General features: G+C 56.1%; 50 protein-coding genes, 1 tRNA gene and 1 other RNA gene (1 of these 52 running past the window's edge). 29 read left to right on the forward strand and 23 right to left on the reverse strand.

Translation table 11 applies throughout. The annotated features are described in order from the left end of the window. The 12 genes from A6F49_RS00010 to A6F49_RS00065 all read right to left on the reverse strand — a co-directional run. Positions 1-1,020: IS1634 family transposase (locus tag A6F49_RS00010; protein ID WP_235604786.1), on the reverse strand; the 1,020-nt coding region annotated here is incomplete at its 3' end. Between the two features lie 94 nt (positions 1,021-1,114). Beyond that, a complete protein-coding gene (locus A6F49_RS00015) occupies positions 1,115-3,739 on the reverse strand; it encodes an HAD-IC family P-type ATPase (RefSeq protein WP_052504648.1) in 2,625 nt (874 codons plus the stop codon). Between the two features lie 140 nt (positions 3,740-3,879). After that, positions 3,880-6,246: a phosphoribosylformylglycinamidine synthase subunit PurL gene (purL, locus tag A6F49_RS00020; protein WP_043056674.1), complete on the reverse strand. Its 2,367-nt coding sequence runs from the start codon at positions 6,244-6,246 to the stop codon at positions 3,880-3,882. After that, positions 6,173-6,910 carry a phosphoribosylformylglycinamidine synthase subunit PurQ gene (locus A6F49_RS00025; protein ID WP_043056673.1) on the reverse strand — a complete coding sequence of 246 codons (738 nt, stop codon included), beginning with the start codon at positions 6,908-6,910 and terminating at the stop codon, positions 6,173-6,175. The genes purL and A6F49_RS00025 overlap by 74 nt, the downstream gene beginning before the upstream one ends. Next, on the reverse strand, positions 6,907-7,155 hold the full coding sequence (purS, locus tag A6F49_RS00030; RefSeq protein ID WP_043056672.1) for a phosphoribosylformylglycinamidine synthase subunit PurS: 249 nt from the start codon (positions 7,153-7,155) through the stop codon (positions 6,907-6,909). Before purS ends, A6F49_RS00025 begins: the two co-directional genes overlap by 4 nt. Before the next feature lie 101 nt (positions 7,156-7,256). After that, positions 7,257-7,940, reverse strand: coding sequence for a response regulator (locus tag A6F49_RS00035; protein ID WP_043056671.1), 684 nt, complete (start codon positions 7,938-7,940; stop codon positions 7,257-7,259). Next, the gene (locus A6F49_RS00040) at positions 7,937-9,259 is read right to left on the reverse strand and encodes a sensor histidine kinase (protein WP_043056670.1); all 1,323 of its coding nucleotides are present in this window, start codon (positions 9,257-9,259) and stop codon (positions 7,937-7,939) included. The genes A6F49_RS00035 and A6F49_RS00040 overlap by 4 nt, the downstream gene beginning before the upstream one ends. A gap of 84 nt (positions 9,260-9,343) precedes the next feature. Further along, the gene (locus A6F49_RS00045; protein WP_043056669.1) at positions 9,344-9,637 is read right to left on the reverse strand and encodes a hypothetical protein; all 294 of its coding nucleotides are present in this window, start codon (positions 9,635-9,637) and stop codon (positions 9,344-9,346) included. Between the two features lie 507 nt (positions 9,638-10,144). Further along, positions 10,145-11,776 (reverse strand): DNA methyltransferase family protein, encoded by a 1,632-nt coding sequence (locus A6F49_RS00050; RefSeq protein ID WP_043056668.1) that lies wholly within the window; start codon positions 11,774-11,776, stop codon positions 10,145-10,147. A 154-nt stretch (positions 11,777-11,930) separates the two neighbouring features. Beyond that, a complete protein-coding gene (locus tag A6F49_RS00055) occupies positions 11,931-13,217 on the reverse strand; it encodes an aspartate kinase (RefSeq protein ID WP_043056667.1) in 1,287 nt (428 codons plus the stop codon). 63 nt (positions 13,218-13,280) lie between these two features. Beyond that, the gene (gene recR, locus A6F49_RS00060; protein ID WP_043056666.1) at positions 13,281-13,874 is read right to left on the reverse strand and encodes a recombination mediator RecR; all 594 of its coding nucleotides are present in this window, start codon (positions 13,872-13,874) and stop codon (positions 13,281-13,283) included. 33 nt (positions 13,875-13,907) lie between these two features. Further along, positions 13,908-16,976 carry a DNA polymerase III subunit gamma and tau gene (locus A6F49_RS00065; protein ID WP_407643821.1) on the reverse strand — a complete coding sequence of 1,023 codons (3,069 nt, stop codon included), beginning with the start codon at positions 16,974-16,976 and terminating at the stop codon, positions 13,908-13,910. A gap of 98 nt (positions 16,977-17,074) precedes the next feature. On the opposite strand from A6F49_RS00065, the gene A6F49_RS00070 reads away from it, so the two are divergent. After that, complete coding sequence (locus A6F49_RS00070; protein ID WP_043056664.1) at positions 17,075-17,695, forward strand: malonic semialdehyde reductase; 621 nt, start codon at positions 17,075-17,077, stop codon at positions 17,693-17,695. An 8-nt stretch (positions 17,696-17,703) separates the two neighbouring features. On the opposite strand, the gene A6F49_RS00075 is transcribed toward A6F49_RS00070, so the two are convergent. Continuing rightward, on the reverse strand, positions 17,704-18,615 hold the full coding sequence (locus tag A6F49_RS00075; RefSeq protein ID WP_043056663.1) for a glycine betaine ABC transporter substrate-binding protein: 912 nt from the start codon (positions 18,613-18,615) through the stop codon (positions 17,704-17,706). 147 nt (positions 18,616-18,762) lie between these two features. On the opposite strand from A6F49_RS00075, the gene A6F49_RS00080 reads away from it, so the two are divergent. Together A6F49_RS00080 and A6F49_RS00085 are read left to right on the forward strand one after the other, a co-directional pair. Then, the gene (locus tag A6F49_RS00080) at positions 18,763-19,815 is read left to right on the forward strand and encodes a hypothetical protein (protein WP_043056662.1); all 1,053 of its coding nucleotides are present in this window, start codon (positions 18,763-18,765) and stop codon (positions 19,813-19,815) included. 15 nt (positions 19,816-19,830) lie between these two features. After that, on the forward strand, positions 19,831-21,339 hold the full coding sequence (locus tag A6F49_RS00085; RefSeq protein WP_043056661.1) for a hypothetical protein: 1,509 nt from the start codon (positions 19,831-19,833) through the stop codon (positions 21,337-21,339). Here A6F49_RS00085 and ffs read toward each other — a convergent pair. Continuing rightward, positions 21,335-21,431: signal recognition particle sRNA small type (gene ffs, locus A6F49_RS00090), an RNA gene on the reverse strand. The genes A6F49_RS00085 and ffs overlap by 5 nt on opposite strands. Positions 21,432-21,566: 135 nt before the next feature. Between ffs and A6F49_RS00095 the strand changes: the two genes are divergently transcribed. The 11 genes from A6F49_RS00095 to A6F49_RS00145 all read left to right on the forward strand — a co-directional run bounded on the left by A6F49_RS00095 (position 21,567) and on the right by A6F49_RS00145 (position 29,638). Next, positions 21,567-22,292, forward strand: coding sequence for a DsbA family oxidoreductase (locus A6F49_RS00095; RefSeq protein WP_043056660.1), 726 nt, complete (start codon positions 21,567-21,569; stop codon positions 22,290-22,292). Between the two features lie 91 nt (positions 22,293-22,383). Further along, positions 22,384-22,468, forward strand: a tRNA-Ser gene (locus A6F49_RS00100). Between the two features lie 149 nt (positions 22,469-22,617). Next, on the forward strand, positions 22,618-23,871 hold the full coding sequence (locus tag A6F49_RS00105; RefSeq protein WP_052504647.1) for a tyrosine-type recombinase/integrase: 1,254 nt from the start codon (positions 22,618-22,620) through the stop codon (positions 23,869-23,871). Beyond that, complete coding sequence (locus tag A6F49_RS00110; RefSeq protein WP_043056659.1) at positions 23,868-24,260, forward strand: hypothetical protein; 393 nt, start codon at positions 23,868-23,870, stop codon at positions 24,258-24,260. Before A6F49_RS00105 ends, A6F49_RS00110 begins: the two co-directional genes overlap by 4 nt. Positions 24,261-24,398: 138 nt before the next feature. Next, positions 24,399-24,638: a helix-turn-helix domain-containing protein gene (locus tag A6F49_RS00115; RefSeq protein WP_043056658.1), complete on the forward strand. Its 240-nt coding sequence runs from the start codon at positions 24,399-24,401 to the stop codon at positions 24,636-24,638. Positions 24,639-24,916: 278 nt separating this feature from the next. Then, the gene (locus A6F49_RS00120; protein ID WP_235604788.1) at positions 24,917-26,494 is read left to right on the forward strand and encodes a DNA primase family protein; all 1,578 of its coding nucleotides are present in this window, start codon (positions 24,917-24,919) and stop codon (positions 26,492-26,494) included. Positions 26,495-26,607: 113 nt separating this feature from the next. Then, the gene (locus A6F49_RS00125; protein WP_043056657.1) at positions 26,608-26,862 is read left to right on the forward strand and encodes a hypothetical protein; all 255 of its coding nucleotides are present in this window, start codon (positions 26,608-26,610) and stop codon (positions 26,860-26,862) included. A 166-nt stretch (positions 26,863-27,028) separates the two neighbouring features. Further along, on the forward strand, positions 27,029-27,847 hold the full coding sequence (locus A6F49_RS00130; protein WP_043056656.1) for a hypothetical protein: 819 nt from the start codon (positions 27,029-27,031) through the stop codon (positions 27,845-27,847). Beyond that, a complete protein-coding gene (locus tag A6F49_RS00135; protein ID WP_043056655.1) occupies positions 27,840-28,058 on the forward strand; it encodes a hypothetical protein in 219 nt (72 codons plus the stop codon). Before A6F49_RS00130 ends, A6F49_RS00135 begins: the two co-directional genes overlap by 8 nt. A 308-nt stretch (positions 28,059-28,366) precedes the next feature. Next, positions 28,367-28,609, forward strand: coding sequence for a hypothetical protein (locus tag A6F49_RS00140; protein ID WP_052504646.1), 243 nt, complete (start codon positions 28,367-28,369; stop codon positions 28,607-28,609). Positions 28,610-28,804: 195 nt separating this feature from the next. Then, positions 28,805-29,638 carry a phage major capsid protein gene (locus tag A6F49_RS00145; RefSeq protein ID WP_043056654.1) on the forward strand — a complete coding sequence of 278 codons (834 nt, stop codon included), beginning with the start codon at positions 28,805-28,807 and terminating at the stop codon, positions 29,636-29,638. Between the two features lie 1,070 nt (positions 29,639-30,708). Here the strand turns inward: A6F49_RS00145 and A6F49_RS00150 are convergent. Then, positions 30,709-31,044, reverse strand: a complete 336-nt coding sequence (locus A6F49_RS00150) for a hypothetical protein (RefSeq protein ID WP_043056653.1) — start codon at positions 31,042-31,044, stop codon at positions 30,709-30,711. After that, entirely contained in the window at positions 31,041-31,259 is a 219-nt protein-coding gene (locus tag A6F49_RS17565; protein WP_150119311.1) for a hypothetical protein, read from the reverse strand. Before A6F49_RS17565 ends, A6F49_RS00150 begins: the two co-directional genes overlap by 4 nt. Positions 31,260-31,853: 594 nt before the next feature. Between A6F49_RS17565 and A6F49_RS00155 the strand changes: the two genes are divergently transcribed. After that, positions 31,854-32,180: a CHY zinc finger protein gene (locus A6F49_RS00155; protein ID WP_043056652.1), complete on the forward strand. Its 327-nt coding sequence runs from the start codon at positions 31,854-31,856 to the stop codon at positions 32,178-32,180. A gap of 63 nt (positions 32,181-32,243) precedes the next feature. Here the strand turns inward: A6F49_RS00155 and A6F49_RS00160 are convergent, their stop codons facing one another. Beyond that, positions 32,244-34,151, reverse strand: coding sequence for a heavy metal translocating P-type ATPase (locus A6F49_RS00160; RefSeq protein WP_043056651.1), 1,908 nt, complete (start codon positions 34,149-34,151; stop codon positions 32,244-32,246). 622 nt (positions 34,152-34,773) lie between these two features. On the opposite strand from A6F49_RS00160, the gene A6F49_RS00165 reads away from it, so the two are divergent. The 5 genes from A6F49_RS00165 (at position 34,774) to A6F49_RS00185 (ending at position 39,626) form a co-directional block, all read left to right on the forward strand. Then, positions 34,774-35,865: a quaternary amine ABC transporter ATP-binding protein gene (locus A6F49_RS00165; protein ID WP_043056650.1), complete on the forward strand. Its 1,092-nt coding sequence runs from the start codon at positions 34,774-34,776 to the stop codon at positions 35,863-35,865. After that, entirely contained in the window at positions 35,866-36,705 is an 840-nt protein-coding gene (locus A6F49_RS00170; protein WP_043056649.1) for an ABC transporter permease, read from the forward strand. It abuts the gene before it with no gap. A gap of 52 nt (positions 36,706-36,757) precedes the next feature. Further along, positions 36,758-37,675: a glycine betaine ABC transporter substrate-binding protein gene (locus A6F49_RS00175; RefSeq protein WP_043056648.1), complete on the forward strand. Its 918-nt coding sequence runs from the start codon at positions 36,758-36,760 to the stop codon at positions 37,673-37,675. A 99-nt stretch (positions 37,676-37,774) separates the two neighbouring features. Continuing rightward, positions 37,775-38,683: a glycine betaine ABC transporter substrate-binding protein gene (locus A6F49_RS00180; protein ID WP_043056647.1), complete on the forward strand. Its 909-nt coding sequence runs from the start codon at positions 37,775-37,777 to the stop codon at positions 38,681-38,683. Between the two features lie 211 nt (positions 38,684-38,894). Then, complete coding sequence (locus A6F49_RS00185) at positions 38,895-39,626, forward strand: YoaK family protein (protein WP_043056646.1); 732 nt, start codon at positions 38,895-38,897, stop codon at positions 39,624-39,626. A gap of 77 nt (positions 39,627-39,703) precedes the next feature. Here A6F49_RS00185 and aceB read toward each other — a convergent pair whose 3' ends face one another. Both aceB and aceA read right to left on the reverse strand, forming a co-directional pair. Beyond that, the gene (gene aceB, locus A6F49_RS00190) at positions 39,704-41,365 is read right to left on the reverse strand and encodes a malate synthase A (RefSeq protein WP_043056645.1); all 1,662 of its coding nucleotides are present in this window, start codon (positions 41,363-41,365) and stop codon (positions 39,704-39,706) included. Between the two features lie 30 nt (positions 41,366-41,395). Next, positions 41,396-42,700, reverse strand: coding sequence for an isocitrate lyase (gene aceA / locus A6F49_RS00195; RefSeq protein ID WP_043056644.1), 1,305 nt, complete (start codon positions 42,698-42,700; stop codon positions 41,396-41,398). A gap of 440 nt (positions 42,701-43,140) precedes the next feature. On the opposite strand from aceA, the gene A6F49_RS00200 reads away from it, so the two are divergent. Both A6F49_RS00200 and A6F49_RS00205 read left to right on the forward strand, forming a co-directional pair. Beyond that, on the forward strand, positions 43,141-44,637 hold the full coding sequence (locus A6F49_RS00200; RefSeq protein WP_043056643.1) for a helix-turn-helix domain-containing protein: 1,497 nt from the start codon (positions 43,141-43,143) through the stop codon (positions 44,635-44,637). A 143-nt stretch (positions 44,638-44,780) separates the two neighbouring features. Continuing rightward, positions 44,781-45,308, forward strand: coding sequence for a CarD family transcriptional regulator (locus tag A6F49_RS00205; RefSeq protein WP_043056642.1), 528 nt, complete (start codon positions 44,781-44,783; stop codon positions 45,306-45,308). 51 nt (positions 45,309-45,359) lie between these two features. Here A6F49_RS00205 and A6F49_RS00210 read toward each other — a convergent pair whose 3' ends face one another. Together A6F49_RS00210 and A6F49_RS00215 are read right to left on the reverse strand one after the other, a co-directional pair. Next, positions 45,360-46,466 carry a mandelate racemase/muconate lactonizing enzyme family protein gene (locus A6F49_RS00210; protein WP_043056641.1) on the reverse strand — a complete coding sequence of 369 codons (1,107 nt, stop codon included), beginning with the start codon at positions 46,464-46,466 and terminating at the stop codon, positions 45,360-45,362. A gap of 89 nt (positions 46,467-46,555) precedes the next feature. Beyond that, a complete protein-coding gene (locus tag A6F49_RS00215; RefSeq protein ID WP_067605421.1) occupies positions 46,556-47,686 on the reverse strand; it encodes a YihY/virulence factor BrkB family protein in 1,131 nt (376 codons plus the stop codon). 134 nt (positions 47,687-47,820) lie between these two features. On the opposite strand from A6F49_RS00215, the gene A6F49_RS00220 reads away from it, so the two are divergent. The 5 genes from A6F49_RS00220 to A6F49_RS00240 all read left to right on the forward strand — a co-directional run bounded on the left by A6F49_RS00220 (position 47,821) and on the right by A6F49_RS00240 (position 54,189). Continuing rightward, positions 47,821-48,810 (forward strand): asparaginase, encoded by a 990-nt coding sequence (locus A6F49_RS00220; RefSeq protein WP_043056640.1) that lies wholly within the window; start codon positions 47,821-47,823, stop codon positions 48,808-48,810. A gap of 303 nt (positions 48,811-49,113) precedes the next feature. Next, a complete protein-coding gene (locus A6F49_RS00225; RefSeq protein WP_043056639.1) occupies positions 49,114-50,199 on the forward strand; it encodes a thermonuclease family protein in 1,086 nt (361 codons plus the stop codon). A gap of 229 nt (positions 50,200-50,428) precedes the next feature. Then, complete coding sequence (locus tag A6F49_RS00230) at positions 50,429-51,703, forward strand: ATP-grasp domain-containing protein (protein ID WP_043056638.1); 1,275 nt, start codon at positions 50,429-50,431, stop codon at positions 51,701-51,703. A gap of 7 nt (positions 51,704-51,710) precedes the next feature. Beyond that, positions 51,711-53,759: a CocE/NonD family hydrolase gene (locus A6F49_RS00235; RefSeq protein WP_043056637.1), complete on the forward strand. Its 2,049-nt coding sequence runs from the start codon at positions 51,711-51,713 to the stop codon at positions 53,757-53,759. 16 nt (positions 53,760-53,775) lie between these two features. Then, on the forward strand, positions 53,776-54,189 hold the full coding sequence (locus tag A6F49_RS00240; RefSeq protein WP_043056636.1) for a VOC family protein: 414 nt from the start codon (positions 53,776-53,778) through the stop codon (positions 54,187-54,189). A 59-nt stretch (positions 54,190-54,248) separates the two neighbouring features. Here A6F49_RS00240 and thiD read toward each other — a convergent pair whose 3' ends face one another. Together thiD and A6F49_RS00250 are read right to left on the reverse strand one after the other, a co-directional pair. Continuing rightward, positions 54,249-55,073 carry a bifunctional hydroxymethylpyrimidine kinase/phosphomethylpyrimidine kinase gene (gene thiD, locus A6F49_RS00245; protein WP_082911497.1) on the reverse strand — a complete coding sequence of 275 codons (825 nt, stop codon included), beginning with the start codon at positions 55,071-55,073 and terminating at the stop codon, positions 54,249-54,251. A 63-nt stretch (positions 55,074-55,136) separates the two neighbouring features. Further along, positions 55,137-55,625 (reverse strand): hypothetical protein, encoded by a 489-nt coding sequence (locus tag A6F49_RS00250; protein WP_043056634.1) that lies wholly within the window; start codon positions 55,623-55,625, stop codon positions 55,137-55,139. 83 nt (positions 55,626-55,708) lie between these two features. Between A6F49_RS00250 and A6F49_RS00255 the strand changes: the two genes are divergently transcribed. Together A6F49_RS00255 and A6F49_RS00260 are read left to right on the forward strand one after the other, a co-directional pair. Continuing rightward, entirely contained in the window at positions 55,709-56,947 is a 1,239-nt protein-coding gene (locus tag A6F49_RS00255) for an MFS transporter (protein WP_043056633.1), read from the forward strand. Positions 56,948-57,056: 109 nt separating this feature from the next. Then, positions 57,057-57,671 carry the 5' portion of a queuosine precursor transporter gene (locus tag A6F49_RS00260; protein WP_043056632.1) on the forward strand. It continues 84 nt past the right edge of the window, so only the first 615 of its 699 coding nucleotides appear in the window; its start codon is at positions 57,057-57,059; the stop codon falls past the right edge of the window.

Genomic DNA, 57,671 nt, shown 5'->3' on the forward strand with positions numbered 1-57,671 from the left:
GGACAACACCACACAATAAACATGTGGATAACTGGCCGGATTCTTGACGCTCTTTTGGCCGGAAACCAACCGCTGAACTGGCTGGATTTCCCTGCTCATCTGGCCTAGTTCTAGTTGATCACAAACATGGTGAAAATGGGCTGCTAAGTCTCGGGGTGCTTTGGTCTGTCGTGAGCCCACGATAAATCGCAGCCCAGCGGCATCAATGGCTGCCAGGTTCGTATCGGAGAGCATCCCGGCATCCGCCACCACGACCATGTCGGCGACCTGGTGACGGTCCTGGAACGCGGTGAGCACCGGCAGGATGGTGTAGGTTTCAGCAGTGTTGCCTTCAAAACTGTGAATCTCCAACGGGAAGCCAGCCCGATCGACTAACAATCCGACCACAATTTGTGGGTCCACGCGACGTTCTTTGGAGTAGCCCACTTTGCGGTAATCGTCTTCTTGTTCGGCCTCAAAATACAAGGTGGTCACATCATAAAGCAGCAGACTCATCCCGGTGGTGGCCACACTGTGGTCAAAACAGGCATGGGCAATGCGACCTCGATAATCCCGATCTTGGGCACGTTTGAGTGCGTTGAAAAAGGTGTTGCGATGCACCGGGTCAACCCCGAGCTCGGTCAGCACGCGCAAACTATCACGCTTCGAGGTGGGCTCCACCAGCCGGGCTAACACCATCTGGAAAAATGCCTCATCGGCGACTTGGGCGCTGAATCCTAACCAGTCATAACATGCTCGGATCGTATCCACCAGAAGACGGGACGCGGACCCGGTGACTTTCTTGTCCGCCGTCACCGATACCGCAACCTCCGAGTCATTCAGACCCAGATCAAAGGACTCCTGGGTGCCGGTCATCGCCTCGATTTTCTGCCACCCCACCGCCGTCAACGCAGCCACTTCGTCATCCGAATGCGCAGAGCCAAGGTGTTCAAGAATCCTTACCCGGCCACGCACCTTAGACACGATCTGCACCGCGGTCGCCCCCGAAGCAGTCGGCCCCCTGCGCACAAACAAGCCCATGGAGCCATCATAGTCCGCCCATTTAGTGACCCTAAACGCACACCCAAATCCCGTTGACCAGGCACAATACCAACCACAACCCGAAAATCAGCACTCACTTGTGCAAGTCAGGTGCCGTACCCATGCGCGCATCGTGAATCCGGTGGATAATTTCCATCCCGATGGACCCTAAGACGGCGATCGCCACGGCCGCGATGATAATCGGCGTCGGAGGCAAAATGAACTGGTGATACCACAGCAAGACCGGGACCGTGAGCACCAGGATGAACACCGCATACAGCACAATGAGCATCATGATTTTCTGCCAGTTCAGGGGTCGTGAAATGACATTGAGCAACCACAGACCGGTCAGCGTCAGTGTGATGAATGTTGCGGTTTGTAGCTGTTCCATGACCAGGGGGGCGGTGGGATCTTCTTCGGCAAACGGCAGCACACCGCTAAAATCACCGGCCCAGACTCGGGCGTACCAGTTGATACCCCACAGGGCTACTACCAGCACGATGCCCGATGGGATGGCAAACTTCAGCGCACGCGATAAGAATCCAGGCACGTAGCGTCTTGGGTTGGGCATCAGCGCCAGAATGAAGGAAGCGATCCCGATGAACAAGAAGTCTGCGGTCGACATTTGTCGGGGCAGCGCCGGGTACTGCCAGGCCAACAGGGAGAAGAACAGCACGAAAAGAAACGCATATGAGGTTTTGGCCAAGAATAGGTGTGCCAGACGTTCCATATTGGCGATGACCTTGCGACCCTCGGAGAGAACGTGCGGTAGTCGCGAGAATTTAGAATCCAACAGGACCATACGCGAGACGGCTTTGGTGGCTGCAGCAGCATCACCCATGGCAATGCCAAGGTCAGCGGTTTTGACGGCCAGGGCATCGTTGACGCCGTCGCCGGTCATCGCCACCACGTGACCGCGGTACTGCAGCGCCTTGACCATTTGTTCTTTTTGATCAGGCGAGACCCGACCGAACACCGAGTACTGGTCCATGACCTGGGCCATCTCTTCGATGGTATCCGGCAGTTGGCGCGCATCATAGCCGGGACCGGGATGTTCCCAACCGATCTGTCGTGCCACGGCGGCAACCGTGTGCGGAGAATCTCCGGAGATGACTTTCAGCTGCACCCCCTGTTCCTGGAAATATTCCAGCGTTTCACGGGCGTCGTCACGGACTTTTTCTTCAAAGGTCAGCACCGCGGCGGGGGAGAGATGCGCTGGGAGTTCGACTTGCTCACCGAACCAGGGGTGTTCCGCAGTGGCGGCGTCCGACGGCACCATCGAGCGGGCAAGCATCATGGTGCGCTTGCCGGTCGAGGAGAGTTTCTTGGCCCGTTCGACATACTGGTTTTTGGTGTTCTCATCGACCTTGAGTGCGGGAATGATCGACTCGGGCGCACCCAGCACCCAAGCCCCGGCGGTCGGGCCAATCGCACCGGGTTGGCCGAAGGCAAAGGCAGACCAACGCCGTTCGGAAGCAAAAGCGATCGCATCAGTTTGCGGCAGGTTCGGCGTCTCAGGGAAGGGATCGCGCAGGGCTGCCGCGGTGATGTTGGCGTTGGGATCCGCCCCAATGTGGCCAAGCACCAGTTTCCAGCCGTGATCGGTGTCGGCCAGCTGCTTAGCTTGGGAAAACTGCATGATGCCTTCGGTCAGTGTGCCGGTTTTATCCAGGCACACGGTATCGACTCGGGCTAGGATTTCCACGGCGGGTTGTTCCTGGATGAGCACCTTTTTGCTGCTCAGGGTCAGCGCCGCGACCGCAAACGAGATGGTCGTCATCAAGGCAAGACCCTGCGGGATCATGGTCGTAATCCCGGAAATTGTGGCGATCAGTGCCCAGTTCATGGTGCCGTCAGCAATCACCTGGTCCCAACCACCCAGGGCTTTAATCTGTCCCCAAGCGACCACGGCAATCAGCGGGATCAGTGCGATGGTGATCCAGCTGGCCACCTTGTCCAAGGCGGTGCGCAGTTCCGAATTGATCTTGGTAAATTTGCGGGCACGTCGGGTGAGCTTGGCCGCGTGCGAGTCGGCGCCGACCCCGGTGATACGGAAATAGCCGTTGCCGGCCACCACGGAGGTGCCAGACAGTACGGTGGCCCCGGTGGGTTTATAGACCGGGTCGGCTTCACCGGTGATCAGGGACTCATCAATATCTAGGCTCTCAGATGCCAGCACCAGACCGTCGGCGGGGACCTGGTCGCCAGCACGCAGGAACACGACGTCGTCCAGCACTGCCTCATCAAGCTGGATTTTGGTGTGTTCACCGTTGCGATGCACGATGATGCCGTCTTGGTGCAACAGCGCGATACGGTCGAGTTTGCGTTTGGCCGAGTACTCTTGGACCACGCCGATGATCACATTGGACACCCCGGCGATGGCAAACAGCAGATCCAGCCAGCGACCCATGAGAATAATGCCCAGCGCACACAGGAAAATGACCAGATTGAACAGGGTCAGTACATGGGTGCGCAGGATGGCGGCCAGTGAGCGGGAGGAATCATCGGGCTGGATGTTGGTCAGCCCGGCGTTGGTGCGGGTGTGGACTTGGGCGTCGGTGAGTCCGGATTTCAGCAGGACGTCGTCGTCGATGATTCCTGGGTCCGCAACTCCGCGAGCGGTCAACAGCGTGTGGCGATGCTCGGTGGAGACATCCACCTGGGATGGTTCGGAGTGCGACGATGCCGCGCTATTGCGCAACGGGGTGGACTCGGACAAAAAACTACCTACCTCAAACGCTGTTGGCCCCTTCAATTTTAGCGAGATCTTGATGAACCGAACTCGTCCGGAAGGTGGATTTTAATTATGCACAAGACAACGGGTGGGATGATTGCTCATCCCACCCGTTGGTTGGCGCTTTAGTTGCCGAAGCGTTTGGGTAGGGCGGTGGCCCAGCCTTCGCGCAGTTCGTCAATCGTTGCGGTGAATAGGTCCTGGATTTCTAGGGCCTGGGACCCGGCATCGACCACGCCGATGCGTAGCGATGGGTAGTTGCGCGATTCTGCGATACCGCGGAAGCGGACTTCCTCCGATAGGGGCACAGCGACGAGCGCGCGGGCCTGGGATTCGGAGAACAGTGCGGTGAAGGCGTCAATGCCATCGCGTTCGGTGATGTAGCTCAGGTTGATGCGCACCCCAACGCCGGCAGCCAGCACCATGTCGGACAGTGCACCGGCCAGTCCACCTTCGGACAGGTCGTGTGCGGCGTCGAGCATGTGGGTGCGCGAGGCGTTGGTGAGCAGTCCGGCCAGTTGTTGTTCTTTGGCCAGGTCAACCTTTGGTGGCACACCGCCTAGGTGGCCGCGCAGGTGGGCGAACTGGGAGCCGTCGAGTTCGTCGAAGGTTTCACCCAGCAGGTAGAGGGCTGAACCATCAAATGCCGGGTGCAGCCAGGAGGGCACTGCGGTGGCGACGTCGTCGTAGCGACCCAGGGTCACGATCATCGGGGTTGGGTGGATGGGGGTGTCCACGGTCTGGTTGTACAGCGACACGTTGCCACCGGTTACGGGGATGCTCAACTCCATGCAGGCATCGGCAATACCGCGGGTGGATTCGGCGAACTGCCACATGACTCCCGGATCTTCGGGCGAGCCGAAGTTCAGGCCATCGGAGATACCCAGCGGGGTGGCACCCGAGGTGGCGACGTTGCGGTAGGACTCGGCCACGGCCAGTTGGGAGCCCGCATAGGGGTCCAGGTAGGTGTAGCGTGAGTTGCAATCGATGGCCAGGCCAATGCCCATGCCGGTTTCTTCATCCACGCGCAGCACCCCCGAGTCATTCGGAGCACCCTGCCGGGTGTTGCCACCCACCGAGGTATCGGTCTGGGAGGTGATCCAGGAGCGATCCGCCATATTGGCGCTAGCCATGAGCTCAACGACGGCGGCCTTGAGTTCCTCACCGGTTTCTGGCAGGTTGGCGGCAGCGTCCGAGGAGCGGAACGTGTCGGCCTTCACGGTGTCCAACCACTCGGGGCGGGCGTATGGGCGTTCGTATACCGGTCCGCCGTCGGCCACTGTGGTGGGGTCGACGTCGACAATGCGTTCGCCGTTCCAGTCGATGGTCAACCGGCCCGAGGCGTTGACTTCGCCCAGCCACGAGTACTCGACCCCGTATTTGGCCATGATCTCTTCAAATGCGGTCACGTTGTCCGGGGTGACCACGGCCATCATGCGTTCTTGGGATTCGGACATCAAGATGTCACCGGCGGTGAGGCCCTCATCGCGCAGCAGCACGTTGGTCAACTCGACGTGCATACCGCCGTCGCCACCGGCTGCCAGTTCCGAGGTTGCACACGCAATACCTGCGGCACCCAGGTCCTGGATCCCTTCGACCAGCGATGTAGCGAACAGTTCCAGGGTGGCTTCGATAATCACGTTTTCTTGCAGCGGATCTCCGGCCTGGACCACCGGGGTGTTGGCGGCACCCTCGTCATCAAATGCCGCCGAGCTCATGGCCGCACCACCAATGCCGTCGCCACCGGTGCGCGCACCAAACAACACAATCTTGTTGCCGGTGCCCGAAGCCTGCGCCAGACGCAGATCCTCGTGTCGCAGCACGCCTACCGCCCCGGCATTGACCAGCGGGTTGCCCTGGAATACCGGATCAAAGGCGGTTTCGCCTGCGATATTTGGTACACCCAGAATGTTGCCGTAGTGCCCAACACCGGCCACGGCACCCTTGACAATGCGAGCGGTATCTTCATGATCCTCATGGCCCACGCGCAGCGAATCCAGCACGGCCACCGGACGTGCGCCCATCGAGATAATGTCGCGCACCACGCCACCAATACCGGTGGCGGCGCCCTGGAAGGGTTCCAGATAGGACGGCGAGTTGTGCGATTCGACCTTGAAGGTCACCGCCCAGCCGTCGCCCAGATCGACCACGCCGGCGTTTTCGCCCAGGCCAACCAGCATGTGCTGTTGCATTTCTTCGGTGGTTTTTTCACCGAACTGGCGCAGGTGCACCTTGGAAGACTTATACGAGGTGTGCTCGGACCACATCGAGGAGTACATGGCCAACTCGGCCTCGGTTGGACGACGGCCCAGGATCTCGCGAATGCGCGAATATTCTTGCTCATTGAGCCCAAGATCGGCCCAAGGTTGTTCAACGTCCGGGGTTTCACCGGCATAAGCAACCGTATCTAGTGGCGTGTTATTCACCGACAACTCCTTCACCGTTGGTTGCGCCTGCGGCACGCACCACGGAAATAAATAGGCCCTGACCATCGACACCCAAGCCTGGGCCGTCTGGATGATCGGTACCAAAGCCTTCTTCGATCGCGTATTCCGGACTAGCCATCAATCCCAGCACCAACCCGTCATCCGAACTGATCCCGGCAATGGCGCGCACCGAACCAGATACCGAGTCCTTGGCGCGAACAATCACGTTGCCCGCTGACTCCAGCGCATCGAGTTCGTCCTCGGTTGCGGTGTAGAAACCAAACGCACCCTTTTGCGGCAGGCGAATGACCTCAGCTGCCGCATAGGCATTCGTGATGGCCGAAACGTTATTTTCGACAATGAATTCCACATCGGCGTGGTGATAGCCGGGGTTGGTGTTGGCGATGAACCCGCCGGGCAGCATCCCGGCTTCGGTGAGCACCTGGAACCCATTGCCCAACCCAACCACGGTCAGCTCTTTGGCCTTGACCGCATCGGCCAGCACACGCATGATCGGCTGGGTTGCCGCCAGCGCACCGGGGCGCAAATAGTCCCCATAAGAAAACCCGCCCGGCAAGATGACGACCTTCAGGTCCGCCACATCAGGAGCGGTCGTAGTTTTTGGGTGCAACTTCACCGGTTGTCCACCGGCCAGCTCAACGGCGCGAAGCACCGAGGCCGCATCAGTTGCCGCGTCGAACATTACGACGCCGATTTTCGGTTCGTTCATTTAGCCACCTCAACCTTGGCAATGTATTCGGTCGATGGGTTGGCCAGCAGTTGGGCGGCCAGTTGTTTGGCACGATCCAGAACCTCCGCGGTTGCCTCCCCGTCAACAGTGAGTTCAAAACGCTTTCCTTGGCGCACGGATGAAAACTCGCGGAACCCTAATTCGGGCAGCCGAGCATCGATGGCTTTACCTTGTGGGTCAAGCACCTCTGGCTTCGGCATGACTTCAACGACGATTGTGGGCATGATCGCTCCTGATCTGGAATCTACCAATTGGCACCCCCGATTTTATCGAATAATGGCAGCCTTGAGTTCAATGGGTCAAAACCGACGACGACGGCGCCAAATCACCCTTGTGCATCCACGTAGCCGTGCTCATAAGCCCAGATCACCGCGTGAATGCGATCCTTGACGTCTAACTTCATCAAAATATTCGACACGTGAGTTTTTACCGTGGCCGGTCCCACGAATAATTCTTCGGCGATATCCGCATTCGATTTGCCCGTCACCAGCATCGCTAAGATCTCATCCTCCCGACGAGTTAGCGGCACTGGTAGTTCTGGTACCGGTTGCGATGCCGCCTTGGGCTCGTCAGCAGGCTCAGTGAACATCCGATCTAACACTCGACCGGTCACCTCGGGGGCCAACAGCGACTCCCCGCCAGCCAACACCTGGATGGCATGAATCAACTGTTCAGGCCCGGCGGTCTTGAGTAAAAAACCCGAGGCCCCGGCGTTGAGGGTTTCAAAGAGAAAATCGTCCCGATCAAACGTCGTCAGAATTAACACGGCCGCCCGTGCACCGGAGGCGGTCAGCGCCTTGGTGGCCTCGATCCCATCCATGTGCGGCATTTGCACGTCCATGCACACCACATCGGGATCCAGTGCTTCAACCTGGGCTAATGCTTCACGACCATTTGATGCCTCACCCACCACCTCAACCCCGGGTTCGGTGGACAAAATAGTCGCCAGTCCCATGCGCAATAATGGTTGGTCATCCACTAACAACACACGAATCGCTTGGTGGGTCATGAGACTCTTTCTGTTGATTTAGTGCACGGCACCCGGACAATGACCTTCCAGCCATACGGGGTCCGTGGCCCATATTCTAACGTGCCGTCCACCGCGTTCACACGCTCTTTCATTCCCTGAATCCCGGTGCCCGTACCATTCAACACCGGATCATAGGCTGTACCATTATCGGTCACCGACAAGGTAATTGCCGTGTGTCCGTAGTCGAGTTCCACTTTCACCTCAACGTCGTCGCCGGCATGTTTGCGCGCATTCGATAAGGCTTCTTGGGCCACCCGATACAGGGTCAGTTCCACGGCGGCCGAGACTTCTACCGGTTGACCAGACATCTCAAATGTGACGGTCTGGGTGGTGGAGTCTGCCTGGCGTACAAGCTCTGGCAACTGGCTGAGATCGGGGAGTGGCTCTGCGGAACCGTCCTGGTCCCGCAGCGTGTACACCATCGTTTGCAGCTCATGAACTGCTTGCGCCGAGGACGCTTCGATATGTTCTAGCTGCTCAACCACGACTGCAGGATCACGCTGGGCTTCGACCAACCGTCGGGCTGCCGAAGCGTGCACGCCCATCACTGTCACGTGGTGGGCAACGACGTCATGCAGCTCACGAGCAATGTGTAAACGTTCGGCTTGGACGGCGGCGTCGGCGACTTTGGCATTGGCCTGGGCGAGCTTGTCGTGTGCGGTTTCTAATTTCCAGCGTTCCTTGGCACGGTTCCATGCCCGTCCGCCGAAATACCAAGCGGAAGCGTAATAGCCCAGCGAGATAACCAGGGTCGTCCCCAGCACATAGGTCAGATCACCAGTCGATAAGTCTGGTATGTCCCCGGTAAGATCCACGGTTTCATCAAAACCAACAATAACGCTAACCGCTATCGTGCCGCACCATTGAGCCAAAACGAACCCGACTCTGACCCAGAACGCGAGTCTGCGGTTGGACACCCACGCACCCACCGAATAGATCGTCATGAACCCAACGAACAGGAGTGAGTACGACTCGGATGAGATATTTAACGACAACGAGATGAATGCCAGGGCAACGATCAACAGTGTATATATCGCCGCGATAGCAATCGGGAAGCGTCGGTAGAACACCAACAGGAACGAAATCACCAAGGAGAACGCCTGCGTCAGCGCGAAATCGAGCCTAGATGCAGTATAAATATCCGTCAGCAGCAAAGCCTGCAGGCTCAGCACTGAAATGAACGCGACCACCACGGCAAGAATGGTGTCAGTACGTAACCAGTTCTCGGGCAGCTTGCGAATAAACTGCGTCTCAGACGGGGCTGCTCCGTCAACTGACTGCGCAGGGGATGAAGACATAGATAGTCGCCTTGAAATGTTCTGGTCGATGAACGTTGGGTAGTTCAATCTTAGCCAACGCTCGCATCAAGAATGACTTCAGCGTTAGTCGTCATACCTGCGGGAGTGGGCAATGAGAATCGGGATGACATCGCGCAGCACCGCGTGACGGTGTGCATAATCGCGTTGTTCTTGAAAAACTTTCGAAAATGCGAGCACCGCAAATAAGACGCCAGTATAGAGCGACACGTAGGCCACGGCCGTCCAATACACCGTCTCGATGATGTTGTCGTGCTGCTCGAATATGTACTCAATGCCCGCCACGTTCTGGCTATTGCTGCCAGTGATGTCTTGGACTAACAATAAGAACTCAGGCGAGACCAGAAAAAATGCCAGCACGATCGGAATCGACCACGTAATCAGGCTGCTGAACCCGTTGAGAAATCGCTCTTGGAGCGGCGACTACATCAGCAACATAACCGCCGCCAAGAAGACGGCTGCGGTTGGAAGCGTTCGGGCAAAGATCGAGACACGGTGTCGAGCCAGGTTTGGTGCCGAAGTTGTTTGACGGTGATCAAACCTGGGGAGAACACCCAGAAATACTATGAGCTGCCTGCGGGCTTGCTCGAACTGGGGCAGGGACTAGAGTCAGTTCAAGCGCGACCATCACCACTAGGCCGGTGCTCAATGCTGCTCAAGATCTAGCCGAAACCGCGGTCCGCTCCGGTACGAGCTTGGGCGATACGATCCGCATCCTTCAAGCAATCTGGCCAAAATAGCGACAAGGTGAAGCACGTTCGCAGTGACGAATGTCGTGATGGTACCGATGCCAACAATGGTGATGTTCCTAATTAAGACGAGCCGCTTTCATCGGTGGATAGCGGGAACAGCCATCACAACCTGTCGTTAATCGAACGTCGCGAGGTACTCGGCGATCGGAGTGGCATTGAGGGAGGCCAGTGCATCGGGCGAAAATGTTTGCTGTGTCGTTCCATGAGGGACCGTGATGGCTTCCAAGACTTCGATAACTTCGTGCCAATTCACATCGTTGTCCAGGAACCATGGTTTAGCGAAACCAAGATTCGGTGACATGGTAATCCAGCCGGGTCCAGCAATACCGTCGGATTGGTTGAGGATAAAGCGGAACAAACCGTCGTCAGCGTCGGTGGCAGGTTTGACGACGATGGGCGCCGGTCGTCGCAGATGCAGGTTGTACCACAGGGCATCTTGTGAACGTTGCGCTGCATCTCGGGTATCACCGTTTGCCGCATCGAGATAGCGCAGAAAAGCAGGGTCGAGTTCAGCCAGCGTGTACTCGTCTTTATTTGAAGCCAGTACCACCTGGCGATTTTCACCCACCGGGTATGCCCCCTCATCGGCGGCAATGACCTTGTCAGTAACAGTTTCTGGAGCGGGCAACAACGGGGTCAAATGCATGGGTTGAATACCCAATGCCCACGCACGTGCCTCGGGCTGGACAAAGAATTTAGCCGCGGGCACTTCCCAACCACTTCGGATGAAAAAGAAGTCTTCAAGGGTGTAGGACTTCATCAGGCCGTTGTCATTGAGGTCAGCCATTTGGAGCCAATTGGCCTCAGGATTCAACCGAGCGTAGGTCATCTGGGTCGTTTCGTTGGGATCTAAAAGATCCCCGCCGGTCGAAAATTCGAATGCATCCGATGGTTGTGGCCTTTCATTCGTAAAGACCACCACCGACCATTCGTCAATCGTTTCTTCTAACCTGGTGACGTCGAAAGCACGTGCATCGTAGGCATGGATCCGATGGAGTCTGACGTGCCGGGCCAAATAGAGCCGCAGTGCCCGACCGGAGGAGTGGCGCAAGAATTTTGTTGGCAACACCCAGGCTGACACAGCCTTTGGGGCCAAGAATTTGTGGGTGGCCAGCACGAAATGACTATAGAGGTCCGCAATCCCGGTGGGCCGGATGCCGGAGGATGCTTCGGCGGCGTCAGCGGCACGAACTTTGGCATCGGATGATAACTGGTGATGAAACGTTGCTGGCGGACGGGACAACACCATGGTTGCCTGCGGCAACTCCGGGGCAGACAGGCGTAAGAAGTCTTGCAGGTGGACTTCTAACCCGGCTGGCGCCCAGAGATCATGGGCCAGTGCAGCAAACTGGTCATCGCGTTCGACCCCGTGGGCCGCGTGGATGTTCAGCGCCCCTTGGCGATCAGCAACGTGGTGGAGCAAAGCCGAGAAAAAGATCCCGGTACCCACGCAGGGTTCGAGAAAATTAATGGCTGGTCCGGGATGATAGCGCAGGGCGAGGCCGGTGATTTCGCTGGCTTCGGGAAATGGGGTGGCGCCTTGTTCCGCGGGATCCGCCTTGTCATCGGAGCGAAGTTTTTCTAAGAAGGCTTGGCCGGTTTGACGCACGGTCTCAGTTCCAGTGACGTCGAAATCGAAATCCAGCAATCTTGCCTCCTCCCACCGCATGACGGCAACGGTGCCGTCTAGCTCCAACAATAATGTGTCAACTTGAACACACCGCCGATGTTTGCGAATGTGTAGCATATCGGCCCGGATTGTAGAAATTGGGGAAACCAGCTTCCGTGGCATACACGATGGTGTAAGCCCCAAAACTCAAGGCGTGAATCAACGCCAAAGCCATCGCAGCGGTGTCGTGCTGCGATGGCTTTTGGGGGAAACGTTGTTTGTCGGTAGGGCGTTAGCGGCCGGTTCCGCCGTGGACTTTGGCGACTTCTTCGGCATCCAAACCGAAGGCCGTGTGGATCTCGCGGACGGCGTCTTGCAGTTTGTCTTCTGCGGTCACCACGGAAATACGAATCTCGGAAGTTGAGATCAGATCAATGTTGGCGCCAGCTTTGTGCAGAGCATCGAAGAAGGTTGCTGAGACGCCCGGGTTGGATCGCATGCCGGCACCGATCAGCGAGATCTTGCCGATGTTGCGCTGGTGGGTGATGTCTTCAAATCCGATGCGTTCCTGGGCCGCACGCAGGGCGGCGATCGTGTCTTTGCCTTGGTTTAGTGGCACGGTAAAGGAAATATCGGTTGCGCCGGCTCCGGCACGGGATGGGTTTTGGACGATCATGTCGATGTTGGTGTTGGCATCGGAGATGACTTTGAAGATGTCGGCGGCTTTGCCCGGAATGTCAGGAACCCCGACGATGGTCACTTTGGCTTCGGAGGTGTCGTGGGCGACACCGGCGACGATTGGCTGTTCCATGGGTTGGCCTTCTGGTAGTTGGATGGTGTCTTGCTCATCTGGGATAACCCAGGTGCCTTCTTCATCGGTGAAGGATGACCGGACGTGGAGTTTGACCCCGAACCGGCGGGCGTATTCCACGGCACGCAGGTGCAGGATCTTGGAACCGGAAGCTGCCAGTTCCAGCATTTCTTCGGAGGAGATTTCCGAGATTCTCGAGGCCGAGGGCACCAGGCGTGGATCGGCGGTGTAGATGCCGTCGACGTCGGTGTAAATTTCGCAGGCGTCTGCGTTCAGGGCTGCTGCCAGGGCGACGGCGGTGGTATCGGATCCGCCGCGACCCATGGTCGTAATGTCCTTGGATTCGGGTGACATGCCTTGGAATCCGGCGACGATGGCCACGTTGCCGTCGTCGATGGCTTCTTTAATGCGCGTGGGGGAGACCCGAGTAATACGGGCCTGACCGTGGTAGGTATCGGTCATCATTCCAGCCTGTGAACCGGTGAAGGAGCGGGCGCGGGACCCGTTGGCGTTGACGGCCATGGCCAGCAGTGCCATGGAGATGCGTTCACCCGAGGACAGCAGAATGTCCATTTCCCGTTTTGGCGCGTCGTCGGTGACTTGGGCTGCCAAATCGAGCAGGTCATCGGTTGTGTCGCCCATAGCGGAGACGACGACAACCACCTGGTGGCCGGCTCGTTGGGTGGCGACTACTCTGCGGGCGACGCGTTGAATGCCTTCGGCGTCGGCCACGGACGAGCCGCCGTATTTCTGGATGATCAGGCTCATAACTACCTTTTGGTTAGAACATGGGACTGCGTTTAAGTGTAACGGCTTGGTTCTGGGGTGTCGCTAAAGTTTGCGTCGCCCTTCGAAGGCACGCCCCAGGGTGACCTCATCGGCGTACTCTAGGTCCCCGCCAACCGGTAGGCCCGAGGCCAGACGGGACAGTGTGATTCCAACCGGTGAGAGCATACGTGTCAGATAGGTTGCCGTAGCTTCCCCTTCGAGGTTCGGGTTGGTAGCGATAATGACCTCGGTGACCGTGTCATCTTGCAGGCGGGTGAGCAGTTCGCGCACGCGCAGTTGTTCGGGGCCGATGCCGCCGATCGGGTTGATGGCCCCGCCGAGCACGTGGTAGCGCCCGTTGTAGGTGCGGGTGCGTTCAATGGCGATGACGTCTTGGGATTCCTCGACCACACACAGTAGCCCGGTGTCGCGGTGTTCGTCGCGGCAGATCGAACAAATTTCGTGTTCGGAGACGTTGAAGCAGATTTCGCACAGCCGGATCTTGGATTTGACCTCGGTGATGGCGTGGGCCAGGGCGATCATGTCTTCTTCGGAGGCTTCCAGGATGTGGAAAGCGATGCGCTGGGCCGATTTTGGGCCGATGCCGGGCAGTCTGCCGAGCTCATCGATGAGGGTTTGTACCGCACCGTCGTACACGTGGGCGCCTACTTTCGTTCATGTTGTGGAAGTTTAGACCTTGGGGGTGCCGTCGGCGTTGCGCTCTTCGATCAGGCGCGCGTTGAGGACTTCTTCGACGACGCGGCGCCCTGCGATTCCGGATTCTTCGATGATCTCGTCATCATCTGAGGCATAGTCGTCGTCATCGTCGGTGGGTTCATCCTTTTGGACGGCCGGTTCGGCGTCCTGTTCTGCGGACTTTTCACCAGCGTATTGGGCGACCATGTCGGCAAACCGGGACCCTGCGGGCTTGGTCTGTTCACGCTCGGGCTTTTTGGGGCCCGTGGTCGAGGGGATGACGTCGCTAAAGCGGCGTTTGAATTCTTCGCGCAGCTGGGCCTCGGACTTGGCAAAGGCCGGGGCAAAGGGCTCATCATCTGGAACAGACCGCGGGATGAACCCGGCATAGCCGTCGGCGGCCACTGGATCCGGTTCGGTTGGCATCTCCGGCTCTGGGGCCGGGGTTGCTTCCGGTGTCGGAGTCTGACCAGGTGGTGGGCCGGCTGGCGCGCCGTGCTGCGGCTGAGCGGGCTGCGCAGGTTGAACCCCGGGCTCTGGTTGCTGCGTCGGCGGTTGGTGTTGCGCCGTTGGTTGTTGGGGCGGTGGGCCCTGCTGCCAGTCGTCTTCAGGTGGTGGCAGCCAATCGTCTTCGGGTGGCGGACCCCAGTTGGGATCGGATGCGCCCCATTCAGGTTGCTCGGGTTGACCCCAGGCAGGCTGTTCGGGTTGGCCCCATGCCTGATTTGGTTCACCAGAACCCCAACCTGCAACACCGGTGGCCGGTGGGGTGGGATGAATTGAATCAGCCGGCGGTTGCTGCGGATGCTGTTGGCCCCGCTGCTGTTGGACCGGACGTTGCTGGGCAGGCTGCTGTTGAGCCGGTGCCTGCGGTTGCTGGGTTTGGGGTTGTTGTGGCTCAACCTGTGGTGAGGACGGCGACGCCGGAGACTGAGGAGACTGCGGCGAGGCAGGCGACTGCGGTGATTGCGGGGTCGCAACGGGCCGTGCTTGCTGCGCGGGGGCAGCTGTCTGCGGCGGAATCGGTGGTGCAGGCTGTTGTGCCTGAGGTCGGGCCGGCGGTTGCTGTTGTGCTGGCTGCTGGTGCACCGGCGGTTGCTGCGCTGGCCGTTGCTGAGCCGGTGGTTGTTGCGGTGGCGTCTGGGCTGGAGCCTGTTGAGGCTGTGGCCGAGCCGGGCGGCTAGGTGCTTTTGGGGAACCACCGTCCGAGGTGCCCGAAATCAGATCGAGTTCCGGTTGGATACCGAGCACATGGTTGAATCCGGCGGCCAGCAGTTTTTCTCCGCCACGTTGCTGAACGGTGCTGCGTGCGCCGTCATTATCAAACCCGATGGTCAACAGTTTGCCGTCGTAGCCAACAACTTGCGCGTTGCCGTTAATGGTCATCCAGATCAGACGCGACTCGTTTTTCAAAAACTCGAGCACTTCCGGCCACGCACGACGCACCATCTCAACCTGAGACGGTTGCTGGGCAGCGGGTTGCTGGGTGGGCTGCTGAGGTGCGGCCTGTTGCGGCGGCGCTGCCGGGGGCTGTTGTGCAGCGGGCTGCTGTGGCTGTTGAGCAGGAGCCGGGCGTTGCTGCGGAGCCTGTGGCTGGGCCTGCGGCATAGATTGCGGTGTCGGTTCAACACTGGGCCCTGCAGGCTCTGGACGCTGCGCTGGCTGCGGTGCTTGGCGCGGTGGCTGAGTTTGCGTGGGCGCAGGCTGTGCTGGTGGCTCGGCGACGGTTAGTTGAGCGGGCTGCGGTGCCATGTCTTCGGGTTGTTCGTCTTCTTCTTGATCGCGACCCAGTGCGGCCCGGGCGGCAGCGGCACCGGACAATCCGGTCTCTTCCGAACGCACGATCACGGGTTTGGCAGCCGGTTGTTCGGCAGTAGCAGCCTCTGGCACACCGCCATATTCAATGCGACGTTCCAACCGGTCGATGCGCGCGGCCAGGCCGCGTTCGGTCTCATCGGTGGCTGGCAGCATGAGCCGTGCCATGAGCAATTCCAGGTGCAGGCGAGGCGACGTCGCACCCGACATCTGTGTCAGTGCGGCAGCCGTAATGTCGGCGGCGCGCGAGACTTCGGCCGGTCCCAGCTGCTGGGCTTGAGCTTCTAGACGACGCAACTGATCGGCTGGCATGCCGTGCAAAATGCCAGGCGCCTGCTCGGGTGCGGCTTTGACAATCACCACGTCTCGGAAACGCTCTAGCAAGTCTTGAACAAAGCGCTCTGGATCCTGGCCCGACTGGATGACCTGGTCAACCACGCGGAACACGGTGTTTGAATCCTCGGCCGCCAGGGCATTGACGACGTCGTCCAGCAGATTTTCGGGGGTGAAACCCAACAGGTTCACGGCCAGGTCATAGCTCACGCCGTCTTCGGTGGCACCGGCAATGAGCTGATCCAACACCGATAGCGTGTCACGAACCGAACCGCCACCGGCGCGAATCACTAACGAGAGCACACCCGGTGCAATCGCCACCTGCTCGGCGGCCGCTAGTGACTCGAGGTGCTCCATGAGCGGTTCGGGTGGGACCAGCCGGAACGGGTAGTGGTGGGTGCGCGACCGAATCGTGCCAATAACCTTATCGGGCTCGGTCGTGGCGAAAATAAACTTGATGTGTTCCGGTGGTTCTTCAACAATTTTGAGCAGTGCGTTGAACCCGGCAGAGGTGACCATGTGCGCTTCGTCAATGATGAAGATCTTGTACCGGTCACGTGTTGGAGCGAAGGTTGCGCGCTCGCGCAGATCGCGGGCGTCGTCGACACCACCGTGCGAGGCCGCGTCAATTTCAATAACATCCAGCGAACCAGGGCCACCGGTTGCCAAATCCACGCATGAATCACAGGTCCCACATGGGTTCGCGGTGGGGCCCTGGGCACAGTTCAGACAGCGGGCCAGAATCCGCGCCGAGGTGGTTTTACCGCAGCCGCGAGGGCCCGAGAAGAGGTAAGCATGGTTGATCCGGTGTTTGTCGATCGCATTGGCCAGCGGCACGGTCACGTGCTCCTGGCCAATAACTTCTTCGAACGTATCCGGACGGTAGCGGCGATATAAAGCGGTGGTCACTCTCAATACCCTAGCGTGGCGACGGCTGCTTCGGCACCAGCATTATCTGCTGGCCGAACTGTACCACTAGACTTTATTCCGCTATCCCGTGGAAAGGAAAACTCATGGCGCACACCGGTTCGACCTCGGGTCTTGCTCGTCACCTGCTCGATACGTTATTTGTTAATGCGCACACGACCAATACGTTTTCCAATGACGCCGTTGACCCCGCCGTCATCGCTGCGGTCTATGAGGACATTCGATGGGCCCCAACGCAGATGAACTCCCAACCGCTGCGCCTGACCCTGGTGCATACGGCCGAGTCCCGGGCACGGTTGGCCCCGCATATGCGCAAAGGCAATCGGGACAAGACCCTGACTGCCCCGATGACCATCATCGCTTCTTGGGACCCGTACTGGCACCGGCAGCTTTCCGTGCTGGCACCGCATAAAACGGGAGCACGGGAGAAACTTGAGGACGATCCGGCAGCGCGCCAAGAAATTGGGCAACGCTCAGCACATCTGCAGATCGGATATTTCATCCTCGGGCTGCGCGCCCATGGACTGCATGTGGGACCGATGACTGGGTTTAACGCAACAGGCGTCGACGAGGAATTTCACGCCGACACTGGTTGGCGAACCGAGATCATCGTCAATGTCGGGTGGGCACCCAACGCTGATGATCCTCGAGCGGTTCGAACCCGGGCCGGTCGATTATCCTTCGACGACGCCTGTCAGATCGTATAGATCTTGGGTTATGCAGTCAGGGAGTCAACCCAGTCTTGGTTTTCTTCCATCCAAGCGCGGATGACTTCTTCGTATTGATCCTGTTCGACTTCTTCTTCGAACAGAACAACCTCAAGGTCCTGGAGTCGTTCAGTGTCAATTTCAAAATTGGAGAGCCATTCGAAAACTTCTGGCTGATCCTCAGAGAAACCTGCGCGAGCATAAATGGTCATGTTTTCTTCTTGACCAAGTGCTTCTTTAGGATCCTCGAGAGCTTTGATGTCATAAGAATTGAATGCCCAGTGTGGACGCCACAGCGTTACTGCAATCGGGTCGCCGTTGCTGGTTGCGGTGGCAACTTCTTGCAGCATTGCAGGAGTGGAAGAGGTTCTGAAATCCCAGTCTTCCAAACCGTATTCTGGAATAACGTACTGCTCGGTACGTTCGGTCAAGCCTGCGCCCGGTTCAATGCCGACCAGGCGACTGTCGAAGTATTCAGCGTTATCGGCGAGATCTTCCAAGGAATCAACGGGGGCATCCGCATTGACTGCGATGACTTGGTTTGCGTCACTGTTCCAAACACCGACTTGTTCGAGGTCGTCGCCGTATTCTTCAAGATATTCGGCGTGAGTGACAGGCTGCCAGATGTTCATGTTGAAGTCCATGTCACCTGTCGTCAACGCTGAGAAGCTTGGGGCCAGGTCCATGTAGGACTTATTGACGGTGTAGCCTTGGTCCTCCAGAATCAGTGACCAGAGTTCGGCAACCGCGATGCCTTCTTCCCAGCCGTGGTTGATGGCAATGTTAATCTCATCGCCGCCTTCACCAGAACCGGTATCGGCTGTTTCGCCGCCACACGCGGTGAGAGCAAGTCCAGCCGCGGCTGCAAGCGCGGTCAAGCGACCAAAAACGCGGAATTTTTTCTGTGCTGTAGTGCGCATATTTTCCTCTGTGTAAGCGAGCAGGTTGTTCCACGGTAACACCAGTCACATGTCGGTCCAAGAGTCTATGAGTGGTTGTGGAGAACTTTGTCTGAACCCAAAAACCAGCGACTATACTGCCTAGGTGCACCAGATAGAGGGGATGCCGTGAGCACCATTGGGCCCGAACGCGCTGCCAAACTAACCGCAGAATTGCGGAGCAAACTGCCGCTTGAACAGACGCAACACTACGATCTTGTGATCGAAAATGATCTTGCTGGACGTGCTGTCCTAGCGGTCTTGTGGCCGCACCGGACGCAGCTCACCGTCCACATCATGACAACAGAACCTGCAGCCAAGCACGTTGCAGCATTAACATCTGGTTTGAAAACCGTACGCAACGCTCCAGAAGTGGTCGTGATAGCTCCCGACGACGCCCACCGGCTGGCTGCATCGGAGCGCCTGATTTGGGCAGTGGATATAGATCGGACCGATGAGCCTACCCGCATCACCTTGGAACAGCGCGCCCCGGAAAAAACTTTGAGCCCATTCTTTACCGGCTTCGAGACCTTGGACGTCCGTCGTCCTGACCAAATGCTGCCAGCCGATGAACTCATCCTGCGCGATGTTATCCGCGACCACGCCAGGTTCCTCAATTTCTTCGGCGACCGTTTCAACGCCCAAGACCTCTACGAGCGGTCCAAATATCCGTTCTGGATTACCCCACCGGAAGGTTTCGATGCTGCCTTGCCACAACTGTGGACTCAGTCGATAGACCCTGTTGGAACAGTTGTAGAGCGTCGTGAGTTCACCGGTACCCTGCAGCTTGCGAACGACTTGATGAAACAAGACAGCCGTGTGGCAGTGGACTTCGGGCCGCTGGGTGACATCTTCAATACCACCGCAGACCTCACCGTCTCAGTGCAGAACACGTTGAGTGGTCACCGTGGATTGCAATTTCAAGTGCACCGCGACCACAAGCTGGTGCACGCTATCGAGATGGCACCCGGTGAATCATTACCTGACATTCGGTTATCAGCAGTTCGTCCTGACAGTTCGTTATCGGTTTCTGTGCTTGCTACACAGGATCATCCGTTAGCCTCCACCACCTCCTGCACACTAGCGTTGCAACTCATGGTCCTTCCGGCGGGTACTCACCCGGTGCCTAGCATGCTGGCCAGGATCAAAGCATGGCTCACTGGTGTGCCAGCAACAATTTGATGAGGAATCACTCACATGCCGACATCCTGGATACGTCTCTATGCTCGCGGGTTCCTGCTGAGCCCCGACAGCGTTGCATTCATGGACGACCTCGAACATTTCCAACGTCATGAGCTCAGTGGTGCAGTCCTCTATGCAGACGACATCACCGAAATAGGCATTGCCACTGCCGGTAACGACTGGGTCGTGACTCTTGGCAAGCTGCTGCCGCTATCCACCGGCCTCATCCAATCCGTAGGCTCCGACATCGCCGAAGAACTCATGGCACGGCTACTTCGCGACGGCCTACCCGGTTTGGAAGCGGCTCTCTATGACTTGGGTGGTCGGCACGCGGTGTTAGTGAACCTCGGTGGACAAATCTACGCATATAACGACGCCGCAGGCCACCGCACGGTGTATTTCAACCCCGCGCAGCAACGCATCGGATCACACTTTGATATGTTGCATCGTTTATCCGCAGTGTCAGAACTCAGCTGTCCGGTCGGCAGCCAAAACTATGACGCGCATCCTGAAGGCCTGTGGGATGTAACGGAGAACCCTCACATTCGAGCGCTCTTGCCTAATCACCGACTGCACTTACAACACGGCGTCCAGCAACGTTTTGCCTTGATGACCGCCAATCCATATACACACTTACCGTGGCGCGAACGCCTCGAGCTCATCCACCAGTTCTGGCACGAACAACTCGACCATGTTTTTGCCAGCAGTCCCTCCAGCCCCGTGGGACTTTCATTATCGGGCGGACTGGATTCTCGAACGATGCTTGCGCACATGCGCCCCTACCTCAAGCGAACGCGCGCGTTTACCTACACATCATTGAATGTGCATGACGGATCAGAACCCGAGACCTTCTGGGAAAAAACCGTCACCACAGACCACAACGTGCTGGCACAGATGCACGACTTGCTACCAGAAGACTTCCACGTCATTCACAGAGCTCCCGGTCGGAATCTCACACAAGATCAAGATGAGATCATGCGGCGTAACACCATGCGAAACCACGGGCGTAACCTCGTCAAGCTGTACCGCGAACTCTTCTGTGATATCAACAGTATCCATCTGCGGGGAAACCTGGTCGAACTAGGCCGCCTCATCCGTGGACAACTTCACATCGAAGGCCAACGCCAACGTCTGGCACCCATTATTCAAGCTGTAGGGCGCCGTCGTAAGCCAGATATGAAAGCGTATCGGAAGTTCTTCTGGGACAAAGTAGACCAGTTTCAATACGACGATGTACACAGTGATTTCGAATATACGGACGTCTACCACTGGGAGAACCGGTCCTCACGCTGGTATGCCGAAGTTGCGAACGAAACTGACACGGTCTTTGATTCAATCGTTCCGGTCAATGTGCGCCGCATCTACGAGCTACTCATCAGCCCACCCGTCTGCGTACGTCCCACAGCCCAACTGCAACGTGATCTCATTCATCACGCTTGGCCAGAATTGCTGGCCTATGGCATCAATACCGAAGACGACCTCTACACAACCGGTTTGAGAAATCAGCTGGGGGAGTTAACCTAAGAACCCCTCACGCACCTGCCAGAGCCTACCGACCCTTGCTGCATTCCTGCCCTGGGGGAGTTGAGTAAGATAGCACCGCGTGAGGGGCCGGAGTCCATCATACCAATTCATGGCCAAAGTGCGAATTCCAGGTAACCCTTTCTCTCACGGTGATCGTCGGCGCTGTTTCCACGCTGTCGGGGAAACCAAATTGCTCACGCGCGCACGGGCGTGCCAGAGTAACAGTCATGAGAATTGATATCTGGTCTGACATTGCCTGCCCATGGTGCTACATCGGACTGACCCGGTTTGAAAAGGCGCTGGCAGCATTCCCGCACAAAGACTCCGTAGAGGTCCACTACCGCACCTTCCAGCTGGACCCCACCTTGCCGGAACGCGATGACCGCAGCGAGGCCCAATACCTCTCCGAAACCAAGGGCATGCCCGCCAACCAGATCAACCAGATATTTGAAACCGTCAAAGAACACGGTAAAGAAGCCGGCGTGGCATTCAATATGGACGACGTCGTTGTCGCCAACTCCTGGACCGCCCACCGTCTGCTGCACCTGGCCAAACAACACGACCAGAACGTCACCGATCACCAGGATAAAATCACTCCTGCACTCAAACGCGAACTCCTTGCAGGCCACTTCGGCACCGGTCTGGACCTGTCGGATCACGACCAGCTCGCCCAGGTTGCGATCTCAGTCGGCCTTGATGAAACTCGCGTACGTGAAGTGTTGGAATCTGATGAATTCGATACCGAGGCCAACGCCGATGTCGATCAGGCACGCGCTTTCGGTGTCTCAGCGGTCCCAACCTATGTCTTGGCCGAAAAATACGCGCTGCCAGGAGCCCAGTCGGTCGAAACCTTCAGTCAAGCTCTGCAGCAGGTCTGGGATGAACTCAACCCCGCACCTCTGCAAACGCTGGGAGCCGATGGTCAGACTTGCGACGTTGACGGGTGTGACTAAGAACTTGCCAGCCATTTTGCTTATTCGTTAAAGAATGGGCTATGCTAAAACCTGGTCTTCGCAAGGTGAATACTTTGTAAAGTCCCATGCTGGAGGATTCGCATAGCGGCCTAGTGCGCACGCCTGGAACGCGTGTTGGGTGAAAGCCCTCGGGGGTTCAAATCCCCCATCCTCCGCTGTGGAAGCCCTGGAATCGTTGTTATTCCAGGGCTTCCCTTATTTTATAAGGGAAGTAGCGCAACTAGTGATCTAGTCATTAGTCATCAGGACTACTCATAGTAGATCATGGGACTAGTCACATTAGAGGCCCTATCGGGAGAATTTTATGAAAAAATCTCCAAAACTTCCTCCAGGTATCGACCAAAACAGAGCACAGCGTTATCGCGTTCGGATCTATTTCGAAGGCCGACAACACACTGTCGGCGTATTCCGCACGGTTGGTGATGCCAAAGCGGCCCTTGCAATCGCACACTCGGAAAAAGCACGGGGCACGTTCATTCCCCCTGCTGAGAAGCGCGCAAACATTCGGGCGCAGCGTGAGGCCGAAAAGCTGAAACAACAGCGTGACGAAAAAACCGTGCTGGATCTCGGTGACGCCTGGTTGGCCTGGTTGGAACGCATGGGCCGTAGCACGGGCACAATCTACACATACCGTCGTCACCTTGAAGGGTATTTTTACCCTACGTTCGGTGCCCAGCCTGTCACCTCGATCACTACCGACGATATTACGAAGTGGTATGACAAGCTGCGCAAGGACAAGGGCAGCGGCGTTGCCCCGCGTGCTTATTTGACCGTCTCAGCAATGTTTCGATATGCCACTGGTGAGACGAAAGACCTCCCACGGTCGTTTGCCCCTTGGATTGATGAATCACCGGCTGACGTGCCCGGTGGCGCAAAAACAGAAGCTAAGACACGTACCAGTGATGAGCCCGTGGCAACCCCGGAAGAAATCGCCCAGATTGCCGCAGGGATGCCGCCCCGTGAGGCACTTGGTGTTTTGCTTGCTGGTTGGTGCGCGTTGAGAATAGGCGAGGTTTTAGGCTTGCGGCGGCGTCATATTCGGCGCACTGGTCGAACTGGGCAACGTGTGGTGTGGCTCAGCATTGAGGAACAAGTTCAGGCGCGGGGTAGCGGTCCACGATTGGACCCGCCGAAAAGTGTTGCGGGGATTCGTGATGTTCCGGTGCCGACGCGATTAGTTCCCGCATTGGAAGCACACCTAAAAAACTATGTTGGCAAGGATGCGGATTCGTTTTTGTTTCCGCGTGACCTGACTGGCAATCAAGTACACAACCCAAACACTTATCGTAAGCACTTCAACAAGGCCCGTGACGCCGTGAATGCCCGTTCAGAGCAGCAGCCGCCCCGCTTAGAGGGTTTTACTTTCCACGGGCTCAGGCACAGCGCCCTGACGCGGTTGGGGCAGGCCGGTGCGACTCTCTCGGATCTCATGTCGTTCGCGGGGCATTCTGACATTGAATCGGTGCTGGTCTATCAGCATTCAGAGCGTGACCGGTTGTCGTCGCTGGCCGAAACGATGTCCGAAAAATTGCAACTAGCTCAGGACGTTATCTCATGATGCACACATTTTTTTGTACCGATAAAGGCCGCCACAAGCGCCGTGATGTTGGCACGATTCAGGACGGGCAGCAGGTCAATAAAGAGATTGAATCGGCTAATCGTTTGCTGAGTCACTACGGGTACGGCTCGGATGCGTTAGAAACTGCCTTGCCCAATAGGTTGGTTGAACGGACAGGCCGGAAACGAATAAACCGCAGCGGTAAAACATTGGCGTCCACGTTCGACGGGATTACCGTGAAGGAGACAAAAGCGGGACATGCCTGGGCGTTCACGTGTTCGACGTGTGGTCGTAGTCCACGGGTTGATGATCAGCAGCTACAGCAGCTTTTAGAGGCCGTTTCCCAGGGGCAAGCATTCGCCCTAGACATTAGCAATTGGGCACAATAGTGCCCCTTGGTGGCCAAGAATATCCATAGTCTGTTAAACTCACTTTCATGACCGCCTGGGCGTCCATACCCAGGGCAGGCCGCCTCTCGAAACTTCGAACGGGCAGCGAAATTTCGCATGTCCGAAAGAAGTTTTACGATGCAGAAGGCAACTCCTAAATCTCAGGTTTTTTCGCCTCAACTCACCATTGCCGATGTCGCAGAATTGACCGGCACATCTGATTCGACGGTTCGCCGTTGGATCGCAGACGGCGATTTGCGTGCTTACTATTTCGGGAAGCGCGCTATTCGCATTGATCCCGCAGATTTGAATGCGATGCGCAAAGAAGTCAACCCCGCAACGTTCGCTCACGTGAACGGCGGTGATGCGGTTGCGTGATCTTAGCTCAGCCCCGGTCCAGCCGCGCACTGTGCGGCCTCAGAATCCAAGGGATTCTTATGCCCAAATGCGGCGTGACATCGTTGGTCTTTCGAAGAAGGACACAGTTGCGGTCATTATGTCTTACTTGCCTAACCGGTCGTCGTCGTGGGTACGGCGTCATCTCGACAAGCTGACGAAAACGCCACCTGATGAATTAGCTAGCTGGCTGAGCTACCCGGACCCCACGGGCTCGAAGGCAGTTCGCAATGTGATGCGGAACGGTGGTGGTCGGCGTCGTGGCTAAAGATTTTGGGCAAAAGGAAACCCCCGGCCCGAATACCGGGGGTATTCCCAGAAAACATAACGAAGAACATTTAAGGAGTGATCCCAGTATAGCACCTGGTGAGCAAGCTGCCCCACTGACGGAAGTGCAGAAACAGTGGCGGGTCGCGCATCAGGCTCATCAGCTTGGCAAACAACAATCGGCCCCAACGGTGGACGAACAAGCGGAAATTGAAGCGCAGGAATATGCGTCGTCGATTGAGTGGAATCATGAAGGGGAACAGCATCGCGGCCAAATTCGTATGGCCTATCGTGTCGCTGAGCTTTATCGTGGCGAACTGAAATTCGTGCTCGGCCTGGGCTGGTTGGTTTGGGACGGGCAACGCTGGGCACTGGATGAGAAAGACGCTGCTATTAACGCGGTCATTGCCACGTTGCGGTTATCGCTTGCTGAGTCATTCGGTGATGACAAGCTGCGCCGTGATGTTGCGAAATGTGAGTCGGCACATGGTATTGAAGGGGTGCTGAAAATTGCATCGGCTTTACCTGCGTTGCGTGCTGGTGTGCATGAGCTCGACGCTGACCCGTATTTATTGAACTGTGCAAACGGGACCCTTGATCTCCGCACGCGTCAATTACGGGCACATGACCCAGCAGACAATATAACCCGCGTTTGTCGGGGTGCGTATGATCCTGAAGCGGATCAAACCGCCTGGGCAACGTTCCTCGGCACGTCGTTACCGGACGATGACGAACGCGATTATTTGCAGCGCGTTATCGGTCAAGGTGTATTTGGTGGGGTGCGTGAACACTTATTCCCGGTGCTTACGGGGGATGGTGCAAACGGCAAAGGCACTGCCTACGGTGCTATCAAGTTCGCGCTAGGTGACTATGCCACGGTGATCGACCCTGAATTGTTGATGGTCAAACAGCGCGGGGCGGGTGGACCTGAGATGATGCAGTTGCTCGGCGCTCGGTTGGTCATTGGTTCGGAAACTGAGGAAGGCAAATGGCTCGATTCTTCGCTGATGAAGCGGTTAACGGGTGGTGATGAGCTCACAGCTAGGCACTTGTATCAAGCGCCGGTCACGTGGCGGCCTTCGCATCAGATTATTTATGTGACGAACCACTTGCCGAAGGTGAAGGGCAATGATCCTGCGGTGTGGCGTCGTATTCGTGTGGTGCCGTTTGATGTGGTGATCCCTGAAGGTCAGCGTGACCCGAAATTGCCTGAGCGGTTGGAATTAGCGGCTGATGCAATTCTGACGTGGTCTGTGCAGGGTTGGTTTGATTATGAAGATCGCGGTGGCATGTTCGAACCGGAAACGGTACGTAACGCCACCGACAGTTATCAGACTGATTCTGACGCTGTGAAGCGGTTTTTGAGTACTCACTGTCATATCGGCCCCTCATTTAAGTGTCGCTCGGCTGAGTTGTTCGAAGCGTGGGAAAAATGGGCGCGTGATGACGGTGCCGACCCGCTGAACAAGAATTCGTTTGCGAAGGAATTAGAGCGTCTGGGATATGTCAGCAAGCGGTCAAGTGCTGGCATGGTGTGGCAGCAAATTGGCCTGCCTGCTTCGGAATTTTAGTTCGGAGTGTAGGCGGGTGTATACGTTTTGCAAACTTTCCACGCGTACGGGGGTATATAAAGTTTCCAAACTGCCTACACCCGCCTACACCTTTCAATCTGACTAGGTGAAACATGAAAATTTATCGAAAACACTACTGCCTGAAACAACATAAAACAGCCCGAACATTTCTGAAGTGTGCGATCCCTCGAAACGCCTGGATCTCAGGCACCGGAAACATCGCCGTCATTGCCTGGTGCCGTGTCCCAACAATCACATTATGGGGCAATGAGGTCGATGCGTATCGGGCCAAAAAAATGATCGACGACTCAGCATGTGGCGGCAACTGCAATCGTCGTCATGACATCGTGAAAGTAGAAATCTCATGACCGTAGAAACTCAATCCGAAATCGAAAAAATGGAGGAAAACGATGACTAGGAATAAGCCCACCGACGCAGAATTTAGCCGCTTCTGGAATTTCGTCGAAGCCAAGAAACAGCGCAAGTCGCATGATGTATTTTGCGAACAGATCGAGGAAGGATTGAGGAAAAAACGTGACGCTAACTCGACTGACTGAAGATCAGATGATGACGCCTGCCTCGTGGTACGCATACGAAGAAGTGTTCCAGGGCGGAAAATTTTCGTTCCACAAACCCGTTCCCGGCTTCCGTATCGATGCGGTATTTTCTGATGGGCGCATCGGAGACTACCACGATTCCGGCACACGGCACGGAAAATGCTTAGTCCAATACAGGTCCGGCATGTTTTCGAAGCAGAGCTTCGGACGCCAGTTCGCCCAGGCCGCCCGACAGCGACACCTCGGCCCACCATATGCCCTAGAACAATGCGACGAATGTTCTTGCGGCTACCGACTGGTAAGAAATCCTTGGGATTTGATCATGTATGCGGTGCAAATTCAGATTTATGATGCCGTGAACGGTCGGTTAGCTAGGACTCGTTTATACGGTGACCTGTTCGGGCGGGGTGATCGGATCGGTCTGGCATTGACTCGGTGTGGTGGTTACGGGACCGCCGAAAAAACAGTCGATCCCAACGACCCCGCAGACAGCACGATCAGAGTGTCAAAAACCCGGCTTGTTGAAGTCTGGTTGCCGACGATGACAGATGAAGGCGCGCCGGTGCCTAGTGGTGTTGCCCAGAAAATTCGGGACCGTTACGGTGTCACGGTGCGAACGATCAAAGGCCAGTTAGCTGACTTCCAGGGCGTGCCCGACCTTCCGACACCGGAAGATTGGTCTGTGTATCTGGAAGCGGTTCGTGAATCGCATGCCGAGTGGTTGAGGTACATCGAGTTGTACGGTGTCACGGCGGCACGCGCACTCTATGAAGGACAAGGACAAGCCAATGGCTGACGCGTATTTTTATTTGAGTATGAATGAGCTCATTGATGAACAGGTGAAGTCAAGAGTTGATTTTATTGATTTGGACGATGAAGGAATACCCGTTGCTGTCGGGCAGTCGATTGAATCCGATGCGGTGATTATGGGTTGCATTGTGACCAGAGATGAACTCGCAAAAGCGGGTTTGACAAGGGACGACGTACCACTGTTAACGGTTATCTAATAAGAAGGAGAAAACAATCATGGCAAAAAAATACTGAAAACACTACACCGGGTGAAAACACCGAAGAAAACACTACTGATCCCGTTGAAGAAATTGAGGAACAAAGCACGATTGTTGAAAACAGTCTTGACACGGAAACTGTTGACGATTCAACCGACGACGCGGAAGAAGCCGACGATGTTTCTAACCCGAATGCTGAAGCTGCAAAATACCGTCGTAAGCTGCGTGCTGCCGAAAAAGAGATTGGGGCACTGGCTGAAAAGGTCAAAGCGTACCAACGGGCTGAGGTTGAGCAGTACGCAGCGCATTTGCAAAAGCCCTCGGCAATTTGGGCGGCTGGGCTCGAATTAGCAGACCTGCTGGACGATGCCGGGAATATCGATCCCGGCAAGGCTCAGACGGCAGTTCACACGGCGGCTGAAGAACTCGGCTTGATGAACCGGCCACGCACGCCTCAGCCCCACCCGGCCCAACAATCGGGAATGTCTGGAATCCCCGGTATTACCGGTGCTGACCGCTTCGCAGATGTTATTGCCGGACGGGATCGGTAGTTTGGGGGGAATCCCGGGAATGCATTAAAATAGTCGGTGGGTGGCCTATCACAGCCAGGTAGCTTAAAAGTCACCCACAGACTTCCCCCAGGTGGGGACTTTCGGACAGGCCAGGGGCCACCGGACGAAAAACAATTCGTTTATTTCGTTTGGTGGCCTTATTTCTTTAACTGGTCACCGGAATAGGGAAACAAAATGGTGCAGACTACCCCAGGAGCCGCTGAAGCTTGGCGGCCAAATCAAGTTTCAAGTTTCGACCCAGATGACCTACTCAAAACGGCATTAATCATTCAATGCGCCACCTTGGCCGGATCGGTCGAAGGTGATGCCCCGTCCGTATTGGTCCCTTACGTATCCGCTGACCCTGATGCCGGGTTTGTGGCGGAAGGCGCGAAGATAACGTTCGGTGGCGGTACCCTATCTCAGGTGGCCATCTCGACGAATAAAGTTGCGTCGATTGATGCGGTATCACGTGAATTGGTCGCACAGAAAGGTGCCGCAGAGCGGATCGCACGATCTATGCAGCGCGCCGTGACTTCGAAGGCTGACATGGCCTTCCTGAACAACGCAAGCGCGCCGACTGGTCTATTCCAGGTTGCTGGGATCGCCACCGCAGGAGCGTTGGATACCAACATTTTTGCTGTCTATGACGCGATTGCAGAAATTGAAGGCGACGGCGGTCAGGCTACTCACTTCCTGATCCATCCAACGGATTGGGCGGTCCTGTCGAAGATGCCTGAAGCAACCGGTTCCAACCGTTCATTGGTTGCAGATGTACATAACGCGGCCACTCGCACACTTGCCGGTGTGCCCGTCATCGTGCACTCGGCGGTACCAGAAGGCACAGCGATGATGCTGGATAGCTCAGAAGTTGTTGCGGCATACGGGACACTCGATCTTGCTCGGTCAGACGATGTCTATTTTGAATCCGATGCTGTCGGAATTCGCGCTACTTGGCGACTCGGGTGGAATATCGTGCGGCCAGCCCGTTTGCAGAAGCTGACCGTGGGTGAGGAAACCACCCCTTAAAACTTCTAACTGAATAGCCGCGTTAAGCTCACTCGCCCCTGTTGTGACATTTTTGGGATCTCGGGAAGTATGGCCGGGTAGATAGTTAATCCTTTTTATCGATGACCCGGCCAGCGCGCACAACCGCCCCGGCCCTGTGGCTATGCAGGGACCGGGGCACCTTTATGCCCCGGTCATTCGTTGGATCGGCCCCCACTATTTACCGGCCCCGGTCGCTGATGCAGGCCCCTGTTTATGTCTAGCCACCCGCGTGGATTGATAGGCCCTATCTCGCTGCACGCTACCGGCCTGTTAGTGCAGCAGTAAGCCTAAGACACACAACGGCTACCACACGCAGCACGGCGCAACCTCACGGCTTTTAGGTGATGTAGCACGAATGATGTAGCAGCAGGGCACAGTGTGCAGCAGGATCAGCACAGCAGACAGTGCAGCATCGTGTGACTCAGCAGCACAACAACATGAGCCAGACATAAAGTCCAACACTCAACCATCATGACAACAACGCAACGAACAACAATCACACAATGAATCGTTGTGAAGAATATAAAATAAAATATCAACATAACATCAATGACAACAACACATGAAATAATGACTTAATGACTCAGTTATACGTCACTCACTGAGTTAATCACCAGTAACACCACAGTTGCCAGACACAAACAACTCGGTTCACAACCAACAACACTTCAGTTACTGACCGCAAACTGAGCTACTGAACACTCACTGAGTCACTGACCATCAACTGAAACTCAGTTGGTCAACACTCACTGATGAACACGAAACTACGGTCTGACATGGGCGTTTAGGGGTGGGGAGGTAACCCCTATCTGACATGGGCTTTCGTCTCCCTGGCCTAGGCCATTTTCACGCACCGAATGCTGGAGGTTCAGCCCGAATCGTGTTTCATAGGCAATGAACAGAGCGATTTCAGGGCTTGATATGCGGTTTCAGGCTCTCACACACACGCCACCGGATTGCCGAGTTAGGGTTTATCGGGCTGTCCTGGTGACATAGAAAAGGGCCTCAGATTCGTTTCTGAGGCCCCCTTATTTTTGTGTTATGCCTTGTCAGTGTGTGTTTTCTGGGTGGTATTGTTCGATGAACTCGGCCACCTTGGACGTCATCACACCGTGTCGACGTGCGAGCTCGATCATGTCTCGCAGATTGAGTTGCCGAAGGTCTAGGGCTTCCACGGCTTGTCGTAATTGAATGGTCATCGTTTTATCCTTTGCTGTCGTGTTTCGGTGGTATCGGTAGAACATTGCCCACATGTTGGATGTGGTCACTTCGTATTTGCCGTAGCTTTGGGAGATCCGTAACCCGGGAACGTCATTGATCATTTCCTTGACCGTGTGCCCGGTGTTGATGAGCTCTAGGACTTCGGTGGTGACATCGTGTGTCATCGTTCTTCGCTTTCGAGGTGGTCCAATACTTCGCGCATCGTGGTGATGCTGCGGTGTGTGCTGACCCCGTACTTGTGCAGGAAGTTAATGACTTCATTTTCTAGGATCATGCGCACATCATGGAATAGGCCGCTGTCATCGTTTTGGTAAAGATTCTGGTTGTCCATGTCCGGTGCTTTCTGCTGGTGGTCCAGCGGGTGTAGGTTCGGAGTCACTGAAGTGACACTGGTGGTTTTTGAAACCCTCCGTCCCTCAAACGATCCCGCCGCCCCCGTCCCAGCTCTGCGACATTTGCCGTCAACAACTGGACCCCCTCATTTTTTGAGAGTGTCTAGTGTTATTGCGGTGGTTGTCACTGGCCTGTGACTTCCCAGCAACCCGGTACGTTGCTGTTCCCGTGGGATATAACCGGCCCGTTGAGTTTCAGCCTGAACGGTGATGAGAAAAGGCCCGGAACTTTTCGTTCAACGGGCTGGTTCAGGCTTGCAGTGTCGGATACACTGGGCAATGAACACAGTCTGTAGAACTTGTGTTCCATGCCCCGAACTGCGCTAACAGTGTCGGGGCTTTAGTTTTGCCTGGATAACTGTTGCTAGTCACAAGCTAGTTTGAGTGTCTAGCTGTTTTGCATTTTCCCTTATCAGTGCGGGTTTGAATGAGATTCCCCCATCCTCCGCGAATTAAAACCCCGCCAGATCCTTGATTTGGCGGGGTTTTTGCCGTCTTATCGGTCCCCACAACTGGCAAGAAGGAACGCCGTGCGGGCATCCGAGCCTCAACGCCAAGAACAGGGCTGCTAGGTTGGACCCATGGCTGAACCGAAAGTATACGGTCTGCTCGTCGACGAGCAGACGCGTTGTGCACACTATGCCACCGCACTAGATATTGTGGCACTTCGATTTGGCTGTTGTGAACGCTACTATCCGTGCTATCAATGCCATGATGCAACCGCCGACCATCCACGACAGCCCTGGCCGAACACTCGCGCCCAGGAGCCCGCTGTCCTCTGTGGAGTCTGCAAGAGCGAGCTGCTCATTGCACAATATATGCACAAAGACCGCTGCCCGTTGTGTCATGCAGCCTTCAATCCGGGCTGCAGCGCGCACTATGACCTGTACTTCGAACAGCCGCGCTGAGCAGATGTGCTAGGCAGGTTAGTTGGGCTGTACGAAGCAGAATCGTCCAATCCGAAAGCTGGCTTAGCCCTTGATCGACAAAGACTGGTGCAGGCCAGATCGCTCGCCAATGTGGGGTGAGGGTAATTGACGATGTAGCCGCAATGCTTGCAGGGCAATCACAATCGCGATAATGTCAACGATTTCTTGCATGAGTGCGCCGAAAGTCGCCGGTAAATACCCGAATGCAGCAACAGCCATCAATCCGATCGAAACAGCCATGCCAAACCAGATGGATTGTAGTGCGATGGAAACGGTCCGCTTGGCAATGTGCGTGACGTCGGCAAGCCGAGCAAAACGCTCAGAGGTAATGACTGCATCAGCTGACTCTGAAGCTGCCGTTGAACCACGAGCGCCCATGGCGATTCCGATGTCGGCAGCGGCCAGAATCGGGGCGTCATTGATTCCATCTCCGACCATAAGCGTCGGGGATTTCATCGCATTGACGACGTCCACTTTGTCGGTGGGTGTCATCGATGCGTGGACTTGTTCGGAGCGAAAGCCGATCTCTTGGGCAATCGCTTGAGCCGTACTTTCCATGTCACCGGTCACCATAACCATCTGCTCCACCCCGTGGTCAGCCAGCCAATCGATCGTGGCGGTTGCAGCTTCTCGTAGCGGGTCTGCCAGCACGATGATGCCGACCAGTTGATCATTGCAGGAGACATAGACTGCGGTTTCACCGGCGGTCAATTTCAGCTCCTCGAATCCCGGCGTCACCTCAGCGATGAATGCCGATTTCCCGACCCGCAATCGTTGGCCAGACACCGTTGTTGCTTCGACACCATTGGTTGCCACTTCTTGAGCATGGTCTATCGCGATGAGTTCAAGACCTTGTTGACGAGCCTGTTGGACAATGGGTTCTGCAAAAACGTGCACAGAGTATTGCTCTGCGGACGCTGCCAGTTGGAGGGTTTCCATCTCGGTTCCACCAACTGTTTCGATGCGTGCGACGGTGGGTTGTCCTTGGGTGAGCGTGCCGGTCTTATCAAAAGCTGCAGTTTTCACGCGAGCAAGCCGCTCCAATGTCCCACCGTCTTTGACGATGACATTCGCTGTGGCCGCCGAGGACATGCCTCCCATAAATGCCACAGGTGCTCCGATCAGTAACGGGCACGGTGTGGCCACGACGAGAACTTCGGCAAATCGGACTGGATCTGCTGAGTACCACCAGGCAATACCGGCTACCAGCAGTGCAACGATCGTAAATGGCACAGCGTAGCGGTCTGCCAACCGTACCATAGGTGCTCGTGATTGCACCGCTTCTTCGACGAGCTGTACGATCTTGGCGTATTGCGAATCTACAGCCGTGGTCGTCGCGCGCATTTGGAACGTCTCGGAGCCGTTGACAGTACCGGAGATGATCGCATCGCCCGGGTATTTTGTCACCGGCATCGCTTCCCCGGTCACCGATGATTCATCCAGGGAAGCCCTGGCTGATAGTAACTCGCCATCAACCGGAATAACTTCGGAACCGCGAACGACCAGGACATCTGCGACCTCTACCTCTGTGATCGCGACTCGGGCCATCGTCGTGCCGTCAGCCTCAAGACGGTATGCGAATGTTGGACGTCTGTTAATGAGAGAGTCCAACTCGCGTGAGGCTCGTCCGGCCGCCATATCTTCTAATGCTTCACCGCCGGTTAGCATCAACGCGATGATCATCCCGGCTAAATATTCTTCAACCGCAAGGGTTGAGATCATGGCTACGACCGCCAAAATATCCAGACCCCAATGACCGGCTTTGAGTGTCTTGAACATATCAACCAGCGTGATGAGTAACGTGATTCCGATGACGACGTAAGCGGTAATCGCTAGCTGGAGGTCCAAGCTGGTGAAGAAGAATATGACCCCCAGGCCGAGGCCTGCAGCTACAAAGAGCACGATCGGGTGCAATAATGGATGGCGGATCGAATGAAACTTAGGCTCCATAACCTCATGATCCCCCCAACGTCGGGAAATATCTAGCAAGGTGAGCCGACCCTTATCGCAATATGAAGATGCGTGAACACTAAAGTGTGGCGTATGTCAAGTGCTATGTGTTGCGGATCTATCCGAAACTGTGCCGCAGTCAAGCGCATTATTGAGCGAAAAACGCAATTAGGATATTCGCTCTAAGCAGAATTCTGGTCGGCCGTCACGGCGCGGTACTGGTTGTCGCGACGCTCCAAGGGGGTGACTTCTCCCGCATGATGCTCCCTCGGAGCGCTCTGGGCGTGTGGGTGAGTTTAGCGTTGCCATGCCTAGATTGGCTCGAATCTCACCCCAATTGCCGTGATCTGTATCACGTCAATTTGCATTCTCACAAGGGCTCCTTTGCGGACTTTTGCGTCTTGTCAACCTGAAGAGTCACTTCCTGATAACGGTCTGAGTGAAGCCTGTAATTGTCTGAACAATCTTGTTACCGTTGAAATCCAAGAGGTTGTGTCTACTCGAATCAGACTTGTGATCCAAGCCAGACGATTAGGCTCGGCCTAATTTTATTTTGTTAGCAAGTTGTACACGGACGTGAGGAGGAGCTCACCCGCCAGATTCTGGTGGCGGGTCAAGTACCATGAGCGAACCAAACACAGCCCAGCCCGTTATACGGGCTGAAAATGTCTATAAGGTTTTTGGCAAACGTCCTGAAGCTGTCGTCGAAAGAATGAAAGCCGGCGAGACGCGTCAGGACGTTGAGGACGAAGGCACCGCAGCGGTTATCGATGCAACCTTCAATGTTTACCCCGGTGAAATTTTCGTTGTTATGGGACTTTCGGGCTCCGGAAAATCAACCGTCATTCGTACACTCAACGCTTTACAGCCCGCCACGACTGGCACAGTAGAAGTATTGGGCCACGACCTGTCGACTCTGTCAGCTAAAGAACTGCGCGATCTGCGGTCGAAACACATTTCGATGGTCTTCCAGCACTTCGCGCTGTTCCCACACTGGACCGTTGTTGAAAATGCTGCTTACAGCCTTGAAACGCAAGGTGTCGATAAGAAGGTCCGTTACGATCGGGCACGTGAAGTGCTCGCTGCGGTCGGGTTGAAAGGGTGGGAAGATTCCTATCCTTCAGAGCTCTCCGGTGGTATGCAGCAGCGTGTCGGTTTGGCTCGCGCGCTAGCTGCCGACACCGACATCATGCTCATGGACGAAGCATTCTCTGCACTGGATCCGCTGATTCGTCGTGAAATGCAAGATGAGCTGAAAGAAATCCAAGACCAGCTTGGCCGAACCATTGTGTTCATTACGCACGATCTCAATGAAGCGATGTTCCTCGGGGACCGTATCGCCGTCATGAAAGACGGCAAGATCGTCCAAATCGGTACCCCAGAACAGATCCTGTCTGAACCAGCCGATGAATATGTCGCCTCCTTCACCGCCGATGTGGACCGTGCGCGAGTTCTGACTGCCGACGCCATCATGATTGGTGAAGATTCCCTGACTGCCAGTGATCGCGAAGCTTTTGAACGGAAAGCTCTGACGGTCAAATCTACCGCCACGTTGCAAGACATAGTGCCCGTTGTCATTGAGGCGAATGGGCCGATTGGAGTCGAAAGCGTCGATTCGAATCAACGGATCGGCTACATTCCACTTGGCGTACTTCTGGAAGCACTCACACCACAGCGATCCGAGGTTGTCCCGGATGCCGAGGAGGCAAACTAAATGGAAATTCCAGTGCCACGCATTCCCTTAGGCGACTGGGTTGAAGTTGCCCTTGATTGGATCCTCGCGGTTCTTGGGGGATTCTTTACATTTATCCGGACCATCTTGGTCCAAGCCTACGAACTTCTCTTGTGGCTTCTCACTACACCTGAGTGGTGGATTGTCACTCTGGTACTGGCTGCTTTGGGCTGGTGGTTGCGAAGCTGGCAGCTGGCCCTTGGAACGGTCATTGGTTTCGTCATTATTGTCGGGGTCAATCAGTGGTCTAACGCCATGTCGACGCTCGCGTTGGTCACTATCGCAACGTTGATCGCCGTCATCTTTGCCATTCCCCTTGGTATCTTGGCTGCCAAGTCTCAAACCGCATCCAAGGTGCTGCGGCCTCTGATGGACTTTATCCAGACCATGCCGCCCATGGTTTACCTCATTCCGGCGCTGGTCATTTTCCGTGTGGGCGTTGTACCGGGCATGGTGGCCACCGTGATCTTCGCAATGGCACCCGGTGTACGTTTCACTGAACTGGGTATTCGCGGGGTAGACCGCGAAGTTGTCGAAGCTGGTAAAGCCTTCGGTTCGCCGCCCGGCAAAATCTTGCGTCAGATTCAGCTGCCACTGGCAATGCCAACCATCATGGCGGGCGTCAACCAGATCATCATGTTGTCACTGTCGATGGTGGTTATTGCCGGTATGGTCGGCGCCGGCGGCCTTGGTGGCGAAGTTGTGGCCTCGTTGAACCGCATTAACGCTGGTCTTGGTTTCGAATCCGGTCTGGCCGTTGTCATCCTGGCGATGTACCTCGACCGCCTCACCTCGATGCAATCCAAGGCCAACTTGCACTAATTGGTGCTTCACTGCACCGCTTGTAATTCATAAATAAAATCACGAAAGGAAGATGTTGACTTTGAAGTCACGTTTGTTCAAATCTGCAGCCGCATTGTCGGTAGCCGCTCTCGCACTCACCGCTTGTGGTGATTCGGGGGATTCAACGGGTGGCGATGAAGCTGCTGCAGGGGGTAGCGGCGAGATTACAATCGGCGTCTTCAACGGTTGGGAAGAAGGCATCGCAGTATCTGAACTGTGGGCCTACGTACTGGAAGAAGAAGGTTATGCAGTAGATCTTCAGTACGCCGATCCCGCACCCGTCTACTCAGGCCTATCCACCAACGACTACAACGTGACACTGGACGCCTGGCTGCCAGTCACGCACGCTGACTACGTCGATGAATACGCTGATGACATCGTTGACCTGGGCGCTTGGAACGAAGAGTCCTCGCTGCATTTTGCCGTCAACGAAGATGCGCCAATTGATTCCCTGGATGAACTGGCCGAAAACGCCGATGCGTTCAACAACCGGATTATCGGTATCGATCCGGGCGCCGGCCTGACGCAGATCACTGAAAATGAGGTCATCCCAACCTATGGCCTAGAAAACCTGGAGTACACCACATCAGGTACTCCAGCAATGCTGCAGGAATTGTCAAACGCCACTGAAGCAGGCGAGAACATCGTCGTTACCCTTTGGCGACCACACTGGGCATACGATGCCTTCCCAATTCGCGACCTGGAAGATCCTGAAGGCGCACTTGGCGATGTAGAATATCTGCACTCCTTCGCTAACGCGGAATGGGCCGCTGATGAAGCCAACGCCGAAGTCGTTAGCTGGTTGGAAAACTTCACAATGGACTCGGACCTGCTGTACTCGTTGGAGAACGAGATGTTTAACGAGAACCAAGATGTCGAGGACTACCGTCCGATCATCGAAGAATGGGCAGCAGCGAACCAAGAATACGTTGATGGTCTGACTCAGTAGTCGGTCCTTCAACTTGCTGACAGCCGCTGGCTTCCACCACCTATATGGAAGCCAGCGGCACCAGCTTATCCACTCCACCTGACACCTAGGACACACACCATGAAAATCTCAGCTCGTTTCTATAAGACAACTGCGGTGCTCTCTATTGCAGGACTAGCCTTAGTCGCCTGTGGCGACGACGGCGGAGACACCCAACAAGAAGGCAACGGCGAAGCACAAGGCGGTCCCGTAACAATCGGTGTTTTCAATGGCTGGGATGAGGGCATCGCCGTCTCCGAGCTGTGGAAATACGTACTTGATCAAAAAGGCTACGACGTGAGCCTTGAATACGCTGACCCCGCGCCGGCGTTTTCTGGGGTCGCCTCAGGCGACTATGACTTCCTGATGGACGCGTGGCTGCCATCCACACACGAGGATTACATCGCTGAATACGGCGACCAGTTGGAAGACCTCGGTGTTTGGAATAATGAAGCCGCGTTGACTATTGCAGTCAACGAGGATGCGCCCATCACCTCACTGGATGAGTTGGCGGATAACGCCGCTGAATTCAATAATCAGTTGATTGGTATTGAGCCGGGTGCAGGCCTGACCCGCATTACCACCGATGAGGTCATTCCAACATACGGCCTCGAGGATATGGAATATACAACGTCCTCGACCCCGGCAATGTTGCAAGAACTTCGAACCGCCATTGATAATGGCGACAACATAGTGGTGACCCTGTGGCGACCACACTGGGCCTACGACGAGTTCCCCATCCGTGACCTGGAAGATCCAGAAGGCGCGCTAGGTGAAGCCGAAAGCATTCACACTTTTGCTAACCCAACCTTCGTGGAAGAAAACCCAGAAGTAGCCGAGTGGCTGCGCAACTTCGAGATGGATGGCGACACCCTCCACTCGCTAGAAAACCTCATGTTCAATGAGAACCCAGACACCGATGATTACCAACCAATCGTTGAAGAATGGGTAGCCGAGAACCAAGAATACGTTGATGGTCTGACCAACTAACCAGCCAGCCATCGACCCAGACAAAAGCCGTTGACTGCCACATAGCGTGGCAATCAACGGCTTTTGTCATGAGATACAGGACATTGGCGTTCGCTGGTGTGGAAAATTTCTGCGTTCAGTACACAGTTTCGTTCCAAGCCTTGTCTCGAAACACTTTCCGCACAGATCTTTGGCGATAATAAGCGTAGGGAATCCTAGCGAAAGGAATTACTTGGCAGCTTCGCTCTCAACGCGACAACAACTTTTGGCTGTAGGCCTCACAGCCAATGCCGGCTTTGTGGATGGCCTATTTTTCATCCACCTGGGTGGATATTTCGTATCGTTCATGTCGGGAAACTCAACACGTGCAGCGGCCGCTTTGGCTGAGGGCCACGTTCAGGAATGGTTCGCAGCAGCCCTGCTGATCTTTTGTTTCGTCGTCGGGGTGATGCTGGCATCTTTTGCTGTTCGTTTTGGCCCGAAACGTTTCCACCCTCCCGCAGAATCCCTGCTCTCTCAACAGGTAACGCCGCACGGTTCGGCAGTCTGGACAGCCTATTTGCTCATGCTGCTGGGCGGCATCACCGCCAGCATCCCAGTTCTTTCGCCATATGCTCCCTTTGTGATTGCCTCGGCCACCGGAGCGGTGAACGGAACCTTCACCCGACGAGGTGAGGTGACCGTCGGACTGACCTATATGACCGGAACACTGGTAAAAATGGGACAATCCCTGGCCTCGGCGATCGCATTGCGCTCCTCGGTCTATCTGTTCCGGTTCGTGCGATATCTGTTCTTGTGGTCGGCGATCGCCGTCGGCGCCCTGCTTGGTGCATGGGCTTACGTCGTCATGGGACTGTCTTCGGTCTGGTTAGCGGTTGTGGCCATGACCCTCTTGGCGATCATGCTCACCTGGCGAGTTCAACGACGCCACGAACGTCGTCTTCCACGTCCGCAGACTTCCTAGAGCCATGAAAGGTCTGTGGGGTCCTACCATCGGTCATGGTAGGACCCCACAAACTGTGAGCACACGAGGAAGTTGTGTTAGACGCTGACTTTCATCTCAGCGGCGAGATAGCGTTCATAGGCGGGTATGGTCAAGAAGTCCTCGAAGTTTTCTGACAGTGCTGATTCGGTAAAGAGTTCTTTTGCGTCATCGAGTCGATCGCCGTCATAACGAGTTAACGCTGCAAAGACGTCGTTGATTTTTTGTGTGACCCATTCAGCGGTGATCGGTTTCATGGAGCCATCTTCACGCTGGGCTTCGGAACCCGAGTGGATCCACTGCCAAATCTGGGAACGGGAGATCTCGGCGGTGGCAGCGTCCTCCATCAGTCCGTTGATCGCAGCGGCACCGGAACCGTTCAGCCAGGCATCCATGTAACGGATGCCGACTTCGATATTGGTTTCCAATCCGGCTTCGGTAATCGATCCGGTGGTGGCCTGCACGTTGAGTAGCCCCTGAGCGTAAGGGACTACGTCGTCGCGTTTATTGGTCCGAATCTGGTGTGGTGCATCGAGCAGGAGTTCGTCGAAGACCCCCATACAGATCGGCACCAGACCGGGGTGTGCTACCCACGAACCGTCAAAACCATCGTTGGCTTCACGAGTTTTATCTTCCCGAACTTTCGCCAGGGCTTCTTTGGTGCGTTCCGGATTGGAAGAATCGGGAATGAAAGCGCTCATCCCGCCGATGGCCGAAGCGCCACGTTTATGACAGGTATGGACTAACAGGTCGGTATAGGCCCGCATCATCGGTTGAGTCATGGACACGGCGGCTCGATCGGGCAGCACATATTCGGTTCCGGAGTCGCGGAAGGTTTTGATGATCGAGAAGATGTAATCCCAGCGTCCAGCATTCAGCCCGGCGGCGTGGTTGCGGAGCTGGTAGAGGATCTCTTCCATCTGGAAGGCAGCGGTGATCGTCTCGATCAACACGGTGGCCCGGATTGTACCCTGTGGGATGCCTAGGTAGTCCTGGGCTTTATTGAACACACAGTTCCACCAGCGAGCTTCCAGATGATGCTCGAGTTTCGGCAGGTAATAATAGGGTCCGCGACCTAATTCGACGAGCTTGTCCGCGTTATGGAAGAAGTACAGCCCAAAGTCCATCAGCGAACCTGACAGCGGCTGGTCGTCGATGAGGATATGTGATTCTTCTAGATGCAGCCCTCGGGGACGAACAATTATGGTCGGCATCTGCGCCAGTGCTGGTTTCTTCAACCGATACGCTTTGCCGTGTTCCGAGGTGAAGTCAATGTCGTGTCGGATGGCGTCGTAGAGATTGACCTGACCGTTGACCATATTGGTCCAGTATGGTGACGAGGCGTCTTCGAAATCGGCCAGCCAGCACTTTGCACCTGAGTTCAAAGCGTTGATGGTCATTTTGCGATCGACCGGACCGGTGATTTCGACTCGACGATCTTTGAGACCTGGAGCCAGGGGAGCGACCCGCCATGAATCATCTTCACGAATGCTGCGCGTGGATTTCTCGAAATCAAGCGGTTGACCGGCTGCCACCTTGGCCCGAGCGTCTTGGCGTGCGTCGAGCAGTTCAAGACGGCGCGGGTTTTGTTTGGTGTGCAGATGAGCCAGGAAATCTAGGGCTTGATCGGTGAGGACTTCGCGCTGCCGTGCATCCAGTTCACCGAACACGGTCACATCGATGCCTTCAGGTGTTGTGTGGTGGATAGTTGACGATGCCATGGCGGGTGCTCCTTATCTGGTCTAGGCGAACTAGAACTGTTGTGCTTCGGTCGAATCAGCCAAAGCGGTGGTGGAAGATTCTGGGTTAACGGTGGTGGAGATGATGTCGAAGTAGCCAGTGCCAACTTCGCGCTGGTGACGGGTAGCGGTGAAACCGTCTTTTTCTGCTGCGAACTCGGCTTCTTGCAGCTCAACGAATGCTGACATCTGGCGGTCTGCATAACCCTTTGCCAGATTAAACATCGAGTAGTTCAGCGAGTGGAAACCAGCCAGCGTAATGAACTGGAAGGTATAACCCATCGATGCCAGCTCGCGCTGGAATTTGGCGATGGTTTCGTCATCCAGGTTGGCTTTCCAATTGAATGACGGCGAGCAGTTGTAAGCCAGCATCTGGTCCGGGAACTCGGCTTTGACGGCTTCGGCAAACTGACGAGCCACATCCAGATCAGGCGTGGAGGTTTCCATCCACAACAAATCGGAGTACGGTGCGTAAGCCTTAGCACGGGCAATCGAGGGTTCCAGACCGTTTTTGATGTAGTAGAAACCTTCAGAAGAGCGTTCCCCGGTCAGGAATTGATGATCGCGTTCATCAATGTCGGACTGCAGTAAAGTAGCGGCTTCGGCGTCGGTGCGTGCCACGATCAGTGAGGAAACACCGGCGACGTCGGCGGCTAGGCGTGCAGCGTTGAGGGTGCGCACGTGATGCGAAGTTGGGATCAGGACTTTACCACCCAGGTGGCCACATTTCTTTTCGGATGCGACCTGATCTTCCCAGTGCACCCCCGCAGCGCCGGCGTTGATCATCGATTTCATGAGTTCGTATGCATTCAGGGGACCACCAAAACCGGCTTCGGCGTCAGCAACAATGGGGACCAGGTAATCTTCAACGGTCTGGATGCCTTCTGCCCATTCGATTTGATCGGCACGCATCAGCGCATTATTGATGCGACGAACGACTTGCGGCACCGAGTTGGCTGGGTACAGGGACTGGTCAGGGTAGGTATGGCCTGACAGGTTGGCATCGGCGGCAACCTGCCAACCAGATAGGTAGATCGCCCGCAGGCCAGCTTTGACTTGCTGGACAGCCTGGCCACCAGTCATCGCCCCCAGTGCATTGGTGAATTTGCCTTCGGTATGCTCGCTGGTGAGTTGGTCCCAGAGTTTCTCCGCGCCACGTTTCGCCAGGGTGTGTTCTTCCTGAACGCGACCGCGAAGTCGCACGACTTCTTCGGCTGTGAAGTCGCGGGTGATGTTGGCCCACCGTGGATTAGAATTCCAGTCTTCTTGGATCTGGTCAGCTGCCGCCTGGATTGCCTGTGTGTTTGCCTGTTCCATGGTTCTCCCTAATTCACAGTTCGTTTGATGTTGCAGAGGTCCGGTACTTCCAAAGAAGCCTTGACTAGGTAGCTCATTGCTACTGTGCAATCGGTGTAGGAACTACTTTGCCGTGGTTCACAAGCGGAAAATAGACGCCTAGGCAGAAAAGAATTGCCAAAATTTCCGTAACGAAAGGTTTTCTGGATTTTCAAGCCAAATGCGGGTGGGTGGCGAGACCGTGTCGTAAGTTAACAAAATATTGATGAATCTTACTTAGATAAAATCTAGCTATTTTGTTTGAGATTACTACTTCTGTGGAAAAGCGGACGAGAAGTTGTCGAAAATAATTTGCGAATATCGGCTGACAGCGGCGCATTACTGCTGGACGGCTGTCCGGTGGAGGGGTGATTTTTGCCTTAGGTCTGTGAATAAAGCCTGATGTTGACTAAGCTGCCCATATGACTTCACTCACCGGTCCTGATGCAAGTGCACGGCAAGATACTGAGGCGATTCCACAATCCTCGATCGACCCGGTCATTCTGGGATATCGATTGCGACATTTTCGTACCGCTGCTTCCTTGACCCTGGACGAGTTAGCGGAAAAGGTCGGTGCTACAGCTTCTCATCTATCGATGATCGAAAATGGCAAGCGCGAACCGAAGTTGTCATTGCTGACCGAGGCTGCAGAACATCTGGGTGTCGAGATTGCAGATCTCTTACAGCCCGAGGCCCCGTCTGCTCGTGCGGCATTAGAAATCTCGGTCGAAAAAGCACAACGTACTCGGCATTGGCAGGCGATGGGACTTCCGATCATTCGGGTCTCTTCGCGGATGCCCACCGAAGTTCTCGAAGTTATTGACGGACTGACCCGTGAACTACGTCGCCAGCACGCCGAACAAGCCGCAACTCCAGAAGAAGCTCGCCGAGCCAATGTTGCGATGCGAAAAGAACAGCGGGAGCGCAATAATTACTATGCCGAGCTGGAATCTCAAGCCAATGAACTCTTGGCCGCCGTGGGCCACGACGCCGGCCCATTGTCCTATCACGCGATAGCTGACATCGCCGATCACCTGAACTTCGAACTGCGATTCATTTCCTCGTTGCCGCACTCGACACGTTCCGTGACGGACCTCAAGAATCGCATTATCTTTCTTGCAGATGCACGCAATCCAGATCATGATCCACGATCTGTGGCGCTCCAAGCACTCGTCTCGTATGTATTAGGTCATGGGGAGCCGGTGGACTATAAGGATTTCCTCCGCCAGCGGGTCTATACCAACTACATGACGGCCGCGCTCATGATGCCCGAGAAACCTCTGGTCAAAATGCTTAGGCAGCGCAAAGAGAACCGCGATATCGCAATTGAAGATATTCGAGACGCCTATTCAGTTTCGTATGAATCCGCCGCGCACCGATTTACCAATGTGGCGACCCGTCATCTGGAAGTTGAATGTCACTTTCAAAAAGTTCACGAATCGGGTGTGCTGCATAAGGCCTATGAAAACGATGGGGTGAATTTTCCAGTCGATTCCATCGGGGCCATCGAAGGTCAAGCTGCCTGTCGGTATTGGACATCGCGGGAAGTCTTCAACACAAGTGATCGTTTTAGACCGTTCAACCAGTACACAGATACGGTTGTAGGCACCTTTTGGTGCACGGCCGTGGTGGAGCCATCGCAGTCGTCGCTATTTTCTTTATCGGTGGGGGTTCCCTTTGAACAAGCACGGTGGTTCCGCGGAGCCGATACCGCAGAGCGCTCACGGTCGCATTGTCCAGATCCAACCTGTTGCCGCACTCCGTCGCCAGAGCTGGAAGCACAATGGGGCGGCTATGCCTGGCCTGCAGCACGCACCAATGCGCACATGTTGGCCGCAATGCCGCCCGGCGCTTTCCCAGGGGTTGACGACGTTGCCGTGTATGAGTTTTTAGCTACTCAAGAACATTTCCATCAGTGAGCGAATTTCGCCGCTATGCGCCTTGCCCAACCCGGGCGCCGCTGTTAAGGTAGGTATTACTAAACTATTAGCGACAGCTGTGTCCTTTTCCGGTTTATCTTGCACAGCTCGTTGTCCTACCGAACGAAAGGTGCCCACCGCACATGCGTCTGACCCTTGGTAAATTCGTTGTTCACCCTCAGCACGGTCCTGCGGAGGTCGTTGAGCGTAAAACCAGGAAGGTCAAAGGTGAAGACGTCGAATACGTGGTGCTGGAAGTAGAAGATCAGCGCCTCCAGATCGCCGTTCCCGAAGACAGCCTGTCAGAAATTGGCGTCCGTGATTTGGCCAGCCACACTCGGTTGCGCAAACTGATGTCGCTGCTTGCCAAGACCGGTGACAAACTCGAAAAGCAGTGGTCCCGTCGTCTGAAAGCTCTGCGCGAGAAACTCGCCACTGGTGACCTCGACAACGTCGCAGAAGTCGCCCGTGACCTCTACCGTCGTCAGCAGGAAAAAGACCTGTCCATGGCGGAACGCAACCTGTACCAGGAAGCCAAAGACATGCTCGTGGCAGAGGTTGCGCTCGTGCTGGATGTTGACCACGAAGAAGCAGAACGCACAATCGATGGTGCCATTGATGGCGTCCCGTTGACTCGTCTGGGCCTGGATCGCGGCAAAGACAAGAAATAATAAGGATTTACACAAAAGCGGTTTCGAGAGATCGGGGCCGCTTTTGTGTTGCTAGGAAAACTCGGCGATGGGTGCACCGAGCAAGTGCTCATCAGGTAGCACTCCCAAACCGGGGCCCTCAGGAACTGGGGTAACACCGTCGACGACACGCACCGGGTTGCGCGGATCATAGGTCGGCCCAGTAAATGGTTCAGCGATCCACGTGCCTTCATATAGGTCAGGACGGACCGTCGCGCCCACGTGGACACATGCTGCAGCGATAATATCCCCACCCCACGAATCATCAACCGTGTGGGGCATCGAACGAATCTGACAGACGTCTCGCACCAATGACATGGGTCGAATGCCGCCCACTCGGGTGACCTTCATGCCGAAACCATCACAGAGCTGCTGCCCCACGGTGTGCAAGACGACCGAGGTATTTTCTGTGGATTCGTCCAGATACACCGGATGACGCACCCGCTGCCGGACCGCTACATTCTCTTCCAGCATGTTACACGGTTGTTCTAAGATAAACGGAATATCTTCGCACTGACTACTGAGCTCTATGACATCGCGCATCAGCATGCCTCGGTTGGCATCTACGACCAGTCGAACGGCGCCCCGGACCCGTTGTGCTACGGCCCTGACGGCAGCAATATCGTCCTGGACCGGCCTGCCACTAATTTTCAACTGCAGACGTCGATATCCTTCTGCAACACGCATCGCTGCGGTCTCAGCGGTAGCCTCGGGGCTCCCAGCACTGATCGAGAAATACGCGGGCACCCGATTAGTCAGTGCCCCACCAATGAGCTCTGCCACCGGGACATTGAAAAATTTACCCGTCAGATCATGGGCAGCAATATCAAGGGCAGCTTTGGCATAGTTATGCCCGGTCAACAGGCCATCCATCCGATGATGCAAGACCCCGATCTTCGTCGGGTCAGCTCCGATAAGGCCTTGGGCCATTTGGATCAGGGCGGCTTGAGCGCCGAGTGCATGCTGTGGTTGATACACCGGGCCCACCGGGCAGGTCTCACCCCAGCCGACCAGCCCGGTGTCGCTGGTAATCTTCACCAACGTGCTCTGCAGCGTTGTGATTGCACTGTGTGACATTCGGTACATACCCTGGGCCACGGTGAGATCGTGCGTGTAGATCGCTATGTTGGTGATGCGCATGCTCAATCCTTAGGGTCATCCACCAGTAGCGTGTGCCCATGAGCTTACCCGCGTCGGCTACAGACCCCAAGGTTGAAAATTGCTCCTGACTACCGGTCAGCCTGATCGTCGTCGTTATTGTCGCGATGTACTACGGATAATGACCGACGCAGCACTTTACCGTCCTCAACAGATTCCACGTGTTTTTCGCTTTGTTTCTCCACGGTGGACACGGAACGTGGACGGATCTGGACGTGTTCTTCCGCAGGGATACCGGCAACCAGCTGCCGTGCACGAAGGATTTCGACGTCGATTTCAGCGCCCAACAGGATCACGATATTGAAGATCCAGATAACGAATAGGATCGCCATCAATGTACCAATCGCACCGTATGAGGAGTATGACGCGAAGTACGTCAGGTAGATGATCATTGCGACCCCTGCCAGCACAATACCGATCACGGCGACGATTGCCCCGAGGGATAACGGTTTAAACTTTCGTTCAACATTGCCGCTGAAGTGGTACAACACGCCAAGCATCAGGATCAGCAAAATCAACACCACGGGATACTTCACCCATTCCCATATGGGCAGGAACGACTCCGTGAGTGTCGTCAGGGCCTCCTGGGCACCGAAAACTTGGGCAATCGGTGCGAACACGGCATCAATAATGGTTTTATTCAACGCCAACGATACAAGCGCAGCAACCACGGTCACCACCATGATCAGCGTGATGAGCAACGTCGTGAGATAAAATTTGACCTTCGAACGGCCCTCGACCACACCATAGATCTCGTTAATATTGCGCGCGAACGCTTGGACGTATTTTGAGGCCGACCACAGTGCGACCACAGTACCGATGATCAGCGCGATGACCCCGCCGGACACCGACTGGGTCATTGTGGTGACGAGATTGAGCGCCAGATCCTGATACTCAGCCGGCACGGTCTGAGTGACTAGGTCTTGGGCAAAGTTTTCGACCTGGTCTGCGGCAGAAGCCAAAAAGAGCGTCATGGTCGAAAAGACGGCGAGCAGCAGGGGAGCCAAAGACAGCACAGCGAAGTACGTCAGAATTGCTGCCCGGTCTGTACCTTTATCAACCGTGAATTGTTTGATCGCACGGATCATGGCGTATTTGAACGCAGCACCCGGTAATCTCTTGGCGGGTTTACGATCTTGTGGATCATTCAGCGCCCGTTGTTCTGCAGCAATCGTACGTTCCAGTTTGTGATGGATACTCACGGCGTCCCGCTTTCTGTCGACGACACGTTGATTATCTCCAGTGTAGAAAGTTGAGCAGGCTGATGACAGCTGTCAGAGCCTGAAAAATCTATGAGTATATCTTGACCGCTACACTTTCAGTCCAGGAGGCAGAAATGATGATCGCATTTATTGGCACCGGCGGAACCATCGCAAACCGCGGTACCGCACCGGATAACTTTGTGGATTACCTCGACATCGGCACGGTCATGCCGGCCAATGAATTATTGGCCGTGCACCCCGAAATGCAAGAGATCTCACAGATCCGTGTCGAGCCCTTTGGGACGCTTCGGTCCAAATATATGACCTCGGCTCAGTGGTTGCAGCTGGCTGAGCGCCTCACCTCGGTTTTAGCCGACGATGACATCCGCGGGGCGGTGGTATCCCATGGTACCGGAACATTAGAGGAAACGGCCTGGTTTTTACATTTGACGGTCAATTCTGCCAAACCGATTGTGCTGGTAGGTGCGCAACGTCCCGGGATCACCCTGGGCTCGGATACGCCGTTGAATCTACTGGATGCGTTTCGGGTGGCGGCTCATCCACAGTCTTGTGGCATTGGGGTCACGGTTGTGATGAATCGGCAGATTCACAGCGCTCGCGATGTGGCCAAGGTGGCCAACCACCGGCTCGATGCACTGCAGTCTCCGGTGCGTGGTCCGCTTGGGGTGCTTCATGCTGATCACACCGTGGAATATTGGCGAACACCTGTGCATCCCCACACCACCGCGTCAGCCTTTGTTGACCTTGGCACGCCGTTGCCGCGAGTTGATATGGTGCACGCGTATACGGATGCCGATGCGACGGCGTTGGAAGCGTTTCGTGCAGCAGGTGCCACCGGGCTGGTCGTGGTGGGGTATCCACCCGGCACGCTGACCAAGCCATTAGATGACGCCGTGGATGCAGCGATTGCCGATGGAATCGTCGTCGTCCAAGCTAGCCGCGCATACTTCGAACGCGCCGTTATGGCACGTGCCGGGCTCATGGAGCGGGGACTGGTAGCCAATGGTGATCTGACCCCACAGAAAGCGCGCATCTTATTGCAGCTGGCTCTGGCACAGCGCATGGATCGTGCAGCGATTCGCGAGGTGTTCGGGACCTACTAGAAACTGGCTCAGATGGCGACCATGGCACCGAGACCGGCGATGACCCCGATGACGCCGAGCACGATGGCCACTAATAATCCCGACAGGGCGGGAAGGTACGGGGAGGCCAGTTGGGTGATGCCCCAACTGATGCCGGCAGCGGCGAAAACTACCGCGAGACCCGGTCAATCTTTTAACATGTAGGGCAGCTTCGCTGACCGCTCCTACAGTGAAATAGGAACACAGTCGATCTGCACGGTAGAATCTGTCAGAGCTAGTAAGCTGCTGGTCCACAATCCTCGTCAAAAGTAGCAAGAAAAACTTATGTCAAAAACGTCCAATCGGCGCAATAGTCGCCTGACAACACCGGTGATGATCACCTTCGTCGTCATCGCGGCGCTGCTCATCGCGTTGACCGTAGCCTCGGTGGTCAAAGCCATGACGCGCGGGGATGACCCCGTGGTGGTCAACGCCGTATTGACCGGCCAGTCCATGGAAGTGAACCGGACGACCGGACTTGATGTCATCCGGTTCCAGGCGGTGCGAGCACCATTACCGGCCGAAGAAGACGTCAGCGACACCCTCGATACGTGCATGGCAGCTGAAGCCCGGGAACACCTGGAAAGTCTTGCCGGCGAGGGGACTTCGCTCGAGGTGGAAATTGAGGCCTATGCGAATGCTCCGAACGGGGAATTGTGGGCGCAGATCTACCAGGGCGGCAGTGATTTGGGCGTAAAAATGGTCGAAGCCGGCTACGCTGTGGTTGATCCGGCGTCGGTGGATGATCCCAAAAAACTCGATGCCATGGTGGCCGCACAAAATAAAGCCCGACATGACGAGCTGGGCATCTTTTCGACCGACGCCGAGTGCACCCTGCCGTCTCGGGTCAAACCCGTTCTAGAAATGCTTGAAGACCTGCCAGCTTCCCCACGTGCTAACGACGTCACCGAGTTGACCAAATATCTTGGCGAAATGAACAGTATTCGTTCGGATGCCCAACAGACGGTGGCGATGCTCTCAGCCATTCCAGATACCGAAAACGACGATTCGGTTGCGGCTCTTGCCTGGGGCGAAGCCAAGCAGGAATATATTGATGCGATCGACAACCACCTGGAAGAAATTCGGGGGTTGATTGAGGACGCCCAAGCGAAACGTGCTGATCTACAAGGCATCGACGCCCCAGAACCTGAGCCAGCACCTGAGCCTGAGCCTGAGGAAGAGTCCGAACCGCAGCAAGAAGAACAGCCACAAGAAGCTGAAGAATCCTCTGCTCCTGAAGCATCGGCTGAGACACCTGAGGAACAACCCGAGGAGTCAGCAGCAACGGATGCGGCTTCGGCGGCTCGGCTTGAACTCCAAAACGAGCAGCTAGGCTCCAACGGCGACGCCGCCGACGAGGCCACCGAATAACTCAGCCCCAAAAGCCTGGTCAACACAGGAGTTGACCAGGCTTTTGTGTACCTGAAATGTTGAACACCCAAGTAAGCCTCAGATAGTTCACGTTCCCAAGTGACTAGGCAGCGAGAACTCTTCCAGGAAATTCAAAGAATTGTGTGGGCGGCGTCATAGGTCTGCTGTGTTAGATTGACGCGCAACAGTCCCGTGCGGCTGTCTTGTGCAGCGCAGGAGGAGATGATCAATGCCCTCTCATATATTTGTGCTCGGCCTGGATGACCTGGGTAGAGCAGAACTGGCCACGCTTCCTGACGCCGCGGATTTCGTGTTCCACGGACTGATGACCTTAGACGAACTGCAAAGCGGCACGATCGATTTACCGGCGCTCTTGCACAAGGCTCAGCGGCAACTGGATACCTTTGACGGGACGATCGACGGGATTGTCGGATACTGGGATTTTCCCATCAGCCTGATGGTGCCGATCCTGTGTGCTCGATACCATCTGCCCTCCAAGAACCTGGACGCCGCAGTCAAATGCGAACATAAATATTGGAGCAGACTGGAACAACAACGCTTTATCGATGAATACCCAAAATTTGATCTGATCGATTTTAACGATCCGAAAGCCACCCTGCCAGCGCACATGTCGTATCCGGTGTGGGCAAAACCCATCAAATCGTTTTCCTCCGAGGGAGCCTACCGAGTGACCTCTGATGAGGAACTGCAAGCGGTATTAGCCAAGCGCCGCGAATCTCCTGAACGTGCCGGACCGGCCTTTGACGAAATCTTAGCCAGGCTTGAGCTACCTGAAGAGATTGCGGCAATTCCTGGCGGCTCCTACATGGTGGAAGAAGCCGCAACGGGCAGCCAATGCACGATCGAGGGCTATAACTGGGACGGCGAGGTGTACCTGACCGGCATCGTGGATTCCCTGCACTACGAGAACTCCTCGAGCTTTTTACGCTATCGCTATCCTTCGGAATTACCACAAGACGTGCGCCAGCGTATTCACTCGGTGACCCAGCGCGTGATGACGGGGCTGGGATTGCGCAACAGCACGTTCAACGTCGAGTACTTTTGGGACCCCGACACGGATCGCCTGGTCTTATTGGAAGTGAACACCAGGCATTCCCAGTCGCATGCGCCGCTGTTTCGGTATGTTGACGGGTTGACCAACCACGCCCAAATGATTGACCTGGCCCTGGGACGCAAACCACGCCAGCCGGTGGGCGAAGGATATTTTGAAACCGCGTCCAAATGGATGTACCGCTGGTTTGCTGACGGTACCGTGCGCAAGCTTCCCAGCGCCCGCGAGATCGCGGAACTGGAGCAGCGTTATCCTGGAACCATCATTGAACTCGACGTCACCGAAGGACAGCGACTGTCCAATAGTTTCAGCCAGGATAGTTACAGCTACATGTTGGCCACCATTTACACCACCGGCCAGACCGACCAGCAAGCCGTGGAGATATACGAGGCCTGCGTCAACGCCCTGCAATTCGAAATCGAAAACTGTTAGGACCACGATGCGAAAAGTCACGACACTGCCATATGAAATTGAAGAGACCCAGCACCTGTGGATCCCGATGTCCGACGGGACCCGCTTAGCAGCCCGCTTGTGGAAGCCCACCAATGCGCACCAGGAACCGGTTCCGGGCATCGTTGAGATGATCCCGTATCGCAAACGCGACCTGACCGCAGTGCGCGATTCGATGCACCACCCCTACATCGCCGGACACGGTTATGCCTGCCTACGCGTTGATCTGCGCGGCAGCGGGGATTCCGAAGGCGTGCTGACGGATGAGTACTTAGAACAAGAACTTCAAGACGTCGAAGAAGTGCTGGCCTGGTTGTGCGGCCAGCCATGGTGCAGTGGCCGCACCGGGATTATGGGTATTTCGTGGGGCGGTTTCAACGGTTTGCAGGTTGCTGCTCGGCGCCCCGAAAGCCTAGGAGCCATCGTCACCGTGTGTTCCACTGACGATCGCTATACCGACGACGTTCACTACATGGGCGGGTGCCTGCTCACCGACAACCTGTCCTGGGCCTCGACGATGTTCGCCTATACCTCGGCGCCACCCGACCCCGAACTGGTGGGCGATAAGTGGCGCGACATGTGGCTTGAGCGCTTGGATAATTCGGGGCTGTGGTTAGAAACCTGGTTACAACACCAGCGCAAAGACAACTACTGGCGTCACGGGTCCATCAACGAAGACTATAACGACATCGAAGTCCCCGTATTTGCTGTCAGCGGCTGGGCCGACGGGTATTCCAATGCGGTCTTTCGACTGCTGCGCGGTCTGAAATCACCAACCCGTGGACTCATCGGGCCCTGGAGCCACAAATACCCGCACCTGGGCCAGCCCGGTCCGGCGATCGGGTTTCTTCAAGAAGTCGTCACCTGGTGGGATCACTGGCTCAAAGACCGCATCGATAATGGTGCAATGGACGGCCCACAATTGTCGATCTGGATGCAAGACACCGTCAAACCGGCCACCACCTATGACAACCGACCCGGCCGATGGGTGGGGGAGCGCACCTGGCCCAGCGACCGGATCGTAGAAACCCGGTACCCGTTAGGGCGTCGTCGTATTCTATTTTCCGAAGAGGAACGTGCCGCGCTACCGGTGAGCCCAAAACTCACGGTGGAATCTCCGCTGTCAGTGGGCCAATTTGGCGGTAAATGGTGTTCATATAACGCCCCACCCGATATGCCGTATGACCAGCGCGAAGAAGACGGCGGTGCACTGGTCTTTGACAGCGACCCGCTGCCACACCCGCTCGAAGTTCTGGGCCAGCCGATTGTTGAGCTAAGACTCTCGGCCGATGAACCGTTGGCCATGGTGGCGGTGCGGATTTCTGATGTCGCCCCGGATGATGCAGCAACCCGGGTGAGCTACGGCATTTTGAATCTCAACCATTACGATGGCGCTGATCAACCCAAGCCGCTGACCAAGGGTGAAGAACACACCTATCAGGTGAAACTCAACGGTTTGGCTCAGTCGTTTCCGGCCGGTCACCGGCTGCGGGTCTCAGTGTCGACGTCGTACTGGCCCGTGGTGTGGCCCTCGCCAGCATCGGTGCGCCTGACCATTGACCCGATGACTAGTTCTCTGATCCTGCCGGTGCGACCGGCTCACGAGGCCGAGGACGATGACCCGGCCATGATGCCCGTGTTCGATCGGCCAGAAGCGGCCAAACCACTCAAAACCGTGCAGATGGAACCCGGGGAGCAGGACTGGTCGGTGAGTCGCAATCTGGTGGATCTAACCGGCAAGCTGGAAGTCATCAAAGACCTGGGTGTGGTTCGGTTCAAAGAAATTGATTTGGATGTCACTCGGCGCGCGGTGGAACGCTACACTTTTCGCGATTCCAAACCAAATTCGGTGCGCGGGGAAACCGAATGGGTCATGGGATTCCAACGCGATGACTGGTCGATTTACACGTTTACCAAAACCGTGCTGACCTCCACGCCCGAGACCTTCCATATCTATGCGGAACTTGACGCCTACGAGGGAGAACGTAGGGTGAGATCCAAGACCTGGACGACCACAATCGACCGGGATTTCATCTAAGGATTGGAGCACGCCCTTGGACATTTTGTCCGGACGCACCCTGCTACGCCCCACCAACCCGACCCGCAGCCAGGCGTTTTATCGCGATACGCTCGGGCTGGCGATCTACCGGGAATTCGGACCGCCCGATGCTCCCAGCCTGGTGTTTTTCTACGGCAACGGGATGTTAGAGGTCGCAGGACATGCGACCCCACAAGCTGAGGGCACCAATTCAATGGTGTCTTTGTGGCTGCAGGTCCGCGACGTCGAAGCCGAATTTCAGCGCTTGCGTGACTTGGGTGTCACCACGGTGCGCGAACCGCGCACCGAGCCCTGGGGCCTGATTGAGGCCTGGATTGCGGATCCCGATGGTATCCAAATTGTTCTGGTGCAGATTCCGGTGGATCATCCGCTGCGCCGTGACCAACGACCAATCGAGACTCTGCAATAAAAAATCGTTGCCCCGAGAAATCTCGGGGCAACGATGCTGCAATGCGGTCGATGCTGGGGCTAGGCTTTCTTGCGCAGTCCGCCCTGCCACATCACGTCATACGGGGTGGCAGCTGAGATCCGCTGGCCGATTCCCGCGGTCACAAAGTCCTTGGCGCGCTCGGCGGCCTGCAACGGTGTGCGACCCTTCGCCAATTCAGCGGTTACAGCGGCGGCCAGCGAGCAGCCAGCACCCGATACGGCGTGGTTGCCAATCTTGGCGACCCCCAGGACCTCCAGGTTTTCGCCGTCATAAAACACGTCCACGGCTTCTGGACCATCCAGGCGCACCCCACCTTTGGCCAGCACCGCAACGCCGGATTCATCATGAATCTTGCGAGCGGCATCTTTGAGATCGGCCAGGTTGGAGATCGTCATGCCGGATAGCTGTTCGGCTTCAAAATGGTTCGGGGTGGTCACGGTCGCCAGCGGCAACAGTTTGGCTTTCAGCGCTTCATCGGTGTCTTGGGCGGCACCGGGTTCCTGACCCTTACAGATCAGCACCGGATCTAAGACCACGTTTTTCCACTGTTGGGATTGCAGGGCATTGGCGACGACGTCGATGGTGTCAACCGAACCCATCATGCCCAGTTTGACGGTGTCTAGCTGGCCGGAAAAGTTCGCCTGAATGGCCTCCAGCTGGTGGGCCAACACGGTGGGGTCAATGCGGGTGAATCGGTGATTCCAGTCATCGGTGGGATCATATGCCACGATGCAAGTCAGCGCGGCGGTCCCGTAGGTTCCCAGTTCTTGGAAGGTGCGCAGATCCGCTTGTGCACCGGCACCACCGGTTGCTTCAGAGCCCGCGATGGTCAGCGTGACGGCAGGTGAATGAATACTATACATGCCGCCCATCCTATATGGCCTAGGCCAATGTTTCTGAATTTATGCGCTCAGATAACGCAGCCACTATTCGGTGCTGTCAGCGGTGGATTCACCGGCCGGTTCGATGACGTGGACAAATGAGCTGGCCGTCCACCGCCCAAGCGCCATGAGAATGGCGGCGGGGAAACCAACCAGTGGAATCAGCAGCGGGATCAGTCCCTCGCCGCCGGCCAATAAGACGGTCAGCCCATAGAGCATCCCGATTACCGCATAGGCCAAAATGTGCACCGATTGGTTCAGCTGGTATCGCAGTAACCAGTTGGTCAACAGCGCCAATGGCAGCCCAAGAATCAGACCCGACAGCCCCACAATGGTCAGCAGCGGCGTCATATCTCCCACGGTATCGGACAGTGGTAGCAAATTCAGGATGACGACGATCCCGGCCATGACAATGTTGGGGACCAACCAGGCCAATAAGAAACCATAGATCGACATTGACAGCCGAGCCTTGGGTTCGGTGTTTTTGCGACGTTTGGGTGTGGAATCGTATTTTTCTGGGACGGGTGTGGTCACAACGGGCCTTCAAACTGGTGCAACAGGGACTAACTGCCCCAATTGTAATCTCTTTTGGTGGGGCACGAGTAGGCTGTGTGGTTATGGCAACAACTGGATCGAGAATACCGGCTTGGACCGTGGTGGTCGCCACGGGCATTCTTGCGGCAATGCACGTGTGGAAACTTCCCTCTGCTCTGGATTTTATCCGAGCTGACCTGGGCATTGACCTGGTGGCTGCCGGTGCGCTGGTCGGTGTGGTCCAGCTGGCCGGCGCGCTGGGCGGACTGGCCGCTTCGGTGGTAGCGGAACGCATCGGTTCAAAGAACACGTTGCTTATCGGACTGGTACTGGCGGGCCTGGCTTCGGTGGCCGGTGGATTCGCCACCAGTGCAGCCTGGCTGATGACCACACGCGCCATTGAAGGCGTCGGGTTCATTCTCATTACGGTTGTCGCCCCCGCACTGGTGCGCGTGTTAGCACCGCAAGACAAAGTCAATAGCGCCATGGGATGGTGGGGTGCTTTCCAGGGGATCGCCCTGTTTCTGGGTGTCGGGATCTCTGCGGTGTTACTCAATGCCACCACCGTGTCCTGGAATATCTGGTGGTTCATCATGGGTGCGGCCACGCTGGGGTTCCTTCCGGTTGTTGCGACCATCGTGCCCGCCGATCCGCCCGGAGCGGTGCACCTGAGACGGATCGGTCGCATTATTTTGACGTCGATCAAAACCCCATTGCCGTGGGCGCTGGGGCTGATCTTTGCCAGCTACACCCTGCAGTGGGGTGCGATCCTGAGTTTCTTGCCCACCATCTTTGGCGAAGCCAACATCGACACCGCCATCGATGCGGCCATCATCATTGGTCTGGCCACCGCCGTCGTCGGCGGGGTCAATGGTGTGGCCAATATTTTCACCGGAATCCTCTTGCAGCGCGGCCACCCGCCCCGCCGCCTGCTGATCACCGGGCTGACCACCATGGCGATCATGTCGACCCTGGTGTTTGCCCCCGACTGGGCCCAGGTGCCCGGCACCGTCATTTGGGCCATGATCGCCGCAGCAATATTCTCATTCGTCGGAGCGCTGGTCCCAACCACCGTCACCCGCCAGGCCGTGGACATTGCTCCCGAAGGTGGCTCACCGTCGGCAGTTATTGGGCTGATCACCCAGATGTTCAACCTGGCAAACTTTCTGGGCCCGGTGATCCTGTCGGCCATCGCCGCGGCGGCCGGTACGTGGCAGCTGTCTTGGACCATGACGGTCACGGCATCGGCGATGGGCATTATCCTCACCTTGATCTTTGTGCCGCGCGGTGTGGAACCATTCAAAACCGGTGGCAAACTTTGACTACAATGTGCTTTCGAAGGAGTTTGGACGCCAGCTGGGGCAGCAGCTGAGTACGGGGCCGCAGAGGCCGTGACACCGTCGCGATATATCGTTTTGTAAAGGACGCTTCGTGACCGAAAAAACCCATGCCACTGAATCCACTCAGGGCAGTTTCGCACCCGTTGGATCACATATTTATCCGGTGCTATTCGCCATCATGGCCGTGGTGTTCATCCTGTCGAATATCGGTGCCGCAAAAGGTGTCCAGTTCGGCCCGATTTTGACCGACGGCGGGTTCTTCCTCTTCCCGGTCGCCTACATTGTCGGCGACATTATTTCGGAAGTCTATGGGTTCAAAGCCTCGCGCAGGGTCATCTTCACGACCTTTCTCATCTCAGCATTTGCCTCGCTGACCTACTGGATCATTATCATCCTGCCGCCGGCCGATTTTTATGATGGCCAAGCAGCCCTGGCCCGCACCCTGGGGCCGGTGCCGTTGATCGTGTTAGCCTCACTGGTTGGTTTTGCCGTCGGACAATTATCCAACGCCAAGATCATGGTGGCTATGAAACAGCGCAACGGGGAACGCTACCTGTTCGGGCGCATCGCGGCCTCCACCCTGGTCGGTGAACTACTGGACACGATCGCCTTCTCGGCGATTGCAGCAACCGTGATCGGCATTGAAACCTTCGGCCAATACGTGGTGTTTGTACTGGTGGGCTGGGTGTGGAAGACCGCCGTCGAA

This window comes from Enteractinococcus helveticum (assembly GCF_001657475.1).
Taxonomy (GTDB): Bacteria; Actinomycetota; Actinomycetes; order Actinomycetales; family Micrococcaceae; genus Yaniella; species Yaniella helvetica.

Excerpts from the sequence above, each read along its gene's own strand:
- A6F49_RS00235 (WP_043056637.1), top strand. The coding sequence starts at position 51,711 with ATGCGAAAAGTCACGACACTGCCATATGAAATTGAAGAGACCCAGCAC.
- A6F49_RS00180 (WP_043056647.1), top strand. The coding sequence starts at position 37,775 with ATGAAAATCTCAGCTCGTTTCTATAAGACAACTGCGGTGCTCTCTATT.
- A6F49_RS00110 (WP_043056659.1), top strand. The coding sequence starts at position 23,868 with ATGATGCACACATTTTTTTGTACCGATAAAGGCCGCCACAAGCGCCGT.
- A6F49_RS00050 (WP_043056668.1), bottom strand. The coding sequence starts at position 11,776 with ATGCTACACATTCGCAAACATCGGCGGTGTGTTCAAGTTGACACATTA.
- thiD (WP_082911497.1), bottom strand. The coding sequence starts at position 55,073 with ATGTATAGTATTCATTCACCTGCCGTCACGCTGACCATCGCGGGCTCT.
- A6F49_RS00145 (WP_043056654.1), top strand. The coding sequence starts at position 28,805 with ATGGTGCAGACTACCCCAGGAGCCGCTGAAGCTTGGCGGCCAAATCAA.
- A6F49_RS00085 (WP_043056661.1), top strand. The coding sequence starts at position 19,831 with ATGCCGACATCCTGGATACGTCTCTATGCTCGCGGGTTCCTGCTGAGC.
- A6F49_RS00175 (WP_043056648.1), top strand. The coding sequence starts at position 36,758 with ATGTTGACTTTGAAGTCACGTTTGTTCAAATCTGCAGCCGCATTGTCG.
- A6F49_RS00125 (WP_043056657.1), top strand. The coding sequence starts at position 26,608 with ATGAAAATTTATCGAAAACACTACTGCCTGAAACAACATAAAACAGCC.
- A6F49_RS00055 (WP_043056667.1), bottom strand. The coding sequence starts at position 13,217 with ATGAGCCTGATCATCCAGAAATACGGCGGCTCGTCCGTGGCCGACGCC.
- A6F49_RS00230 (WP_043056638.1), top strand. The coding sequence starts at position 50,429 with ATGCCCTCTCATATATTTGTGCTCGGCCTGGATGACCTGGGTAGAGCA.
- aceA (WP_043056644.1), bottom strand. The coding sequence starts at position 42,700 with ATGGAACAGGCAAACACACAGGCAATCCAGGCGGCAGCTGACCAGATC.
- A6F49_RS00095 (WP_043056660.1), top strand. The coding sequence starts at position 21,567 with ATGAGAATTGATATCTGGTCTGACATTGCCTGCCCATGGTGCTACATC.
- A6F49_RS00115 (WP_043056658.1), top strand. The coding sequence starts at position 24,399 with ATGCAGAAGGCAACTCCTAAATCTCAGGTTTTTTCGCCTCAACTCACC.
- A6F49_RS00035 (WP_043056671.1), bottom strand. The coding sequence starts at position 7,940 with ATGACCCACCAAGCGATTCGTGTGTTGTTAGTGGATGACCAACCATTA.
- A6F49_RS00165 (WP_043056650.1), top strand. The coding sequence starts at position 34,774 with ATGAGCGAACCAAACACAGCCCAGCCCGTTATACGGGCTGAAAATGTC.
- A6F49_RS00025 (WP_043056673.1), bottom strand. The coding sequence starts at position 6,910 with ATGAACGAACCGAAAATCGGCGTCGTAATGTTCGACGCGGCAACTGAT.
- A6F49_RS00105 (WP_052504647.1), top strand. The coding sequence starts at position 22,618 with ATGAAAAAATCTCCAAAACTTCCTCCAGGTATCGACCAAAACAGAGCA.
- A6F49_RS00040 (WP_043056670.1), bottom strand. The coding sequence starts at position 9,259 with ATGTCTTCATCCCCTGCGCAGTCAGTTGACGGAGCAGCCCCGTCTGAG.
- A6F49_RS00205 (WP_043056642.1), top strand. The coding sequence starts at position 44,781 with ATGCGTCTGACCCTTGGTAAATTCGTTGTTCACCCTCAGCACGGTCCT.
- A6F49_RS00170 (WP_043056649.1), top strand. The coding sequence starts at position 35,866 with ATGGAAATTCCAGTGCCACGCATTCCCTTAGGCGACTGGGTTGAAGTT.
- A6F49_RS00075 (WP_043056663.1), bottom strand. The coding sequence starts at position 18,615 with ATGCGCACTACAGCACAGAAAAAATTCCGCGTTTTTGGTCGCTTGACC.
- A6F49_RS00200 (WP_043056643.1), top strand. The coding sequence starts at position 43,141 with ATGACTTCACTCACCGGTCCTGATGCAAGTGCACGGCAAGATACTGAG.
- aceB (WP_043056645.1), bottom strand. The coding sequence starts at position 41,365 with ATGGCATCGTCAACTATCCACCACACAACACCTGAAGGCATCGATGTG.
- A6F49_RS00160 (WP_043056651.1), bottom strand. The coding sequence starts at position 34,151 with ATGGAGCCTAAGTTTCATTCGATCCGCCATCCATTATTGCACCCGATC.
- A6F49_RS00255 (WP_043056633.1), top strand. The coding sequence starts at position 55,709 with ATGGCAACAACTGGATCGAGAATACCGGCTTGGACCGTGGTGGTCGCC.
- purL (WP_043056674.1), bottom strand. The coding sequence starts at position 6,246 with ATGGTCAGGGCCTATTTATTTCCGTGGTGCGTGCCGCAGGCGCAACCA.
- A6F49_RS00225 (WP_043056639.1), top strand. The coding sequence starts at position 49,114 with ATGTCAAAAACGTCCAATCGGCGCAATAGTCGCCTGACAACACCGGTG.
- A6F49_RS00070 (WP_043056664.1), top strand. The coding sequence starts at position 17,075 with ATGGCGCACACCGGTTCGACCTCGGGTCTTGCTCGTCACCTGCTCGAT.
- A6F49_RS00150 (WP_043056653.1), bottom strand. The coding sequence starts at position 31,044 with ATGACACACGATGTCACCACCGAAGTCCTAGAGCTCATCAACACCGGG.
- A6F49_RS00135 (WP_043056655.1), top strand. The coding sequence starts at position 27,840 with ATGGCTGACGCGTATTTTTATTTGAGTATGAATGAGCTCATTGATGAA.
- A6F49_RS00220 (WP_043056640.1), top strand. The coding sequence starts at position 47,821 with ATGATGATCGCATTTATTGGCACCGGCGGAACCATCGCAAACCGCGGT.
- A6F49_RS00155 (WP_043056652.1), top strand. The coding sequence starts at position 31,854 with ATGGCTGAACCGAAAGTATACGGTCTGCTCGTCGACGAGCAGACGCGT.
- purS (WP_043056672.1), bottom strand. The coding sequence starts at position 7,155 with ATGCCCACAATCGTCGTTGAAGTCATGCCGAAGCCAGAGGTGCTTGAC.
- A6F49_RS00210 (WP_043056641.1), bottom strand. The coding sequence starts at position 46,466 with ATGCGCATCACCAACATAGCGATCTACACGCACGATCTCACCGTGGCC.